Source organism: Dysgonomonas sp. 216 (assembly GCF_010501065.1).
In the GTDB taxonomy this organism is placed as follows: Bacteria; Bacteroidota; Bacteroidia; order Bacteroidales; family Dysgonomonadaceae; genus QVMM01.
Genome location: NZ_QVMM01000010.1, coordinates 62,882 through 120,552, shown reverse-complemented (window position 1 = coordinate 120,552; position 57,671 = coordinate 62,882). Strand labels below are relative to the sequence as shown.

The window sequence follows — 57,671 nt, the reverse complement described above, 5'->3', positions numbered from 1 at the left end:
TGTCATTTTTTTTGACTACACACGAATAATTACCCTCATGTAATATTCTAATTATATCTTCCATTGTTTTTTAAAACTCAGCCTTTTGTTTCAACTGTTCTGTGTAATTGTCTATCTTGCGCATTTCGGCAGGAATATTAATCCGTTGGGGACAATGTGGTTTACATATTCCACATCCTATGCAGTGATTGGCCTGACGTAGTTTTGGTACACTGCGGTCGTATCCCACAAGAAATGCCTGACGTGCTTTTTTGTAATTCTCATCTTTAGAGCTTTTTAATCTTTGTCCTGCACTGATAATACGGTTATAATGCCCAAAGACTGCGGGGATGTCGATTCCGTACGGACAAGGCATACAATATTGACATTCGGTACATTGTATATAATCTGCATTCAATAAAATATCGGTAACTTTATCCAAAGTTTTATACTCCTGTTCATTTAAAGGAACAAGAGGCGCATACGCGCGAATATTTTCTTGCAAATGTTCCATATATACCATTCCACTCAGAACAGTTAATACATTTTTCGGAGTACCGGCATAACGAAATGCCCATTTTGCAGCAGAATCTTCGGGATGTACTTCCTTCATTATATTCAATGCCTGAGAGGGTACCCTCGAAAGACGGCCTCCCAAAAGAGGTTCCATTATTATGGCTGGTATATTTTTTTTCTCCAATTCTGTTAATAGATATTCTGCATTTGTATTGTTTCCGGTAGCATGCTTCCAGTCTACATAGTTTAGTTGTATCATGGCAAAGTCCAGATGTATGTCTTCTCTGGCCAACAGATAATCGAAAACAGCAATGTCTCCATGAAAAGAGAATCCGAGATTGCGTATGCGTCCTTCTTCGCGTTCCTTTAACAAAAAGTCCAACACTCCATTATCTATAAAACGGTCTTTGAAAGTATTCATTCCTCCGTTTCCGATAGTATGCAGTAAATAATAATCGATATAATCGACTTGTAAATCCTGAAGCGATTTTCTGTACATAGCGATAGCTCCTTCGCGCGAACGTACATTCCGATTATTATTCATGTTCGACATTTTTGTTGCAATGAAGTATTTATCTCGAGGGTGGCGTTTCAGAGCAGTTCCTGTAGCTTTTTCAGACCATCCCCTAATATATACCGGAGAAGTATCGAAATAATTGACACCATGAGCAATAGCATAATCGACCAGTTCGTTCACGGCATCCTGATCTATTTCGTCCTTACCTTCTTGATTTTTACGCAGAGGCCAACGCATGCATCCGTAGCCCAATAGTCCAACTTTGTCTCCCGTGTTGTGGTTGGTACGGTAAGTCATTTTATCTGTTGGTACTTCGCCTAATGAACCACCTTCGGCGGATACGGTATTGTCGGGCTTACATCCGTATAAAGCAGCTGCGGTAGTAATAGTACCTGCTCCTGCTAATTTCAGAAAACTTCTGCGGCTAATTTCTTTTTTATTTTTGTTCTCCATGTTCCAAAATCCTTTTTAAATCGAATGATGCCTTATATTTCCTTCTACATAGATTGCACTGAATGGACGTGCCGGACAAAGATATTCGCATGCTCCGCATCCGATACATAGGGAATTATCAACAACGGGTATTTTCAGCGAATTGTTAGATCCGGGATCTTTGCTTATTAGTGTAATAGCTCCTGTAGGGCAATGATACTCACAGTTATTGCATTGAACTTCATCGGTATTTACTACACAATTATCTTTAATCCAGACAGCCGTACCGATAGATATCGCGGATTTGTCTGCGGTTGTAATCGATTTAATTGCACCTGTGGGGCATACTTGTGAACATTTAGTGCACTCGGGGCGGCAATATCCTCGTTCGAAAGACATTTCGGGCTGCATCAGTGTCTCTAGTTTTGACGAAGGACGAAGAATGTTGTTCGGGCAAGCCGATACACAGAGTTGACACGATGTACAATGAATTTTCATGTGTTTTATGCCCAGAGCACCCGGTGGTACTACTGGAGTTTTCCTTTTCGGAACCTTTTTGTCTTCAATGTCGGCTACGCCTCCGTCTACTCTTATTTCCTGAGCTTTTATTGCATTAGTAACAGCAAATGCCGCAATTAACGAAAGAGCTCCACGGCGCGAAACCCCGCCATTGCTAGGTGTGGTGGGGGTAGTGGGTAAATTTATTTCAGGCTCTTTCTTTTTTTCTTTTTTACGGATGGTATATTTTATTGCTCCGGTTTTACATTTTTCGGTACAGTTAAAACAGGTTACACATCGGCTGTAATCGATATTTTTTGCTTTTGTGTCTATACACGATGCTTTACAATTACGTGCACATAATCCGCAACTGTTACATTTTTCGGTATTTATAGTTGGTCTGAATAAAGAGAATTTAGAAAGCAATCCTAATAATGTGCCAACAGGACATATTGTGTTACAATAGGTTCGTCCGTTGCGCCATGCAAGTATTGCTATTATAATGAGAGTTGCTGCTGTAATTCCGAATGTAATCCCGCTTTTTATCCATACATCAACAGAATAAAAAGTATAACTATCAACTCTTTCGGCAAAGTATGCTAAAATATTATTACACCAGTAATATAATGGAGCGAAAAAATTGGATGCTATGCGTCCGTAAGCTGCGTACGGATCGAGGAGGGAGGCAATTGCATTAGCCCCTGCTACCATTGATATTACAAATAGTATTAATACGCCGTATCGCAGCCACGATTTAGCGGGAGAATACCAGAATCGGCTTTTCTTCTTTTTTCTTCTAGCCGATATATTAGATATTCCATCCTGAAATATACCTAAAGGGCATATCACAGAACAGTAAATTCGTCCGAAAATTAAAGTCAGAAGAACAAGTGAAACTACAGCTATAGCATTGACCGCCAATATAGCCGGGATAAGCTGTATTCTGGCAAGCCATCCAAACCATTTGTGTAATGTTCCTGTAAAATCGAGAAACAATAATGTAATCAGCACGAAAAATAAAGCGGCAATTATTACTCTTATCTTCTTTGGCATGAAATAGTGTGTTTTTAGGTTTTATTCTTATTCTGTCATCCCGTTATGGCTGTACCCGGATAGTTTTATTAACCTGAGTACAGAGCTTTGCAAGGATCTCTTTTATAAGTATTTGGATTTGTTCATAAAAATAGCAGTTTTTATTAAAAATAAAAGGATACACTTCATATGCATCCTTACTTTTTCGTTTTTTTATAATTTAGAATAATATTGCAAGTCTAATTATGTAATATTTGAGTGTTATAATAGTTTTATATAATAGAGAAATGTTTCAGAGCATTCCATATTCCATTATCGTCTACCGAATTGGTAATATAAGAAGCGTATTGTTTTACTTCATCTTTTGCATTTCCCATAGCAACGCTGGTTGCTGCATGTTTCAGCATAGGTATATCATTGCCTCCATCGCCAAATGCCATTGTATCGGAAAGTGGAATGCCATAATAATCGAGCAATTTATCCATCCCTGTTTGTTTACTGTTGCCTTTTGCTATAATGTCGGTAAAAAGGGGATTCCATCTGGCTGCTTCGCAGTCGGGAAGAATATCTTTCATTACAAACTTTTCCTTCTCTTCGTCAACAAAAGCCATTAACTGAAATATTTCGTCTTCTATAATTTCTTCAAAACTTTTTATAGCAGGTAAAGGGAAGTTGAGCAACTTTACTATCTGTTTAACTTTATCGTCTATATAGTTTATATATACCCGGTCTTTTGTTGCGGCCATGCACGGAAATCTTTCACTTTCTATGTTTTGTTTAATGAGAGATTGAATATTGCTAACTGGAATTCTGCTTTTATAAATAATTTCTTTCTTGCCCGTCAAACAATATCCTCCATTCAATGTGATGAATGCATCAAATTCAATACCTCCCAAATTATCTATTGTTATAAATGGCCTGCCTGTTGCAATGAATACTTTTATACCTTTTTCTTTCAGTATGCTGATCGCTTCTATTGTAGATTGTGGAATGGTATGTGTGTTGAAGCTAACTAGTGTGCCATCGATGTCGAAAAATATTGCTCTTATCATTGTGCTATTTTAAATTATTTAGGTCAGCGTTGTCAATTACTTTTAATAAACAACCGGAATAATATGTTCATTTAAAGAAAGGATAAAAATCGATCATGTCTTTTTTTTCTTTATCGAATGAATATAATATAGGAGGATTATAAGAACTTGAACTTCCAGTTTCTTCCAATTGTATAATAGCTCCCGTAGCCAATACCTTTCGTTGAAAATTGCGTCTGTCTAATGTCTTATCCAGTATTATTTCGTATATTTTTCTCAAATCGCTCATTGTAAATTTTTCAGGAAGTAATTCATATCCCACAGGAAGGATTGAGAGCAACGATCTTATCATTTCGAGCGAAGTGTTTATTATATTTCTGTGGTCGGAATATAATTCAGGTAAGTTGTTTATATCGAACCATTTTGCTGTGTCTTCTTTTGTCGAGGATAGATTTACATCATCATATTTTACAAAAGCATAGTATCCTAAGCTCACAAATCTCTTTAAGAACCATTTATCGGTATCTTCTGTATGTCTCCCTTTGTCGGCGTTTTTTTCTATGTATTCGAGGTTTTGATCCATCTTTGTCCTGTGCGGATCGCTGAACAAATAAAATTGCTTCAGGTATATACCTGTCAACCCGGTACGTTCTGACAAAACTCTTGTAGCAGCTTGGTCCGAACTCTCAGTTTTAAACATAAAGCCTCCCGGTAATTGCCAGTATTTACTTATGTCAAATTTATTCAAAAGTATGCGAAGCTTTTTTTTATGAAAGCTTAGTATTACACAGTCGATGGAGAAGCCTGGATGAATGTTTTCGGCCGTGTAAGGATAGAATAAACCATTCTCGCTCATATTTTTATAAAACTTTCTGCTGTTAATGCTTGTTTCTTCTTAGAGTGTACAAAGATAGTAAAAACAAATATAACCATGACTCTATGTGCGTTAAAGTAACGCATTGTTTATGTTTAAAAACATGTATGCGTATTTTTAACGCAGTTTGTTGTGATTGATGAAGAATAAGTGATTAATTTGCGTCGTATTAACGCAGTAAAAAAGAATTGTCATGAAAAAATTATTGTTATCCATCGGATTTATATTATTAACAGTAAGTGGTTATTCACAAGGATCTAAAAATTATGAGATTATTGAGAATACTAACGGGCCTGCATTGGGCTATTCTCCTACCTCCGGCGTAAGAATACTTACAGTGGACGGACTAAAATTCAAAGATTTAAACAAAAACGGAAAATTAGACAAATACGAGGATTGGCGTTTGTCGGTAGATGAACGGGCGAAAGACCTCGCAACAAAGATGAGTACGGAACAAATTGCAGGATTGATGCTTTATAGTGGGCATCAGGCAGTTCCGTCTAACGAAGTTGGATTTGCGGCCGGAACTTACAATGGAAAACCATTTTCTCAAAGTGGAGCAAACCCTTGGGACTTGTCCGACGCACAGAAGAAATTTTTAAAGGACGATAACCTTCGGCATGTATTATTAGTGGGTGTTCAAAGCCCTGAAGTTGCAGCTAAATGGAATAATGTAATGCAAGCATGGGTAGAAAGTATTGGTTTAGGTATTCCCGCAAATAATAGTTCAGACCCTCGCCATTCGGGGCAAGTAACAGGGTCTACTGTTGCTGAATTTAATGCCGGAGCTGGAGGTGAAATATCTGTATGGCCTGATGGTTTGGGATTAGCTGCTACATTTGAACCCGAATTGGTAAGGAAATTCGGACATATTGCAGCGCAGGAGTATCGGGCGTTAGGTATAGGAACTGCATTGTCTCCTCAGATTGATCTTGCCACTGAACCCCGTTGGTATCGTGCCAGTATGACTTTTGGCGAAAGCCCAGAATTAGCAACCGATATGGCACGTGCATATATTGACGGTTTTCAAACGTCGACAGGAAAAGACGAGATAGCAAACGGATGGGGTTATAAGAGTGTGAATGCTATGGTTAAGCACTGGCCAAGTGGGGGGCCTGAAGAAGGTGGACGCGATGGACACTGGGCTTTCGGTAAATTTGCAGTATATCCCGGTAATAATTTCGAAACTCATCTGAAACCTTTTACAGAGGGTGCATTTAAGTTGGATGGAAATACAGGAATGGCTTCTGCCGTGATGCCTTATTATACTATCTCTTATAATCAGTCGAAGGATGGGACAAACCTTGCGAATGGATTCAGTAAATATATAGTGACCGATCTGTTGAGGGAAAAATACGGATATGACGGCGTTGTTTGTACCGACTGGATGATTACTGCCGATGAGCCTCAAAGTCCGGGCGATTTTGCCGGAAAACCTTGGGGTGTAGAAGCTAAAACGATAGCGGAAAGGCATTATATTGCACTTATGGCCGGTATGGATCAGTTTGGTGGTAATAACGAGATGGGACCTGTTATTGAAGCATATAAGATGGGGGTAAAAGAACATGGTAAAAAGTTTATGAGAAACAGATTTGAGCAATCGGCTGTTCGTCTCTTGAGAAATATATTCCGTTTGGGACTGTTCGAAAATCCATATCTGAATTCGGACGAAAGTGCAAAAATTGTAGGTAACCCTGAGTTTATGCAGGAAGGTTATAATGCACAGTTGAAATCGATTGTAATGTTGAAAAATAAAGAGAATGTACTGCCTATAAAAGAACGGAAGACGGTTTATATTCCCGAAGTGTATACTCCGTCTGTTAAGGACTGGTGGGGTAATTGGTCGAAACAATCGTTACAGGCTCCGGCTGATGTTGAACTTGTGAAAAAATACTATAATGTGACAGACGATCCAACGAAGGCAGATTTTGCGATAGTTTTCATATCGGGTCCGTATACTAATAACGATGGTGGCGGATATGATAAAAATGACAGAAAAGATGGCGGAAATGGTTATGTGCCCATCACATTACAATACGGAACTTATACTGCTGTAGATGCGCGGGAACAAAGTATTGCAGCCGGAGACCCTGTGGTAGACCCAACTATAACAAACCGTTCGTATAAAGGTAAAACGGTTACGGCATCTAACACGATGGATTTAAGAACAGTGTTGAATACCAGAGAAGTAATGGGGAATAAACCGGTAATAGTGGTTGTAAATATTTCCCGTGGGATGGTTTTTAATGAATTCGAAAATAAAGTAGATGGTATTTTAGCTCGTTTTTCGGTTGGAGAACAAGCAGTATTGGATATTATATCGGGTAAATATGAACCATCGGGATTACTTCCAATGCAAATGCCGGCAAACATGTCGACCGTAGAAAAGCAATACGAAGATGTACCGTTTGATATGGAATGTCATAAAGATACCGAAGGTAATATATACAATTTTGCATATGGACTGAACTGGAAGGGAGTGATAAAAGATGCCCGTACAGACAAATATGGAATTAGAAAATAAACTTAATTTTTTTACATCATGAAAAAGTATTTAATAAATATAGGATTATTAACTGCATTTACAGTTTTGGGTCTGAATGTGAATGCACAGGATAAGGCAAAAGCTGACACTACCCGCGTTGCAGGAAACGAACAGGGAGGCGACCGTAATGTGATGCTGAATGCGGCTTCGGCAAATGCAGGCCCACGTAATGTAAATATCGGGCTTCCTGCCAGTGTAGGAGGAACAACTGTATTGGAAAACGATCTGCCTGTGGTTTATTTCTTCTGGCCCGAAATGCCATATAAATCGTGGCGTATGGATGCAATGACAAATGGGGTCAAACTGTTGGACTTGGGTCAAACGGCTATAAATATAGGCGATGTAGGTTTTTCGGTAGGCACATACAATAATATGGGAACCGATAAGTTTAGCGGAAATGTGGGGATCAATTCAAATCATTTCGGGTTACTGAATGGTACAGCAAATATTAGCGGTCCTCTAACAAAAAGAGGATTAAAGTTTTCGCTGGGAGCATTTGTTAATTATGATCCGGGAACTTATAAAGTAAATAAAAATAATATTGATCGTTATTATAATGACCAAACCCAGTTGTATAAAGCCGCTCTTACTCAAGATTATAAGTTCTTAGGCGGATCGGGTTCTATTTCAGCATTCTATAAGTATGCAAATTCTAAGTCGATGACTATGCAACAATATGCACCTTACAAATACCATCTTGATGGGTCGGTATCCGAAATCGACGGATTTAAGATAGGGAGCGATAGTTATTTGGCAGGTCAGAAGTTTAATGTAAGAGATGCTAAAACAGGAGCGATTGTTGAACGTGACGCAATAGATGATTATGGTTCGGAAAGTCATACTTTCGATTTGATTGGGAAAAATACACTCGATAACGGATTGAAACTCAATTATATTGTGAGGTATCATACGGCTAAGTCGGGAATGTATTTGCCCATTATGACAGGTATTACAAAAACGGAACAAACATTTATAGATGCCAATGGTAACGAAAGGACAGCATATCTTCAAGGTGTAATGGCGTTGGCTTCAAAGAAAACTCCTATTACTTCTCTTACCAGCTTATTTGAAGTAGGTAAAAAATCTGGGAAGCATGAATGGAAAATCGGATTGAATCAATGGTTATACAATATTGACAAATTTACGACAGAAGGAGTTATATATAACCAAACAGTAGAAGCTAATCCTCAGGTTGTTCCTTATGATTTGGAAAATGGTACTTATCTGAATGAGTACCACAACGGAACTGAAAACAAGACGGCAATATTCCTTACAGATAAATGGGATATTGCAGATGTGTTGACTCTGAATCTGGGAGCCCGATTTGAATATCAAAGCTTGCGGGGAGATTATATCAATAAAAATGACATATTGGAAGGAATACCTTATTTGTCGAACAAGAAAACCAAAATTAATAAGGATTGGTTCAACAAAGCTTTTATGGTAAGCGGCGTATATAAAATGACCAAGAACTTCGGGTTGCTGGGTGAAGCTACTTACAATGAGCAGGCAGGACATTTGGAGAATTATTCGGCTGGTAATGAGCCTAACCTGAAAAAATCAAAAATACCCGGAGCAGGTATTGGTGTTTTCTATAACCATCCTCTTTTTAGTGTAGTATCTAAAGCAACCTACATCAAACGTGACGAGTATCGTTCTACTGTTAATTTTACCAGCTCGCAAGGCACTGTTTCCCGCCCTACAGTGTCGTACGATATAGAAACAATAGGATGGACTACTGATGTTGTTGCTACTCCTTTCAAAAACTTCAATCTGCATCTTTTACTAACATTACAGGCGCCTAAATACAAGAATTATTCGGGAACAGTAAACTTTGAAGGAGAAACTCCTGTCGATTATAATTTTAACGATAATACTGTAACCGGAGTATCGAAAGTTTTGATCGAAATAGATCCAAGTTATCAATGGAAAGATTTAAGAATATGGGCTAGTGCACGTTATTTTAGTAAAGAATATGCTAACCTTACAAATTCGCTCTATTTTAAGGGTAGATGGGAAACCTTCGCAGGAGCAAATTACTCATTGGGTAAGAATCTGGAATTTAGTGCTACAGTTGTAAATCTGTTGAATCAGCGGGGAGCGCAAGGAACTATTTCGGGAGCTGACTTATATACTAGCGAAGAAGCCGAAAAAATGGAAGGGGCTATATTGTCTGGTACATACATCCGTCCATTTACTGTGGAATTCGGAATGAAATATAGATTCTGATTTTAGAACAGTTTGATAAATAATTGTTAAAAACCTTCTGTAAAGTCATTATTTACAGGAGGTTTTTTTATACCTCAAAAGCTTTATCCTGATATTTCTCCCTGTAATTTTTAGGAGTAATACCCATTTCTTTATGAAAGGCTTTTGAAAAGTGAAATGGGTCGTAATAATTTAATCTGAAAGCTATTTCCTTTATTTTTAATTCCGAAAACTGTAAATAAGTACAGGCTCTTTGTATCTTTAACTGATTATAATATTCGATAGGAGAAAATGAGGTTCTTTGTACAAATAATGTATTAAAGTGCGAAGGTGAATACCCTATAGTATTAGCAATGTCTTCGACCAAGATTTTATTTTCCAGATTATCTTTCATAAATAAGATGCTTTTTTGAATAATGTCATCTTCTTTCAGTTTCTTTATCTCACGGTATTGGTATATATATTTTAAAGAAGCTAGAAAATGCATTAGGCAAAAGCTTGTGTATTCAAGATTCTCAGGGCTGTAGCCCATACTTAGGTTTTGGTATATTTCGTTGAATAATTGTATGCGATCTTGTATTCTACTTCTTTCCGAATGTTCTATATGGATAAGTTTACCCATGATCGACTTAAACATTTCGACATTATCTCCTTGAAAATGTAACCAATATATACTCCAAGGGTTTCTTTTATCTGCTCCGTAGGTATGAGGTTCATTTGCAGGAATAACGAAAAAGCTATTTTCTTTCAACTGGAACCGTTCGTTGTTATACTCTATCCAACCAGACCCTTTCTCACAATAAATAAAAATATTCTCCTTAGCTCCTTTATCTCGTTTTCGTAAGTGAAATTTAGCATCGGGATAATAGCCAATATGTGTAATATACATTTGTTTGGTAATATAATTCTCTTTCTGATATGTCCTTATATTGTAAGGAGTAACAATAGCTCTTTCACCCTTAAAGCCATCCGGTATAATATTTTCCATATTGAACTGATATGTCGATTTTGTGTGAAATTAGTTGTTTTTTACATGTTTTGCAAGGTATTTTACATTTTTATATCTTACCGAAATTCTACTTTTGTTTTATAAATCTAAACTTAATCAATAAATCATGAACGAACATAAAAAATCTTATCTGTTGCTCATCACATTTGTCTCGGCGATGGGCGGTCTTCTTTTCGGATACGACTGGGTAGTAATTGGAGGAGCCAAAATATTTTACGAACCATTTTTCGGGCTTGACGGATCGGCTGCAATGCGTGGCTGGGCTATGAGTAGTGCTTTGGTTGGATGCTTGGTTGGCGCCTTGTTGGCAGGCCTTTGGAGCGACAAGTATGGAAGAAAGAAAATGCTTATTCTTGCTGCCGTTTTGTTTTCGGTTTCGGCTTATGGTACCGGTGCTGTTGATAATTTTACATGGTTTATAGTTTATCGTATACTTGGTGGTTTTGGTATTGGAGTTGCCTCTAATATATCGCCTATATATATAGCAGAAGTTTCGCCTGCTTCGGTTCGTGGGCGTTTTGTCTCATTAAATCAGTTAACTATTGTTATAGGTATTTTAGCAGCTCAGATAGTTAACTGGCAAATAGGAGATTATTTTATGCCGGATAAAAGTTCTCTATCTGCCGATGGGGTGGAATGGGCATGGAGATGGATGTTTTGGGCTGAACTTGTTCCTGCTATACTGTTTTTTATATTGGCTTTTATTATACCGGAAAGTCCACGTTGGTTAGTCGCAAACCAGAAAAAAGATGCCGCCCGAAAAGTTTTTGCTAAGATAGGAGGGGATAAATATGCAGATAAAGAATTGAACGAAATTCTAATATCTTCTAATAATGAAGAAAAAACAGATTGGAAAGCCTTGTTTCGACCGAATGTTCGTCGGGTGTTGATTATAGGAATTGTATTGGCTGTTTTTCAGCAATGGTGCGGGATAAATGTAATATTCAATTATGCCCACGAAATATTTTCAGCAGCAGGCTATACCGTGTCTGATGTATTAATGAATATTGTTGTTACCGGAGTAACCAATCTCATATTTACTTTCGTTGCTATTTATACAGTAGACCGCTGGGGGCGTCGTGCTTTGATGTTTGTCGGATCGGCAGGACTGGCACTAATCTATATAACATTAGGTACTTTCTACTATTTCGAGATAACAGGGTTGCCTATGTTACTTCTGGTAGTGTTGGCTATAGCGTGTTATGCTATGTCATTGGCTCCAATAGTATGGGTAGTTTTATCTGAAATATTTCCGAACAGAATACGTGGCGCAGCTATGGCCGTATCAACATTCTTTTTATGGGTAGCGAGTTTCTTGCTTACCTATACTTTCCCTCTGTTGAACGAATCTTTGGGGGCTTCAGGTACTTTCTGGATATACGGAGGTATTTGTGTAGCAGGTTTTCTATTTATACGTTCGCAATTACCCGAAACTAAAGGTAAGTCGTTGGAAGAAATAGAAAAAGAACTTACAAAATGAACATATTCCTGAAAACAATCAGTCAATTATACACAAACTGAATATATGGTAATGTAAAAGACCATTTTATTGAAGAATTTCAGGAAGCTTGTTCTCTGTAAAAGGCAAAAGAATATCTAGATATAAACAAGAGTATAATACAATTAAAAAGATTATTTATTAAAAAGTTTCATGTAATGGAAAAGATAACCGCTTATCTAGTTCAATCTACCGTTAATGAAAAGGGTGTAGTTAAAGCATGGGAAGAAGACATTATGCTGCCTACATACGAAATCGGAGAGGAAGAGAAGAATCCGATATTTTTAGAAAAACGTGTTTATCAAGGCAGTTCGGGTGTTGTTTATCCCTATCCTGTTGTCGAAAAGGTGTCGGACGAAAAGATAGATAAGCAATATAGAGCTTTGTTTATCGAAAACGAGTACATTAAGGTTATGATATTGCCTGAGCTCGGAGGACGTATTCATATGGCTTACGATAAGGTAAAACAGCGTCATTTTGTTTATTATAATCAGGTTATAAAACCAGCCTTGGTTGGGCTTACCGGTCCTTGGATTTCGGGTGGTATCGAGTTTAATTGGCCTCAACATCATCGTCCAAGTACATTTCTTCCAACCGATTATGCAATTGAAAACAATACAGACGGAAGTGTTACTATATGGTGTAACGAGGTAGAGCGTATGTTTCGCACAAAAGGAATGCAGGGCTTTACTCTTTATCCGGGAAAAGCTTATATCGAAATCAATGTAAAGGTTTATAACCGTACAGCGTTTCCGCAAACATTTCTTTGGTGGGCAAATCCTGCTGTAGTTGTAAACGATGGATATCATTCGGTATTCCCGCCCGATGTACATGCCGTATTCGACCATGGTAAACGTGCTGTTTCTAATTTTCCGATAGCTACAGGCGAATATTACAAACAAGATTATTCTGCCGGAGTAGATATATCGAAATATAAGAATATTCCAGTTCCTACATCTTATATGGCTATCCAATCAAAGTTCGACTTTGTTGGTGGTTATGAAGAAGATGTAAAGGGAGGACTATTGCATGTTGCAAACCATAATGTATCGCCCGGTAAAAAGCAATGGACTTGGGGTAACGGCGATTTCGGACAGGCTTGGGATAGAAACTTGACAGACGAAGACGGACCATATATTGAGTTGATGACAGGTGTTTACACCGATAATCAACCGGATTTTACATGGTTGCAGCCTAACGAAGAAAAATCGTGGGTACAATACTTTATGCCTTACGCCGAAGTTGGTTATGTAAAGAATGCTAACAAAGATGCTATTGTTAATATTGATATAAAAGGCGATAAAGCAAAGATTATCCTTTATACTACATCCGAGTTTAAGGATCTTCGCATTATTTTGAAGAATACGGAAGGGAAGATTTATTTGGATGATTATACAAATACGTCACCATCGGAATACTATATTAAAGAAACAACAATTGGAGATATTCTGCCCGAAGATGTGATTTTTGAGTTATATACATCGGATGGAAAAGAATTATTGAAATATCAGGCAGATAAACCGGAAATTAAACCTACACCCGATCCGGCAAAAGCAGCGAAAGACCCCAAAGAAATTGCATCGATAGAGCAATTGTTTTTGACAGGGCTTCATCTAGAGCAATACCGGCATGCTACATATAACCCGATAGATTATTATATGGAAGCTTTAAGTCGTGAACCGGGAGATATTCGATGCAATAATGCAATGGGATTGCTTTTGATGCGCAGAGGACAATTTGCTAAAGCGGAACCGTTTTTACGCAAGGCAATAGAAACACAAATAGAACGAAGTCCTAATCCGTATGATGGCGAACCTCACTACAACTTGGGTTGGTGCTTGGATATGCAAGGTAAGAAAGATGAGGCTTACGAAGCGTTTTTTAAAGCGACATGGAATGCTGCATGGCAAGATTCGGCTTACTATGCTTTAGCCCGTATTGATGCGAGCAGAGAATTGTGGGAGGATGCATTAGATCGGGTCGATCGGAGTTTAATCAGAAACTGGCACAATCATAAAGCTCGTCAGTTGAAAACGTCGATTTTAAGAAAGTTAGGCAAAAAAGATGAAGCATTGGCTTTGATTGAGGATTCTTTGAAAATTGACAAGTTTAATATGGGGTGTCGCTTCGAAAAGTATTTGTTAACAAATGATTCTAATGATTTGGATAATCTAAAAACTTTGATGCGTGGAGCAACACATCCTTACATCGAATATGCTCTTGATTTTGCAGGTGCCGGATTATTTGAAGAAGCAAGTCAGTTATTATCGTACAGCATTGCCGATGAAAATGATGTTTATCCGATGGTATATTATGCGTTAGGTTATTTTGCTTCACAGGCAGGTAATGCGGCTAAGGCAAAAGAATACTATGAGCAAGCATCGAAGATGAATCCGGACAGATGTTTTCCTAATCGAATCGAAGAGGTTAATATTTTGCAGGATGCAATGATGGTTAACCCTTCCGATTCTTTAGCTCCGTACTATTTGGGTAACTTTTGGTATGCTTTCCGTCAATACGATGAGGCTAGAACTTGTTGGGAAAAATCGATGCGTCTAAACGACAAGTTTTCAACTGTGCTTCGGAATCTGGCATTGGCTTACTATAACAAATTTGATAAAAAACAAGAGGCTCGCCAATTATTGGAAAAAGCATTCAGCCTTGATATAACCGACTCTCGTCTATTCATGGAATTAGATCAGTTGTATAAAAAGATGGGTGTTTCGCAAGCTGAACGTTTGGCTTTAATGGAAAAGTACCCCAATCTGGTAGAAGAGCGCGATGACCTTTGTATAGAACGTATTACGCTATATAATCAGTTTGGTAAATTTGAAGAGGCTAAAAAGTTGATTGCATCACGCAAATTCCATCCATGGGAAGGCGGCGAAGGTAAAATAACTAAACAGTACACAGTTTGTCGTGTAGAGTTAGCTAAGCAAGCAATAGCTAATGAAAGGTATGATGAGGCTCTGATTCTTCTTCACGAAATAGACTTTTATCCTCATAATCTGGGAGAAGGTAAGCTGGCAAATGCAGAAGAGAATGATATCGATTATTATAAAGGTATAGCTTACAGAGGGGTAGGGGATAGTGAAAAAGCTACATTCTATCTGCAAAAAGCGACGGTAGGAGCTTCCGAACCTCAGCAGGCTTTCTTTTATAACGATCAACAACCGGATAAAATTTTCTATCAGGGTTTAGCTTGGGCTGCATTAGGTAATGCCGATAAAGCACATAGCCGCTTCAATAAATTAGTAGACCATGGAGAGAAGCATTTATTTGATAATTGTCGTATCGATTACTTTGCTGTATCGCTTCCTGATCTTGCAATCTGGGAAGATGATTTAAATATACGTAACCAAATACATTGCTATTATGTAATGGGATTAGGACATCTTGGGCTCGGAAATGTTAGTAAAGCAAAAGAATACTTACAGAAAGCATTGAGCTTGGATATTAATAATCTCGATATTAAGTATATTCTGAACGATGTTGATAATCAAAAGTAGATAGTAAAGCTTGCATATAGCTTAACTTAATGTGACAAAAGGGTGTGTCAAATGTAAACTTGACACACCCTTTAAAAATTCAACGCCTCCCCAAAACCTCAAATAAGTAAATCGGAGTAGTAGGGCTTATAAATACAAACACCCTGTTTGATTTGTTATACAAGTATAATTGTTAAGGTAATTTGCTATAAGTAACTTTGTTAGCCAATAAGGAAAATAACAGCATAAATGTGTAATGTCTTGTAATAAATGAAGATTAATGCACATTTATAGCTGACTAGTGAAGTTTTATACCTACATTTGACCCGTAAACAAACAAGTTTATTCTGTTCTTTATCTGCATTGCATTTTCTTAATATCTCTATTAAGTTTTTTCTCTTGTCGAAATCGATCTCTTTTAACTTTCTTGTTTATAATGATATTAACAAGTCGCGAAAGTGTGTTCCGCAATTATCGTGACATTATTTTGCAAATGAAATGAAATCATTTTTTATAGGTAATTTGGAAGTAAAACTTCCTGTTATTCAAGGTGGCATGGGCGTAGGAGTCTCCTTGTCGGGTTTAGCGTCGGCAGTAGCTAATGAAGGAGGTATAGGGGTTATATCGTGTGCCGGATTAGGGCTGATATATCATAAGTCTCCCGGCGACTATTTGAATAAGTGCATTTTAGGATTGAAAGAAGAAATAAAAAAAGCAAAAGAAAAAAGCAAAGGTATAATTGGTATAAACATTATGGTTGCATTAAGCAATTATACCGATATGGTAAAAACATCGATAGCCGAAAAAGTTGATGTTATTTTTGCCGGAGCTGGCTTGCCTTTCGATTTGCCTTCGTATTTAACAAAGGATAGTATAACAAAGTTAGTTCCCATAGTGTCTTCTTCACGGGCTGCAAAAATTATATGCGATAAATGGAAAAATAATTATGGCTATTTGCCCGATGCTATTGTTGTAGAAGGTCCCAAAGCCGGAGGACATTTGGGCTTTAAAGTAAACCAGCTCGAAGATGAACAATATTCATTAGAACAACTTATACCCGAAGTGGTAAGTATCGCGAATTTGTATAAGGACGAGAAAAATATTCCGGTTATTGCTGCAGGAGGAATTTCGACGGGAAAAGACGTACTTCGTTTTATCGAATTGGGTGCTTCTGGCGTGCAGATGGGTACTTCATTCATTACAACTACAGAATGTGATGCTTCCGATACATTTAAATATGTTTTTATAAATGCAAAGCAGGAAGATGTAAGAATTATACAAAGTCCAGTTGGAATGCCGGGTAGAGCTATTGATGGCGAATTTATTCAGAGTGTAGAAAAAGGTTTGGAAAAACCCAAAACATGTCCTTTCCATTGCATAAAAACCTGCGATTATACAAAAAGCCCTTATTGTATTGTTCAATGTCTCTATCAGGCGGCAAAAGGCAATATGAAGAAAGGCTATGCTTTTACAGGTATTAATGTACATTTATCTCAAAAAATATCGACAGTAAAAGAAGTTATATCTAATCTGAAGGCTGAATTTCTGAAAGCAAAACTTGAAAGTTAATTTGGTGTCAATGAATTGTAGATGAAAAAGTTAATAGCATATCCTCTTTCTGTTATTTATTATCTATTGTTTGGTAGTACTTTGGTCGTTTTTCATATCATTCAATGGATAAGTTTCAACCTGTTTGGTTATAAAGCTCATAAAAAAAGTGTAGATGCTTTATACTTTTTCCTGATAGCCAATACCCGTTTTTTAGGTACAAGTTATAGGGTTAAAGGATTGGATAAAATCCCGACAGATGCACCTCTCATTATAGCAAGCAATCATCAAAGCTTGTATGATATAACAACCATTGGGTGGTTTATGCGAAAAGTACATCCTAAATTTATCAGTAAAATTGAATTGGGTAAAGGAATCCCCAGTATATCATACAATCTGAATCATGGTGGATCGGTACTAATAAACAGAAAAGATCCTAAACAATCTTTATCTGCAATAAGGCAAATGGCAGAATACATAGAAAAATATAAGCGTGCAGTAGTAATATTCCCCGAAGGAACGAGAAGTAAAACTGGTAAGCCAAGGCCGTTTGCCGAAAACGGATTGAAAATTCTATGTAAATATGCAGCTTCAGCTTATATGGTTCCTGTTACAATTAACAACTCGTGGAAAATGACAAAATGGGGTTCTTTTCCTTTAGGTATAGGTAACAAACTTGAACTAATAATTCATGACCCTGTCTCTGTAAAGGATATGCCTTTTTCGGAGGTTTTTGAAAAAACCGAAAAAGCAGTAATTGAGGCTATCAATTGATAGCAAAATAAAAATACTGTTGCCGTAGTTTGCAGCAGTTTAATATTAAAACATGACATTTAAAGAATTAAATATTATTGAGCCTATATTAAGGGCTCTGGAAGAAAAAGAATATATAACTCCAACGCCCATACAGCAACAGGCTATTCTCCCTGCGCTTAATAATCGCGATATATTGGGATTAGCACAAACTGGAACGGGCAAAACAGCTGCTTTTTCGTTACCAATTATTCAGCAACTTTATCTGAATAAAGAAAGTGGCAAGAAAAGAGAAATAAGAGCTCTGATACTAACCCCCACTCGTGAATTGGCTATCCAGATAAATGATTGTCTGAATGAGTATACCCAGTATACAGGAATTCGGCACTGTGTGATTTTTGGAGGAGTAAAGCAAAATGCTCAAGTAAATGAACTTAAAGCAGGTATAGATATATTGGTTGCTACACCCGGACGATTATTAGATTTGATGAACCAGAGGATTATCAGTTTAAATTCTGTTCGTCACTTTGTTTTGGACGAGGCCGACCGTATGCTCGATATGGGTTTTATACACGATATAAAACGTTTGCTACCCAAATTACCTAAAGAAAAACAAACACTTTTCTTTTCCGCTACTATGCCATCGGCTATAGCGTCTTTGTCTCGTTCTATTTTACGAAATCCTCTTAAAGTTGAAGTAACGCCAACGTCTTCAGTGATAGATACAATTGAACAGTACATCTATTTTGTAGAGAAACAGGAGAAAAAAGATTTGCTAATCAATGTGTTGAAGAAAGATAAAAAACAGTCGGTTTTGGTCTTTTCTCGCACTAAGCACGGAGCAGATAAGATTGCACGTATTTTATGCAAAGCAGGCATCGGAAGTGAAGCTATACATGGAAATAAATCGCAAAATGCACGTCAACGGGCACTAAGTAATTTTAAATCGCGTAAAACCCGGGTTCTTATAGCTACAGATATTGCAGCAAGAGGGATAGATGTTGATCAGTTGGAGTTAGTGATCAATTATGACTTACCCGATGTGCCTGAAACTTACGTACACCGTATTGGTCGTACCGGACGTGCGGGCAATAATGGAACAGCCTTAACATTTTGTTCGAAAGAAGAGAATGCTATGCTTAAAGATATTCAAAAACTAACGGGAAAAAATCTTGTGGTATCAGATTTCAGTTTGTAGCTGGTTGTAGACTCTGTATTCGATAGTAAAAATGTAAATAAAATTAGATAGTTAACAGAAAAATATGGCGAAATCAAATTCTTTTAATAAAAGAGAAATAGAAAAAAATAAACAACAAAAGAGAAAAGAAAAGCAGCAGAAAAGAGAAGAAAGGAAAAATAATCCGACAGATTCTTTTGAAGATATGATTGCTTATATAGATGAGAATGGAGTTATTACCAGTACTCCTCCCGATTTGACAAACAAAGAAAAAATTGAGATTGAAGATATAATTATCTCTACACCCAAAAAAGAAGATGTAGAAGAGCCTATACTGAATGGGCGTGTAGAGTTTTTTAACCCAGATAAGGGGTATGGTTTTATAAAACATATAGGAAGTGTTGAAAAATACTTTTTCCATGTTAGTAGTGCACCAGCTTCTATTACAGAGGGAAATATGGTAACGTTCGAATTGGAACGTGGTCAGAAAGGAATGAATGCCGTAAGGATTGCTCTTGTTAAAAAGGAAGTCCAATAATAAATAATTAATTAATAAAAAAAATCAAATGAACATTTACGTATCAAATTTAAACTTTAGCACAACAAGTGAAAGTTTACAAGAATTATTCGCAGGTTTTGGAGAAGTAGACTCAGCGAAAATTATTACAGACAGAGAAACCGGAAGATCTCGCGGTTTTGGTTTTGTCGAAATGCCTAATGATGCTGAAGGACAGAAAGCTATTGATGAGCTAAATAATACTGATTTCGAAGGTAAAACAATCAGTGTAAATGTTGCTCGCCCTAGAACCGAAAGAAGCAATGGTGGATACAATAGAAACCGTTACTAATCGAACAATAATTTAGATTTAACTGTAAAAGTTTAGACTAGATCTGACAGTTGGGTATTTTTTCAAGGTTGTATATTTGGGTTTTCTAAGCCATAATTTCTTGGAATAGGCATATAATTAGAGGGGGATTTTAGTCCCCCTTGACCATTCCAGTCAGTCAGGTTATCGCTGACAGGTTGCTCCCCAGCAGAGCCCGTTTCCATTTCGCCTGACAGGGTTAAAGATACAACATTTTGATAATGATTGGATAATAGTTTGTCTTTTGTAAGATGTAAACTATCATTCCAAGTCTGCATCGGCGTTTTGCCATAACAATGCTTGCCAGTATGAGGTCTTTCATTGTTATAATATTCCAACCAAAGATCAAGGTCTGTTTGTAGCTCATCAATCGTGTTGTATATTTTCTTACGAAAGGCTGTTGCATAAAACTCGTCTTGCATCGTCCTATGGAATCTTTCACAGATGCCATTTGTTTGAGGGCTTTTAGCTTTAGTTTTTGTATGGTCAATATCCTCGATGGCAAGATATAACTGGAACTCGTGATGTTCTCTTGCTCCACAGTACTCGGTTCCCCTGTCTGTTAATATACGCATAAGAGGAATACCATATTTATCATACATAGGTATGACTCTATCATTGAGCATATCGGCGGCAACCAATGCTATTTTGCGGTCATACAATTTGGCAGAAGCAACTTTAGAGTAAGTATCAATGAATGTTTGCTGATAGATCTTGCCAACACCTTTGATATAACCTACATAGTAAGTGTCTTGTGCTCCGAGAAACCCGGGATGATGGGTTTCAATCTCTCCATGAGCAACTTTCTCTTCTTTTGCTCTCTCTAAGGCTACAACCTGTGATTCGGTAAGAATCAATCCTTCTTGTGCAACTTTAGCCTCAAGGGCTTTCAGACGCTTTTGGAACGTTTCTAAATCATGGCGTAACCAAACACAACGAACTCCACAGGGAGAAATAAATAAGCCTTCTTTCTTTAGCTCATTGGAGGCTCTGGTTTGACCAAAAGCAGGATTCTCAATGGCAAAACAAACAACACGTTCTTCGATATGTGCTTCAATACGATTCTTTACATTAGGAACTCGCCGGCTCATATCTTTAAGAGCTTACTCACCACCCTCTGCAAATAAATCTTTGTAGCGGTAGAAAGTCTCTCTACTATAACCTAAATACTTACAGGCTCTCGATACGTTACCTAATTCTTCAGCTAAGGATAATAATCCTAAACGACTTTTAATTACTTTTGTTTCTAAACTCATTTTTCTGATAAGTTAAAGGGTTAAACTTTTTGTTTATTAAGCAATACAAACTTAATTGTTTGCCCTTTAACTGTCAGATCAGATCGAAACTATTTCAATTTAACGGATAGGCTTTAGAGCTTATCCGTTTTTTTATTTATGAAGTATTCTGCTTACAGCATTTATTGTCATCCCTAATCTTATCATTCGCATACTTTTTACGCTATTTATATTATCTCTTTTTACATTCGTACAAAAGAAAAGGGTTTCTGTACATATTTACATTTTTCTTTGTTTAAAGAATTAGTTTATTTGCAGGTAGTATTTGTCTGTTTTATCAATTATACCAGAAAACATATAAATGAAAACAAAATTACTTGCAATATTATTTCTCTTTACGGGCTTTTTATGTGTAGCATTTACATTACCCGAAAACAGAAAAAATCAATCAATAAACAGTGGTGTCGCTTGGTTCGATCAGAATAATAAAGAAGTTAATGCACATGGTGTATGTGTTATAAAAGAAGGCGATTTATTCTATTTGTTTGGCGAACACAAATCGGACACAAGCAATGCCTTTACCGGATTTGCCTGTTATTCTTCTCCCGATCTTGTTAACTGGAAGTTCGAAAATGTTGTTCTCCCCACTCAAAACGAAGGATTACTGGGGCCTAACCGCGTAGGCGAACGTCCAAAAGTTATGAAATGTCCATCGACAGGCGAATTTGTAATGTATATGCATTGCGACGATATGGGGTACAGAGATCCTCATGTAGGGTATGCTACCAGTAAAACCATAAACGGAAATTATCAGTTTCAAGGAGATTTATTACACGAGGGTAAATATCTGAAAAAATGGGATCTGGGTAGTTTTCAGGATAGTGATGGGAAAGGATATATATTAACCCACGAAGGTTTTATATATGAACTATCTGCCGATTATAAATCTGTTAATAGAATTGTAACAAAAAATATAGCAAAAGGGGGAGAATCTCCTGCCATGTTTAAAAGCAATGGTTATTATTTCTGGCTATTCTCGAATAAAACAAGCTGGGAACGAAACGATAACTATTATTTCACATCAACATCTCTCGACGGACCATGGGAGTATAAAGGACTTTTTGCTCCCGAAGAATCTTTTACATGGAACTCTCAATGCTCTTTCGTTTTACCGATAATTAATGCGAAAGATACCCTGAATGTATACATGGGCGACCGATGGTCGTTCCCCAAACAAGGTTCTGCCGCGACACAGGTATGGCAACCGATAATAACAAATAAGGATAAAATGATACTACCGGTATATATTGATAGTTGGAATATCTGTTTTTTGGAAAGCAATTGGCTTCCATTCTTTTATAATGCAAAGTCTGTAAAAAATGTGACTACAAAAAAAGGAAAATGGAGCATTTGTGAAAATGCATTTAAGTCTAACCGAAAAGGAGATGTGTTAGAATTCAAGTTTACGGGAAATCAAGTATCTATCAAAGGATTGTCAAACAATACCAGTGGTTATGCTCAGGTAGTGGTGCAGGACGATAAAAACGAAACGGTAATAAGTACTATTGTTGACTTTTATAGTAAAAATGAATATTCTTCACTCAAATTTATAAGCCCAACGTTAAAAGAAGGAAGCTATACAATTTCGATAAAAGTGATGGGAGAATATCCTGTATGGTATAAAAAAGATGGAACACGTTTTGGTAGTACCAATGGTTTTGTGATAATTGAAGATGTTCTTTATAAATAATATTATATATAAGAAAGAAATATGAATAATCTAAAGTTTTTGAGTCTCTTACTATTAATTGTTACAGGTTTTAACGGGTTTGCCCAAGATAATAAATTGAATAATAAACAAATTGGAGTAATTGGCGACAGTTATGTCAGAAATCATAAAGAACCTATAGAGTACACATGGCATTATAAATTTGCACAGAAATATAATATGGAATATCATAATTTCGGACGGAACGGGAATTGCATTGCTATGGATCGTTCAAGGTTTGGCGAAGCTATGTATAAGCGTTATACTTCCATGCCCGATTCTCTCGATTATATTCTAGTTATAGCAGGACATAACGATACAGGTCTGCTCGACTCGATAGGAGGAATTGATATATTCAAGGAGAAAATGGCTATTCTGTGCGAAGGATTGGTTAGTAAATATCCTTCTGCAAAAATATATTTCTTTACCCGATGGGTAACCGAAAATTTCAATGGCAGCGACGCTCAAAAAATTGTTGATGCAATGATTGAAGTTTGTGGTAACTACAGTATTCCTATTTTTGATGCTGCTCGGAAAGGAGGAATTTATACCTACAATAAAGATTTTCGGAAAATGTACTTCCAATCCAGTAAAAATGATACCGACAGAGCGCACTTAAACGCTAAAGGACACGACCATTTTCTGAACGTTGCCGAAAGTTTTATATTACAACATTAATTTTTAATCAAAAATCATATGATGAAAAAAACAACATTTAGAAATATTGCTTTAATACTCTCGTTTATATTAACTATATCTGTTGCTTTTGCCAACGATTATAAAACAGTTGTTGTAGAAGCTCCGTTCCCTATGGAACCTATAAAAATATTTATGTATCCTACTCAGGATTTTATTATAACTGATTATGGTGCAATTGAAGGAAGAGAGATGGATAACACTAAAGCCATAGCTGCAGCAATAGATGCTTGCAACAAAGCCGGGGGCGGACGTGTGGTTATTCCTTCCGGAATATGGTTTACAGGACCTATTCATTTTAAGAGTAACGTCAATTTATATTTGGAAGAAAATGCAGAAGTAAGCTTTTCCGATAATCCGAAGGATTATCTTCCAGCCGTAATGACATCATGGGAAGGTATGGAATGTTACAACTATTCTCCTTTAGTGTACGCTTTTGAATGCGAAAACATAGCGATAACAGGCAAAGGAATTTTAAAACCCAAAATGAATATTTGGTCTAAATGGTTTAAACGCCCGAAAGCTCACATGGATGCGCTAAAAGAATTATATACAATGGCATCTACCGATGTGCCTGTTGAACAGCGCCAAATGGCGGTAGGTGAAAACAATCTGCGTCCTCACCTTATTCATTTCAACAGATGTAAAAATGTTTTGCTCGACGGGTTCAAAATTAGGCAAAGTCCTTTCTGGACCATTCATCTGTATATGTGCGATGGTGGTATTGTTCGTAATATGGATGTTGTTGCCCATGGGCATAATAACGATGGAGTTGATCTTGAGATGAGCCGCAATTTTTTAATCGAAGATTGTATATTCGATCAGGGGGACGATGCGGTGGTAATTAAAGCCGGTCGTAACCGCGATGCTTGGCGTTTGAATACTCCATGCGAAAATATTGTAATTCGTAACTGTTCTATTTTAAAAGGACATACACTATTGGGTATAGGCAGCGAAATGTCGGGAGGTATTCGCAATATTTATATGCACGATTGTACATCGCCAAATTCAGTATTTCGTTTATTCTTTCTTAAAACAAATCATCGTAGAGGAGGCTTCATCGAAAACATTTATATGAAAAACATAACTGCAGGCTCAATGCAGAGAGCTTTTGAAATAGATACAGATGTGTTATACCAATGGAAAAACCTTGTTCCAACATACGAAGAACGCATAACACGCATAAACGGCATATATATGGAAAACGTCAGATGCAAATCGGCCGACGCTATTTATGAATTAAAAGGAGATGCTAAATTACCTGTCGGGACAGTAGAAATAAAGAATGTCCATGTGGATAAAGTGAATAAATTCATAAAAAAGGTAAGTAACGTTGACAATGTTGTAGAGAGAAATGTTTCTTATTCGGAATATGCGGGAGAGAATGAATCAAACTAATATTAATACTTCCGGAGATATGATTGTAAGATTCTTCTAACTAATATCTTACTTAAGATAAAGCTGTATAAGGAGTTCGTTTTTTTATTTAAAACGAACTCTTTTATTATATAGTTCTTCTTAACCTTGAATAAACATTTATATTCGCACTTTTTATGTATATTTGCACTCCATTTTAAAATGGGGGCATAGTGCCCTTTCTTATTAAACAGCTGAAAAAGCCAGTATAAACAGAATGAATAAAATACGAAATTTTTGCATTATTGCTCATATTGATCATGGTAAAAGTACCTTGGCCGACAGGCTTCTTGAATTCACTAAAACTGTAGAAGGTAAAGATTTACAAGCTCAGGTACTTGATAATATGGATTTGGAGAGAGAGCGAGGCATTACTATTAAAAGCCACGCTATCCAGATGAAATATGTATATAATGGAGAAGAATATATTCTGAATCTTATTGATACTCCGGGACACGTCGATTTTTCGTACGAGGTTTCGCGTTCAATTGCTGCCTGCGAGGGTGCTTTGCTTATTGTTGATGCGGCACAAGGAATACAGGCACAGACCATATCGAACCTATATATGGCCATCGAAAATGATTTGGAAATAATACCGATTCTTAATAAAATAGACTTGCCAAGCGCTATGCCTGAGGAGGTTGAAGACCAAATTATAGAACTTTTAGGATGTAAAAGGGAAGAGATTATACGTGCTAGTGGTAAAACCGGAGAAGGTATAACCGATATTTTGTCTGCTATCATCGAATGCATCCCTGCTCCAAAAGGAGATCCTGAAGCTCCGTTGCAAGCTCTGATTTTCGATTCGGTATTTAACTCATTCCGAGGTATTATAGCTTACTTTAAAATAGTAAATGGCTCGATAAAGAAGGGGGATCTTGTTAAATTTTTTGCTACCGGAAAAGAGTATAATGCAGACGAAATTGGTGTTCTAAAGCTTACTATGTCTCCCCGAAACGAGATTAACTGTGGAGATGTTGGATATATTATTTCAGGAATCAAAACATCGAAGGAAGTAAAAGTTGGCGATACCATTACTCATGTTAAAAGTCCATGCAAAGAAGCAATTGCCGGATTTGAAGAAGTAAAACCAATGGTGTTTGCCGGAGTTTATCCTATTGATAGTGAAGATTTCGAGGACTTGCGTTCTTCTCTCGAAAAACTTCAGTTAAATGATGCTTCGCTCACCTTTCAGCCGGAATCTTCTGTGGCTTTAGGGTTCGGATTTCGTTGTGGATTTTTAGGGCTCTTGCATATGGAAATAATACAAGAACGTTTAGACAGAGAATTTAACATGGATGTTATAACTACTGTACCAAACGTATCTTACATTGTTCATGATAAAAAAGGAAACACCAAGGAGGTTCATAATCCATCGGGATTGCCTGACCCTACCCTTATCGACTATATAGAAGAACCTTTTATCAGAGCTTCGGTTATTACCGATATGGCATATATAGGACCTATAATGACCCTCTGTTTAGGAAAAAGGGGTATACTTATAAAACAAGATTATATTTCGGGGAACCGTGTAGAAATTATCTACGACCTTCCTTTAGGAGAAATAGTTATAGACTTTTACGATAAGCTGAAAAGTATATCGAAGGGTTATGCTTCGTTCGATTACCACATGCACGATTACAGAGAATCGAAATTGGTAAAACTGGATATTTTACTTAATGGTGAGCCTGTAGATGCTTTGTCGACACTCACACACGCTGATAATGCTGTTCCTTTCGGCCGACGCATGTGTGAAAAGCTAAGAGAGTTGATTCCCCGTCAGCAATTCGATATAGCCATACAAGCTGCTATCGGAGCAAAAATTATTGCTCGCGAAACGATAAAAGCTGTGCGGAAAGATGTTACGGCAAAATGTTATGGGGGTGATATTTCGCGTAAACGTAAACTTCTTGAAAAACAAAAAGAAGGAAAAAAACGAATGAAACAAGTTGGAAACGTTGAAGTTCCTCAAAAAGCATTTCTTGCTGTATTGAAATTAGATTAAAAAATATCAATAAAAAACTATAGTAAAATCATTTTAACACAACATATTGAAATGGATTACAAAGAAACAAATCTTGATAGCTTTCTTATTGTGGGAATAGCTATCCGAACAACAAACAAAGACGGACAGTCGCAAAAAGATATTAATAATTTGTGGAACGAATTTATGTATGGGCAAATTCCCGCATATATTCCTCACAAAGTTTCGGACGATGTATACTGTGTGTACACTGATTACGACAGTGATTTCACTGGAGAATATACAACAATATTGGGTTTTAAAGTTTCATCGGCAAATAACCTGCCCGAAGAACTTGTTGTTAAAGAAATACCTGCTTCAAATTATCAGGTATACGATACTTCGGGTAAAATTCCGGATTGTGTATTAGATATATGGACTAATATTTGGCAAAAACCTGATGTTGACAGAGTTTATAGGGCCGATTTTGAAGTGTACGATGCTAAAGCACAAGATCCGGAAAACTCAAAAGTATCAGTGTTTTTATCTGTAAAATAGATAACTATTTGAGGCAGTACATATTCTATCTGTAGAACAAGGCGAAAAAGAAGATGTATGAAAAATTTTAGAGAAGAAGATGTGAAAGATTTACAGTTAAATGCATTCGATCTAAAAAACAAATGGATGCTGATTACTGCTGGAAAAGACGGAGCCGTGAATACAATGACCGCAAGCTGGGGTGGCTTTGGTGTTATGTGGGGCAAAGATGTTGTGTTTGTTGTTATCCGTCCACAACGCTATACAAAAGAGTTTATAGATGGAACGGATTCTTTTTCACTAACATTTTTCGACGAAAGCTTCAAAAAACAGCTTAGCTATCTGGGAAGAGTCTCGGGGAGAGACGAGGCTAAAATAGAAAAAGCAGGTTTGACAGTAAGTCTTAATGACGAAAAAACACCCTATTTTAAAGATGCTGAAACTGTTATTTTCGCAAAAAAACTATTTGCACAACCATTGAACGAATCATCGTTCCTTGATACGGATATTATAGACAGGTGGTATCCCGAAAAAGATTTCCATACTTTATATATAGCCGAAGTAACAAAAATATTAACTAAAGACTAACCCTTTAACTGATTGTAATGCTATAATGAGAAAATGGCGCATCGAAGATTCGGAAGAATTATATAATATCCCGGGATGGGGAATTAATTATTTTTCGGTTAACGAAAAAGGAAATGTTATTGTCACTCCTCGTAAAGATGGAGTTAGCGTTGATATAAAAGAAATTATTGACGAACTTCAATTGAGAGATATTGAGACGCCTGTATTATTAAGGTTCCCCGATATCTTGGATAATCGTATCGAAAAGATATCGACATGTTTCCAAATTGCAGCTAAGGAGTATAATTACAAAGCTCAAAACCACATAATATATCCAATAAAAGTAAATCAGATGCGTCCTGTGGTTGAAGAGCTTGTTAGTCACGGTAAAAAATTCAATATCGGGCTCGAAGCAGGTTCTAAACCTGAGCTTCATGCTGTTATTGCGATAAACACCGATCCCAATTCCCTTATTATCTGTAATGGATACAAAGACGAGAGTTATATTGAGCTGGCTTTGTTAGCTCAAAAAATGGGAAAACGAGTTTTCCTCGTTGTCGAAAAAATAAACGAGCTTGTATTAATTACAAAAATAGCAAAGAGGCTCAAAATAGTTCCAAACATTGGAATACGTATAAAACTGGCAAGTTCGGGAAGCGGAAAATGGGAAGAGTCGGGAGGAGATGGAAGTAAGTTCGGGTTAAATTCGAGCGAATTACTAGAGTCTCTGGAGTATATCGAAAAAAACAATATGAAAGAATCGCTACGGTTGATACATTTTCATATTGGTAGTCAGGTAACAAAAATACGCCGTATAAAAACAGCTCTTCGCGAAGCATCTCAGTTTTATGTGCAATTACATTCGCTAGGTTTTAACGTAGAGTTTGTAGATATTGGCGGAGGTTTGGGTATCGATTACGACGGGACACGTTCGTCGTACAGTGAAAGCAGTGTAAATTACAGCATACAAGAGTACGTAAACGACTCTATTGCTACAATGGTTGATGCTGCTGATAAAAACAATATTCCACATCCTAACATAATAACCGAATCGGGACGTTCGCTTACTGCGCACCACTCCATTCTGATATTTGACGTATTGGAGACTGCATCGCTACCCGAATGGAATGATGCAGAAGAAATTACGGAAGATGCACATGAGTTGTTAAAGGAAATGTATCAGATTTGGGATAAACTAAGCCAAAACAGGATGCTTGAACCTTGGCACGATGCTCAACAGATAAGAGAAGAGGCACTTGATTTGTTTAGTCTGGGATTGCTCGATCTGAAAACTCGTGCGCAGATTGAAAAATTATATTTTTCGATAGCCCGCGACATATTCCAAATCGCAGGACGAGCTAAACATGCTCCTGATGAATTAAAGCAACTGGGCAAATTACTACCCGATAAATACTTCTGTAATTTTTCTATATTTCAATCATTAACCGACTCTTGGGCTATCGATCAGGTATTTCCTATCATCCCTATTCATCGGTTAGACGAAAAGCCAGAAAAGACTGCAACTTTACAGGATATCACTTGCGATTCGGACGGAAAAATTGATAATTTTATAGCATCCGGCAACCAGACATCTTATCTTCCGGTACATAACGTAAAGAAAAATGAGCCTTACTATCTTGGCGTATTCCTTGTTGGTGCATATCAGGAAATATTAGGCGATTTACATAATTTGTTCGGAGATACAAATGCAGTGCACATTGCCGTCGATTCGAACGGATATAAAATAGAGCAGATGATAGACGGTGAAACCGTTGCCGAAGTTTTAGAATACGCTCAATACAATACAAAAAAATTGGTGCGCACAGTTGAAACATGGGTTACCCGAAGTGTGAAAGAAGGTACTATATCCTTAGAGGAAGGGAAAGAATTCTTATCCAACTACAGGTCTGGTCTTTACGGATACACGTATTTGGAGTAAGCAATAGTTACAACTTTTCAAGATACATAAGACAATCACATTATTGTGGTTGTCTTTTTGTTTTCATAATAATTACTATATGACATTAATTAAGATAAAAACGAGGCTTTCATTTGATGGAAGCCTCGTTCTCTTTTTCAATATATCTTTTATTATATATTAGTTCTTTTTGGTTCTTTCGGTTCGGTGTTAACCTCAACTACATTCACAACATAGTCGGCTAATTTTTCGCAATCACCTATTATGTCCATATATATGACACCCAATTCGTAGCTATATTCCTTATTGTCGATAGATAGCAGATTGCTGTTTTTTAGCTGATTACGCAGATTGTTTATTTCGGATTCGAGATTGAATGCTTTGTTTACATCCTGAGAATTAGCATAACTTATTTGTCTTTCAATAATATGCTGCATGTTGTCGAGTGAAGAATCTATCAGGTCGAACATTTCGGTTATATTCGCATATTGCGATTCGGTAAAGTCCAGATTCGATTGCTTTTTCCGTGTTATTGTACGTGCTATGTTGTAACAGCTGTCGCCAATGCTTTCTATCTCAGTGACTTCTTTCAGCATTAGCCGAATAGTCGTTTTACTTTCCGAGCTTAACCGACCTTCCGATACCTGATTCAGATAGTTGGCTATTTCCAACTCCATGTTGTCGCTAATATTTTCATATTTTTCTATCCGGCTGAATAGCCTATTGTAAGCCGAATCATTTTTTTCGTGCAACAATTCTCTTACCATTGCAAACATACGTTTCATACGCGAAGAGAATAAATTTATCTCCTGACGGGCTTGCAACATCGAAAGTTCAGAGGTTGAAAGCATACCGCTTTGTATAAATTTTAAGCGGAACTCTTCTTCTTCCTCTTTTTGTGGTATAAGTTTCGTTACAACCTTTTCCAAGAAACTAACTAACCAGATAAAGATAAACGTATTACAAATATTATAACAAGTGTGGAACGCTGATAGCTTAAACGATATTATGGTTTGCACATCTCCAGTCACTAAAGAATCTACAATATTAGATACCAGCGAGGTAAACGGATAAAATAATGCCAAGACCCAAACAACCCCAAACATGTTGAACATAAAGTGAGATAGAGCGGCTCGTCTTGCCGATGTGTTAGCTGTTAATGCTGCAAGATTAGCAGTCATAGTTGTGCCAAGGTTTTCGCCCAGTACTATAGCGGCTCCTATTTCGTACGAAATCCATCCCTGCGCACACATGATGAGCGTTATGGCCATAGTTGCACTCGATGACTGTACAACAACCGTAAGTAAAGCTCCTATGAAAAAGAACAAGATTATTGAGCCAAAGCCCATATCTGTATATCGGGTTACAAACTCAAGCATTCCCGGATTCGACGCCAGATCGGGCACATTTTCCTTTAAGCCTGCAAGCCCCATAAATAAAAACGCAAACCCGAAGATAAATTCTCCTAAAGATTTGCGTGAACTTTTACCCGAAAAGATAAGAGGTATTGCTATTGCCAATATTGGTAGCGTCATTGTCGAGATATCGACTTTAAACCCGAACACCGAAATAATCCATGCTGTGAGGGTAGTACCGATATTCGCACCCAAAATAACACTGATTGATTGGGTTAGCGTCAGAAGCCCGGCGTTTACAAAACTCACAACCATCACGGTTGTTGCACTTGACGACTGAATAACGGCTGTAACTAATAATCCCGTTAATACGGCTGTAACCCTGTTTTTTGTCATTGCCGTAAGGATGTTACGAAGTCTGTCCCCGGCAAGTTTTTGTAATCCTTCGCTCATTATCTTCATTCCATACAGGAATAAAGCCATTGAGCCTAAGAATAACATGAAATCAAAAAAAGTATATTCCATTCTTAATTTTTATTATTAATTGGTGGTTAAGAAGTGGTGCAAATATAACTAAACAAAAATAAATATTTGTTACAAAATTGTTACATATTGGCTTTTTAACTCTAATCGATTCTTCTTATTTTCATCTTAATGTCAACCAAAGGCCTGTCATTCGGGCTTGTTTCGGCTTCCTGTATTTTGTCAACAACATCCATGCCCTCAACAACTTCTCCGAAAATAGTATACTCTCCGTCTAAATGAGGGCTTCCCCCTATAGTCATATAGTCATTTTTTTCTACTTCATTTAATAAGCTTTCAGCTTTTCGCGTTTCCGATAGTTTTTCTGTTTCTGTAATTATACTATCGCGTAGAGCATTCATTTTTTCTTTTTCGCCATTGCGATACATTTCTTTAATAGAATCGCGGTGCGCCAATTGTAATTCGCCAAATATTGTCTGTTTTAATTTTTCGAAGCGTTGTTTTTCTATCATCTTTAATTCTTGTTCCGAGAATACGGTACCCGTAACGATATAAAATTGCGATGATGACGATTCTTTCCGTGGATTTACATTGTCGCCTGTGCGAGCCGCTGCTAAAACCCCTTTTTTATGGTAGTACTTAGGATATACAAATTCGGCGGGGATAGTGTAATTCATTGTGTCGTTTTCATTCTTTTTCTCTAATCTTTCCGATGTGTACCGAGAATCGGGATCGCCACCCTGAATCATAAAACTATTTATTACACGATGAAAAGTCAGTCCGTCGTAAAAACCTTCTTCTACTAATTTTAAGAAATTATCCCTGTGTAAAGGGGTGTCGTCAAACAAACGGATCTTAACATCGCCAAACTGCGTACTTATAACAACCTGTGCATTTTTTTCTGAAGAACTCATATAATATGGAATTAATAATAAAATCGAAAAAATAAAAAACCTCATCTTCTACTCTTTAATATTTCACATTCAAAATTACAATAAATTAGTAACATTCAATTGTGTATTATTTCATTTTTATTCTTATATTTGCACCTCAGATATTCACTTATGATATTTTGTTTGAGTATTTGAAAGCATTTTAATAATGATTGCAAGAGAAAATCTAAATATAGATAAAAAAAGGAACAAGAAATCTGTTGAAGATCTTGTTCCTTTTTTTATGTACCAACAGGAAGTATAATATCTTTTACTCTAAAATAATTCAAATCGCAAATGCAAACAGACAACCCTGTTCAATTAATTCTTGACGATGGAACGGTCTTTAACGGATGGTCGTTTGGAGCCGAAAAAGCCGCTGCTGGCGAAGTAGTATTCAGCACTGCAATGGTGGGCTATCCCGAAAGTTTAACCGATCCTTCCTACTTAGGTCAAATACTAGTGATTACATATCCACTGGTAGGAAACTATGGTGTGCCTGATAATACAATGACAAATGGAATCTCCGATTTTTACGAATCGGAAAAAATTCAGGTAAACGGACTTATTGTATCCGATTACTCGCAAGAATTTTCTCATTGGAACGCAAAGAAAAGTTTAGGCGAATGGTTGAAAGAAGACGGTGTTCCCGGTATATACGGAATAGACACTCGTGAACTAACAAAAATACTTCGCGAAAAAGGCTCGATGAAAGGTAAAATCGTATTCGGGAATCCCGACGAAATAGATTTTATTGATCCTAATCTTGAAAATCAGGTAGCTAAAGCCAGTTGCAACGAAGTTCTAACTTACGGAAAAGGAGATAAGAAAGTTGTGCTTGTAGACTGTGGAGTTAAACACAATATTATCCGTAGCCTACTCAAACGCGACATAACGCTTATTCGTGTGCCATGGAATTACGATTTCAACGAACTGGATTACGACGGATTGTTTATATCGAATGGTCCCGGAAATCCCGATTATTGCGAAGAAACTGTGAAGAACATACGAAAAGCCATGGATGCAGGAAAGCCTATCTGTGGTATTTGTATGGGAAACCAATTGTTGTCGAAAGCAGGAGGTGCTACAACCTATAAGCTTAAATACGGACATCGCAGCCACAATCAGCCTGTAAGAATGGCCGGTAGCGAGAGATGTTTTATTACGTCTCAAAACCACGGATTTGCTGTGTCTAACTCTTCGCTTAGCGACGAATGGGAGCCTTTCTTCATTAACCTGAACGATGGGACAAACGAAGGTATCAAACATAAAACTAAACCTTTCTTCTCGGCACAATTCCACCCCGAAGCGGCAAGTGGACCGACCGATACGGATTTCATTTTTGACTTATTTTTTGAAAAGCTGTAAGAGATGACAAATATAAATATTGATGTAAAAAAAGTACTTGTACTAGGATCGGGAGCCTTGAAGATAGGCGAAGCCGGAGAATTTGACTATTCTGGATCGCAAGCCCTGAAAGCTTTGAAAGAAGAAGGTATAGAAACAGTTCTTATCAATCCTAACATTGCTACAGTGCAAACTTCGGAAGGTTCGGCCGATAAGATATACTTTCTTCCGGTAACGCCTTACTTTGTTGAAAAAGTAATTAAAAAGGAAAAGCCCGATGGAATACTTCTTGCATTTGGAGGACAAACTGCTCTTAACTGTGGTGTGCAATTGTTCGAAGCGGGTATACTTGATAAATACAATGTGCGTGTACTAGGTACACCTGTACAAGCTATTATCGATACCGAAGATAGGGAGTTGTTTGTTAAGAAACTTGATGAGATAGATGTAAAAACCATAAAAAGCACAGCTGTAGGTTCGATTGAAGATGCAGTTAAAGCTGCAGCCGAACTTGGTTATCCTATTATTGTAAGGGCTGCTTATGCCTTGGGTGGACTTGGTTCGGGTTTTTGCGATAACGAACAAGAGTTGCGAGCACTTGCCGAAAAAGCCCTAGCCTATTCTTCTCAGTTATTGATTGAGAAGTCGCTGAAAGGTTGGAAAGAAATTGAATACGAAGTAGTAAGAGACAAATACGGAAACTGTATAACAGTTTGTAATATGGAGAACTTCGACCCGCTAGGTATACACACCGGCGAAAGTATAGTTGTTGCTCCATCGCAAACCCTTACAAACTCGGAAGTCAACAAGCTTCGCGAACTGGCTATCCGCATTGTAAAACACATTGGTATTGTAGGCGAATGTAATGTACAATATGCATTCGACCCTCAATCGGAAGACTATCGGGTTATTGAAGTTAATGCTCGTTTGAGCCGTTCTTCAGCTCTAGCTTCAAAAGCAACAGGTTATCCGTTGGCTTTTGTTGCTGCTAAGCTTGGTCTTGGCTATGGATTGTATGAGTTGAAAAACTCTGTAACCAAATCGACATGCGCATTCTTCGAGCCTGCTCTTGATTATATTGTAGTAAAAATACCACGTTGGGACTTAGGTAAGTTTCATGGAGTATCTAAAGAGATTGGCTCAAGCATGAAATCGGTGGGCGAAATTATGGCCATCGGACGTACATTTGAAGAAGCTATGCAAAAAGGGCTACGAATGATAAACGTTGGAGTCCACGGTTTCACAGCAAATAAACCTTTAGAGATAGACAATCTTGATGAAGCTCTGAAAAACCCTACCGACAAGCGTGTATTTTGCATCGAACAAGCTTTCGAAAAAGGATATACAGTAGACCAGATACACGATTTAACAATGATCGATCGCTGGTTTCTGTACAAACTGCAATACATATTCAATTGTTCGAAAGAACTTGCCAAATACGACGACGTTAACTCGTTGCCTTTGACTCTTCTTCGTTCGGCTAAACAAATGGGATTCTCAGACTTCCAGATATCGAAGATAATATGTAAAGAGCCAAGTCTTATCGACGCATGCGCTCAGGAAATCCGTCGCATTCGTAAAAATAACGGTATAGTTCCTGTTGTAAAACAAATAGATACACTAGCTGCTGAATATCCGGCACAAACAAACTACCTGTATTTAACTTATAACGGTACTACCAACGATGTTAAATATTTGGGCGATCACCGTTCGGTAATCGTGCTCGGATCGGGAGCCTACCGTATCGGTTCGTCTGTCGAATTCGACTGGTGTTCGGTAAATGCTTTGCAAACCATACGTAAAGAGGGCTACCGCTCGGTTATGATAAACTATAACCCCGAAACGGTATCGACCGACTACGATATGTGCGACCGCTTATACTTCGACGAGCTTACATACGAACGGGTAATGGATATTATCGAACTTGAGAACCCTCACGGAGTAATTCTTTCGGTTGGCGGACAGATTCCTAACAATTTAGCTGTGCGTCTTGACGAAGCCAAAGTAAACATACTGGGAACTACTGCTCAGAAAATCGATAATGCCGAAGACCGTCATAAGTTCTCCAGCATGCTTGACCGTATTGGTGTAGACCAACCACGATGGAAAGAACTAAGCTCGCTAAACGATATTAAAGGTTTTGTTGACGAAGTTGGGTATCCAGTTCTGGTACGTCCATCGTATGTGCTTTCGGGTGCAGCGATGAATGTTTGCTCGAACGAGCAAGAACTTGAAAACTTCCTTCAACTGGCTGCCGATGTATCGAAAAAGCATCCGGTAGTAGTGTCTGAGTTTATCGAGAACGCAAAAGAAATAGAACTTGATGCGGTTGCTGATAAAGGCGAGATGATAATGTATGCAATATCGGAACACGTTGAGTTTGCCGGAGTTCACTCCGGAGATGCAACTATCCAATTCCCTGCACAGCGGTTGTATATCGAAACAGTTCGCCGGGTGAAGAAGATAGCGCGTAAAATTGCCAAAGAGCTCGAAATATCAGGACCATTCAATATTCAGTTCCTTGCCAAGAATAACGACATCAAAGTTATAGAATGTAACCTGCGTGCATCGCGTTCGTTTCCATTTGTTTCGAAGGTGTTGAAAATCAACTTTATCGACCTGGCAACTAAAGTTATGCTTGGGCTTCCTGTTGAGAAACCAAATAAGAGTGCTTTCGATCTTGACTATGTTGGAATCAAAGCATCTCAGTTTTCGTTCTCCCGTCTTCAAAAAGCCGATCCTGTACTAGGGGTAGACATGGCTTCGACTGGTGAAGTAGGATGTATAGGTAACGACTTTTACGATGCTATGCTTAAGTCGATGCTTTCTGTCGGATACAAAGTTCCTAAAAAACGTGTATTATTCTCGACAGGGCCAGCCAGATCAAAAGTTGAATTATTGGAAGCTGCACGCCTGCTACATAGTAAAGGATACGAACTATATGCAACAGCAGGTTCGCAAAAATTCCTTGAAGAAAATGGAGTGCCTGCAACCCAAGTATTCTGGCCAAGCGACAACAAACAACCAAATGCCGTTGAAATGATTCAGGAAAAACAAATTGATCTTGTTATCAATATTCCGAAAAACTTTACAACGAGCGAATTGGATAACGGATATAAAGTTCGCCGTGCTTCAATAGACTTTAATATTCCGTTACTAACAAATTCGCGCTTAGCTTCAGCATTTATTCAAGCATTCTGCAAACAAGATGTGGAAGATATTGAAATTAAACACTGGGCTGAATACGAATAATTGAGGTAACAGTTTTTGAGAAACAAATATTTTGAAAGAAGGCGATATAATATCGTCTTCTTTTTTTATCTGCCCGAATATCGACGTTCATTATCTACTGTATAAAGATAAAATTAGTATGAAATGGGTAAGTGGCTAATAAAGATGTGATTGCTGTAAAAAAGAAAAGGTTGTCTCACGACAACCAATCTTCATTGTTAACCTTAAATCTAATACCATGAAAAACACATTACAAATGTAATGAATTTTATGTTACAAAACATAGTTTTCCTATTTTATTTTCGATCCATTAACTTTTGTTATCGTTTTCGGAGTTTGGGAGTTCTTTTTGAGGCTTAATTCCTAATTCTTTTAACATCTCGGCCTGCCTTAAAAGATTACCATTGCCTTCTTTAAGTTGCAACATGGCCTTGTCGTAACTTTTCTGGGTTCTCTCTACGTTTCGACCTATATCGCCCAACACTTCAACAAAACCTGCAAATTTATCGTAAAGCATAGCCCCACGACGAGCAATTTCCTGTGCATTACGGCTTTGATATTCGCGTTTCCACAAATCGGCAACCACTTTTAACGAGGCAATAAGATTTGTTGGGCTGATAAGCAACACTCGTTTCCGATATGCATAGTCCCAAATCGAAGAATCTAATTTCATTGCCAGTATATAAGCCGGTTCGTTAGGGATAAACATCATAACAAAGTCGAGCGATTCAACATAATCCTGATACGATTTCTGACTTAACTCGTCGATATGCTTTTTTATCGAAATAATATGTTCTTTTTCGGCAACAATTCTCACATCTTCATTATCCTCCTCCACATACTTCACATATGCATTAAGCGAAACTTTCGAATCTATAATAATTTTTCGTCCACCCGGATAAACAACAACAACATCGGGCTGCATATATTTATTCTGATCGTTTTGAAGACGTTCGCCATTCTCTCCCCGCAAAAAATCCTGTACATAGTATTCCTCGCCTTTTTTTAGACCCGACTTCTCCAGAATCGATTCGAGCAACATCTCGCCCCAATTACCTTGTATCTTATTATTACCTTTCAAGGCTTTTGTCAGGTTATTGGCATCTTCGCTTATCTGACTATTTAGCGCAACCAATTCTTTTATGCGTTCTTCAAGCGAGAATCTTTGCTTCGATTCTTTTTCGTACGTTTCCTCTACCTTCGTCTTGAATTCAGCCAGTTTCTCATTCAACGGTTTAAGAATGGTTTCCATGTTCGTTTTATTAGTGTCAGTAAACCGACTGGTTTTTTCTTCGAGTATTTGAGTAGCCAAAATCTGAAAATCCTTATTTAATTGCTCTCTTATATTGGTTAGCTCTTCACTTTTAGTTTTTAGTAAATCTTCTTTTGCCTGTATCGAAGCTTGTAGATTAGCAACCTCCTTTACCGATTCTATTTGTTGAGATAACAATACATCTCTTTCGGTTTTAAGCTCCTCTATCTCTAATTTAAGTTCGGTTGTCCGTTGTTTCCCATTCTTTTGTACCAGATATACAGCCAACATCGCAACAACTACTATTACTATTATATATACAATTTCCATATATTATTAAGTTTTAATACAAGGCAAAGATATAAACAAAAGCCGGAGGATGTTGGCTATAAGTCATAAGTTTTTATGTTGTATGATATTCTACTTCGGTAGAATATGATGTGGTGTATAAAGCTCACAATATACATTTTATACAAAACCTGACATATCTGACAGCTTTTATTGTTTTTTGCCTCTTTGTATATCTCCACAGGGTAGGGGGGAGGCTTTTATTGCATAAAAACGTTTTTTTTATATTATGATAATTCTATATATGTAGAATTATTCATGGTAGAGAACTCTTCGAAAAGACTAAAATTGAAAAACCTGACACATCTGACAGTTTTTTTCTGTTTTTGTTTTACCGTTACTTAATATCTGAAAACGGATAAAACCTGACAGTCTTTTATTATTCAAACTACTATTTACCAATAGCTGTATATTACCTGTTGTATAGATAAATTTGAACCTTATTTTCGCAATTAATCCGAATGACGTTCGTAATTTTTTCTTCATAATATAAATTAAAATTTTGTAATAATATTCGAAAGAAAAGTTCCGGACATAAGACATAAGTAGGATAATAATAAAGTGAAATATTTTTTTTATCGAAAATGTATGTCTATACACTTATTTTTTGTTAAAAAATATCTTTGTTTTTTCGTTCGAGTAACAAAAAGAGATATATTCAGTCTTTATATAGTAAGAAGTGATATTTTAAAACCAATTTCACGCTAAAATAATTTGTCTCGTGCTGAAAATATTACTAAAACTAACCTTAATTTCATTAATAATACCGCTTGTTTTTTCGTGTGTTTTTAGCGAAGACAAGAGTGTGCCGGTGTTGACTGTTGTGTACACCGATTTTGAAGATGCTATTACCATTGAAGGACTTATTGAGCCTGTTCATTCAACAACAATGGCATGCCCCCGAAACATAGAAGGTACTGTTACTTACATAGTAGAAGACGGAAGTTTTGTAGAAGAAGGCGAAATAGTATGTCAAATTGAAGTGCCTGAATTACAAACCGAATATGATAAATTGCTTATCGATTTAGAAAATGCAGAGGCTAATTTGACCAAAACCATTGCAGATTTAGAGATGCAATATGCATTGGTTGAAGCTCAGGTAAAAAGCAACGACGCCGAAACTTTAATAGCACAACTCGATTCTCTTCAACTTAAATACGCTCCGCCGAATCAGAGAAAAATTAAAGAGTTGGAGCTTGAGAAAGTTTTGATTGATAAACAAAAACACGAGAAAAAGCTCAAAGCCTTAAATGTTATACAACAATCGGAAGTGAAAAAGCTGGAATTAAGTATTCAAAGGCTCAAAAACAGGATAAAAACAACTAAGGAGCAAATAGATGCTTTAACACTCAAAGCTCCAAAGAAAGGCTTAGCAGTAAAAGGATATCATTTTATTACATGGACCAAAATTCAGGTCGGCGATATAGTTTGGAGTAATATGCCGTTGATAACTTTGCCTCAATTAACCGAGATGAGAGCCAAAATACAGGCAACCGAGAAAGATTTTAAATTTATAAATGTAGGAGATAGTGTATTCTACACATTCGATGCAATGCCTGAGAACAAAGGTTGGGGAAAAATAACAAAAAAAGCCCCTGTAGGAAAGCCTATAAAACAGAACTCGAAGATTAAGTATTTCGAAATAGATGCATCTATTGATAGTGTACTGGTCACTCCCGAAATCGGGATATCGGCAGAATGTCGTATAGTAATGAAACAGCTTGAAGATACTATTGTTATACCTCAAATTTCAATTTTCGATGTAGACTCGATGAAGGTAGTATATGTAAAAAAAGACAATGGTTTTCAATTGAGGCAAGTATTAACAGGTGTATCATCGTCGAAAGAAACAGTTATAACATCGGGACTAAAATCTGACGAGGCAATTGCATTGATAAAGCCCGACGCATCGTTAATAAAGGATAGGGTTGTATTACCCGATTCTACAACACAGCAAATAAATAAAGTTGAAGAAAAATAGAAACACACATATTTTTTATCATGAAAAAAATTAATAAAAGAAAGATACATAAGTACAGCTTATTGCCATTACTATTCATATTTTTTTATGCGTGTGGAGAGAAAGAAACAGAACAAATACCGATAGGAAAAGTTACAAAAGGTACATTATATATAGACATGCACGAGGAAGGTGAGATTGAAGCCGTAAGCTCAATAAACTTGTCTTCTCCATCTATTTCGTGGCGATACGGAAGCCTGAAAATTACCGAAATTGTAAAAGACGGGCATGAAGTAAAAGCCGGGGATACACTGATTGTCTTCGATCCATCGGAAGTACAAAAAGCGATTGTAGAGGCTGAACAAAGGCTCGAAATAAACAAGGCTGACTTAGAGAAGCTAATAGCACAACAACAATCCGATCTTGAAGAATTAAGAGCAGACTACGAAGTGACCCGTATATCTCAGGAAATATCGAAAATACGTTTCGAGTCGGCCGTATACGAGTCGGATGTAAAAAAGAGAGAGATACAGTTAAACCTCGAAAAAGCCGATATTGCTTTGGAAAGAGCTAAGGAGCAGATAGACAATCGTGTAAAAATACAAAAAGAAGAAATTAAACAAAAAAATCTGTCGATAGTACAGGATCAGAACAGGTTGCAAGACGCATTCGAAACTTTAAAAAAATTGTCGGTTGTAACCCCCTCTCCCGGAATTGCCATTATCAGCAGAAACTGGAGTACAAACAACAAATTTCAAATTGGCGACCAATGTTGGTCTGGATTCCCATTAATACAGTTGCCCGACTTATCGAAGCTGAAAGCAACCGTTAAAATAAACGAGGTTGATATAGCAAAAATAAGTAAGGGATTAAAGGTTGAAATAAAACCCGATGCATTCTCCGATAGTGTTTTTACCGGTACGGTTACCTCTGTAGCAAATTTAGCAGTAAATAAAAACGGATCATCAAAAATAAAGATATTTCCCGTCGAAATATTGTTGAATGAAACCCATAAAAATCTATTGCCTGGATTAACAGTGAGTTGCAGGCTCCTTGTCGATAAAATAGACGATGTGCTATACATTCCATTAGATGCACTTCAGACAGAAGGCGATGTAAATTATGTTTACAAAAAAACATCGGGTGGATATGATAAAGTGGAAGTAAAAACAGGAAACAGCAACTCGGATTATATAATAATTACCGAAGGACTGAAAGAAAACGACAATATAGCATTAGTAAACCCGTTTGCTGCCGAAAAAGCACAAGAAAACGATAACGCCACAACGGAAACATCAAAGGAGGAATAAGTATGAAAAAGAATAGGTTATATAAATTGCTTTATGTTCTTCCACTTATTCTGTTAACTCCTTCTTGTGGCAACATTATAAGTTCAGACGATGAAGACAAAAAAAGCCGGAGCGGAAAAACCATAATCGAAACAGGAGAATTGGCCGCAGTAAATTCCCGTGCATTTGTTTTACCCCGGTTTGGCAGGTATTGGTACGAAATGAGAATTATAGGACTTTTGGAACATGGATCTATTGTAAACGCAGGCGATTCAATTATACAACTCGACGCCAACGAGATAAAAAGGTTTATTATTGAGAGGGAAACAAATCACGAAACCGAACTTGCAACCTTAGAGAAACTATACGTCGATCAGGAAAATAAAATACAGGAAGCCGAATCGAAGATTAAAAACGAGATAGCAACTTTCAATCTTAAAAAGATAGAACTGGAATCGTCCCGGTTCGAATCCGAACGGTTACGAAAAATAAAAGAACTGGAATTAAAACAGGCTGAAATAACTTTGGCAAAAGAAAAACGCAAAATGGAATTAAGCAAAATAATAAATTCCAACGACCTGAAAATACAGGAAATAAGAGTTCAACAAATCGAAACTGAAATAAAAGATGCTTATAATATATTGCCTAACTTAACAATCAGGACTCCTATATCCGGAGTATTTCAGGTTGAATGGAACAGGCGAAGCGGTTCCTTAGTTAAAATTGGAGACAACATATATCAAGGGAACAACATGGGTAACGTACCCGAGTTGAAATTCATGAAGGTCAATACATCGATAAATGAAACCGATTTTCTTAAGATAAGAACAGGTCAGAAAGTTGCAATACGTTTAGATGCCATGCCAAAACTTGTATTCGACGGCGAAGTTGCATATATTGGTAAATTATGTCATTTAAAAGATTACAAATCGAAGCAAAAAGTTTTCGATGTTGAAGTAAAAATAATCAAACCTGACGAAAGGCTAAAGCCGGGTATGACTGTAAGTTGTGAATTTTTAGAAGATAATTAATATGCAATACGGAGAAAATATACGTTTAGCACTTCGAGGCTTAGCCGATCATAAGTTCCGCTCGTTCCTTACGATGTTGGGTATTATATTCGGGGTAGCATCTGTTATAACTATGCTCTCTATCGGCGAAGGAGCGAAGCGCGAAGCCATAGCAAAATATCAGGATTTGGGAGTGAACAACATTATCGTTAGGGAAAAAAGCTTGTCGGATGAGGAGCTGGAAGAAGTCAGAGCCAAATTCTCGCAAGGCTTATCCATGAACGATGCCACAGTTATTAAAGACATTGTTCCCGGAATAGAACGTATTGCATCGCAAGCCGAAATTAATACAGATGTAAAATACGAAGACAAATCGGTAAAGTCGACAATTATAGGCATTACGCCCGATTTTTTGCACATGATGAATTATAAGCCTCAGAAGGGAGATTTTATCAACTCAACCCATTATAACGGTCGGCTAAAAGTATGTGTGTTAGGGGCGGGCATAGCTGCCAATTTCTTCAAAAATGAAGACCCGATAGGTAAAATGATAAAAATAGAAGATCAATGGCTGGAAGTAATCGGGGTACTTGAATCTAAAACCCTGTTTACCGAAACTGTTGGAGAGCTTGCTGCCAGAGACTTGAATACCGATGTATATGTTCCTCTGTCAACCTTTCTGAACCGCTTTACTCGGGAGAATATGTTGACCAGCGAAATACAACAGATAACAATTCAGATCGACAATTCGGACCGGTTGATAGAAGCGTCGAAGATAATAGATGAAATATTAAAAAGGCATCACTTCAATAATAGCGATTATAGTATTGTTATTCCGTACGAATTACTTAAACAAGAAGAAAAAGAACGACAAATATATAATTTTCTGCTTGGAGCAATCGCAGCTATATCTTTACTTGTGGGAGGTATTGGGATTATGAATATTATGTTGGCTACAGTAATGGAACGTACACGCGAAATAGGTATCCGTAGGGCTATCGGGGCACGAAAATCGGACATTATGAGCCAATTTGTAACCGAAGCCGTTGCTATAAGTATAACGGGTGGTATTATAGGAATATTGCTTGGTGTTACCCTGTCGCTTACAGTGTCGTTATTTACAGATGTAAGTACCTTCATCAGGGCATATTCTATACTAATTGCTTTTGCCTTCTCGGTAATTGTGGGTATAAGTTTCGGATATCTGCCTGCAAAAAATGCAGCAAATCTGAAACCTGTCGATTCAATACGTTACGAATAAAACAGGCTTATTATGTTGATAGAAATAAAAGACTTAACAAAAAGCTATTCGATTGGCGATTCAGAAATCCCTGTTTTACATGGGATAAATCTGCAAATAGAAAAAAACGAGTACGTTGCAATTATGGGGCCTTCGGGATCGGGAAAATCCACATTTATGAATATTCTCGGTTGTTTAGATACCCCCAGCAGCGGATACTATTACTTCAATAAAGTGGATGTTAGCAATCTGGACGATGATGCATTGTCGGCTATGCGTAATAAAGAAATAGGATTTATTTTCCAGAATTTCAATTTATTACCACGCCTGAATGCGCTTCAGAACGTAGAACTCCCGCTTGTGTATGCAGGCGTTCATCCTCAGGAACGCAAAGAAAAGGCACTGAAAGCTTTGGAAAGAGTGGGGCTGACCGATCGTATTCATCATAAACCAAGCGAACTGAGCGGAGGACAAAAACAACGTGTTGCCATTGCACGCGCGTTGGTAACTAATCCGGGAATTTTGTTAGCCGACGAACCGACAGGTGCGTTAGACTCGAAAACAGGAGTAGATATAATGAAATTGTTCCATGAATTGCACGAGGATGGAAATACAATTATACTAATTACCCACGAGCAGGAGATAGCCGACTATGCAAACCGCAACATATATATAAAGGACGGTATTATCCATTCCGATAAAATAAACCCCAACAGAACGATTGTTTCAAAATAATAACGAAACATTATGAAAAAACTATTATCAACATCAATACTTACTATATTTTGTGTAATAAGTCTAAATTCGCAGGATATATACAACCTTACATTAGAGCAAAGTATAGAGATAGCCAAAGCAAAAAGCCTTAGTATATTAAGGCTTGGACAAGACACCAAGATAGCAAAATACAACTTAAATTCGGCAACAAGTAAGCTAAAAACTCACATAAACCTTGACATTAATACTCCTAAATATTCTGAAGAAATACGATCATTCGAAGATTCTACAGGTGTTTCATACTTCCCTGTTAAACAGTTAAAATACGAAGCTAACCTTGTTATAACTCAACCATTACCTACCGATGGCAATATTTATATTCAGAATTATGCCTCAACTTTAAATGATATGAGGAAAAAAGCAAGGTATACCAACCTTCGTACAAGAGTTGGACTGTCTCAACCTCTCGACGCTTTATATGGTTATAATGGTTTAAAATCTACACTTAAAAGAGCGAAACTTGGATATGAACAATCGAATAAAGCTTTAAAACGGGAAGAGCTAAACCTTATATATCTGGTTAGTAGCGGCTACTATAATTTATTATCACTTCAGAAAAAATCGGAAATAGCTTTACTTGACTTAGAAAGGCAAACGGAAGCCTATGAAATATCGAAAAATAAATTTGCTGCAGGATTGATACGCGAAGTTGATGCTTTACAGATGGAAGTAGATTTGGCTGAAGCCCAGAACAATTACGATATAGCTATTCTAAATGAAGAATCGGTACGAAATTCGTTTAAAGAGTTACTTGGAATAAACTTAAATGATAGTATAAATATAAGTAATGAACTTAAATATAATGTGGTAATTATCAATCCTGATATAGCTATAAATTTAGCTTTAAAAAACCGATTGGAAATAAAAGAACAAGAGATACAAATTCAGCTTCAGAAAATAAATATAAAGCAACAAAAAACGCAAGGAATGATTAGGGGAAGTATAGAAGCTCATTTTGAAAAAGAAGGAATTAATCCTCAATTAGAGGGTGGAAACTATACAAGCTTTAACAAATCGTTAGACAATTCGTGGCAAGATTATAAAGATCGTCCTGTTAATTATAGTGTTGGTTTAAAAATTTCTGTGCCAATTCTCGATTGGGGCGAAAACAGAGCTATGGTTAAAGCAGCAGAAGCAAGATTAACACAGATAAATTATCGTAAAGAAGAAATTGAACGCGAAATCGAAACTGAGGTTAGAAATCTTGTAGCAAACACAAATAGTAATTTAAAGCGGTTACAGCTGCTCGAGAAAAACGTTGTGGTCGCCGAAAAAAGTTTTGAAATAACCCGTCAACGTTACTCTGATGGAGATATCGACAGCCAGGCATTAGCACTCGAACGTAGTCGTTTAAATAATGCGTATACGTCTCATTTGCAGGCATATATTAACTATCAGCTATCTTTGGCCGATTTGATGAGGAAAACATTTTATGATTTCAGAACTCAACAAGAAATTGAATAAATGAAATAACACAAATCGATACAAAGTCGTTTATTGTTATTCTTTTTTCGACTCTTTAAAAAAATTCTTTATGGAGTTAAAAACGTTCATCGCTTTAGCTCCAAAATTTTGTTTTCCCTTTGATATTCCAACCGATTCTACGAGAGCAGGTTGCAGTGCTTGCCAGAAATAATTAAAAGTAGAGTGATAAGGATCGCGAATAATATGTGCTTGCACAATTTCGGGATTGCTTCCTTTTTTACGGGGATTATCGCTTTTTATAATAAGGTTGGCCAGAAATGATATAAATTTATCGTGTTCGGCATTTTTAGTGTTTCCCTTTAGCTTACTAATTTTAAGGTTATTGTATAAGAAAGACATGTCAATATTGGCATCTTTGCTTGTTGCGTTTATTTCGAATTTAACATCTTTCATAGCCCCGTTATCTATACTTGCCCCTGCCATTGGCGTAATCAGTCGGTTTAATTCGTTTAGTTCCATATCTCTGACATGTGCAGTGAGTATAAACTTATCGAGTAAAGGATCAACGGGCATCTTCCACTGAGCTGTGAAATAAGCTGTGTCCATAAAATATCCACTAGCTGTAAGATCAATAAACTGATTCGGCTTCGATACTATATTAGTTAACCCTTTAATATGTCCGTCCAATCTGTTTAAGGTTATTACACCCGGAATTTCGGTTCCTCGTGTAAGTTCTTCATATATAACCGAAAAATTATTTACATACGTATTTTCAACATCAAGTTCTATCGGGGCTTTTTGTACCAACTCATAAATCATAGGCATAATACTATGCTCAATCTTTATATTCTGATTTTTAAAGTTTTGCAATAGTGTATTATTAATAGAAATCTCGGATATATTTAACCTGAGTTTCGAAAATAATGATTGATAATCAATGTCTTTGACGTCAACATTCCCAACTGTCAAGTCAAACCAATCTTTATTTTGAGGATGCTTGTAAGCAAATTCCATTTTAGGATAACGCGATTTCAAACGCAAATTATCTAAGTATAAACGAGGCTCTTTCATTGTAAGACCAATACTATCTACATATAAAGTATAAAAGCCATTCGATACAGGTAATTCTACATTTTTAGTAGCAAAACGCACATCATTGAAATTTAACAAATGGGTATGAGTATTTATATTCAGTGCCTCCATATACAAATCTGTATTATTTACCTTATTTATAACAAGATTTTTCTTGTTGGATGAAGTAGAATAATCCGCATTCGCATCTTTTATACTTAATGTTCCCACAGAAAAGTTTGCTGCAACTTTTTTCAGCGTTTCAAAAACATCGCTATCATTTTCCGATGTTTTATTTTTCGAGCTACCATACGATTTGATCTGTATTACAGGTTGTTCTATTTTCAATACGTCTATATTTAAATTTGAATCAGTTGTAGGTGTATGCCATTGAAAACCTGAAAGTTTAAAATAAGGAAGTTCTAAGCTTATATCTGTATTCGGGCTATGCGAAATGTAAGATAAATCATATATATCTATATCGGTAACAGATAACTTGCTAAAAGGCATGTTCTCGCTCTTCGATTCATTATTGTTCTTTCTGCTATTAGCCGATGTGTAAAAATGAGGTTTACGTAAAAGTATTTTTCCAAGTTCGATATTATTCTCAAGCCGATTACGCCAAACAAAAGGAGATAGTTGGAATAGATCAAAATGCCCTTCAATTTTACTTCCTGTTATTTGATCAACATAATTAAGCAAGAAGTTTTCGACCTCGATTGAATCGATATACAGATAAGAGAATATTTTTTCAAAAGGTACTTTTGTGGTATTTTTACCTTGTTCGGAATTTCTTGCTTTCCGAATATCTATTTTAGGCGAATTTGCATACAATTTACCTGCAACCAAGCGGTCTCCTATATGGTATAATTTGCTCACCGATATTTTAGGCAGGGATAAATTAAGAATAGTACCTGCTAATTTAGAATGTCTATCGGTTTGTATCAATTCCAATCCATTTATTTCGAGATAACCATTCATGTAGCTATAGAAAGCTTTATTAACTTGTAGTATGTATTCATCGTAAATCACCCCTTTTAAACCCGAAAACCTAAAACCAAAATTAGAACAGTCAAATATTCCGTATCTTAACTCTTGTGCCCCCGAAATATTCAGTTTAAACCCTGACGCAAAAGCCGAGAGTCCGCCAACTTTCACATCTATTTTCTTCGTACTTGTATTATCAACATAGTGTATCTTAGCATTATTCAGAGATAATTCTTTTACTTCGATATTATCCGATAATAAATATTCCAATATCGGAATACTTTCTCTATCCTTTTCTTTTTTATTATCTCTTACCGAAACTGAGTTTTTTTCATTTCTTATAAAATAAAGATCGGGGCTGTCAGCTTCTATTCGCTTTATATCTAGAGGAGTATCCGACAAGCTTCCTGATATTTGCAACTTTTTTAAATTTCCTCTTAAATAGTTTTTCGAGGGGTTTCGAGTCAAAGGGTTTATATTAGTATCCTGAATACGGAATATTCCATCTTTTGTGTCCAGAAAGACATTTTTAACATTAAAACTAAAGTTCTGACTTACGATATTTCCTGATATATCATTCGCTTCGAGGGTATACGATTCTGAATACATAAATGTATTTGAAAGAGTAGATGCTGAATCGACCATAAATTTTTCGGCTCTAAAGTTTAACCGCTCAAGGGTATATTCGTCTATCCCCTTCGGTTTTAGGTTGATATATTTAAAGCCGGCATCGGTAATAGCTATTCTATCGATAGCAACACTCGAAAGGATAGGTGACAATACATCATATAGCGACCATGATAATGTATCGTTTTCCGGCCATTGAATCTTATTGTTATTCGATTCCGGTTTTGAAGCTACGTATTTTATATCCGAAGAGCTGATATCAATTGTTCTGGCTTTCAGGTGGGTTTTTGATTGATCTCGTCTAAATACAAATCCTTTTATGCTTAACTCTTTTATTTTTGCGTCCAACATTTCGTGATCGATACCCATAGGTGTCTTCAGTGCTATTGTGTCGTTCGGATATAAGTATATTTCGTTGACGGATATCACCGAATCTTGTGTATTAAGCTTAATGGGTCCCGTCTCCAGTTTTATTTGCTGGGTACTTAATATTGTCTGATGTTTATCGGAGCCTATATAAAATTGATCGCAGTATAGAAGCTTGCCACTTGCCGACGAATTTTTATCCAATCTGAAATTAATTGCGTTAAAATTTATATCGTCAAGTGCATAAACAGATGGATATTTACCATTCTTTACGTCGTACTGAATGTTTAGGTGCCTTATATTGATATTCTTTACTGTAAGTATATCGATATAAGGCGAAATTAATTCGTAAATATTTTGAGCATCTGTATTCTTTTTTTCTCGTGTTTGCTGTAAAGAATAGGGCTCGGTAATTTTTATGTCAGGTGATATCACTTCAAATAAATCAAAATTCAGTTTCTTATAATTGAAGCGCCAAATAAGATTTATTCCCTCAAATTTCAAGGATTGCAGGCTGATTTCGGCATAATTAACAGGAAGGCTGTCTACAGATTCCCATTTGTTAAATATCATTGAATCAGGTTTTAATTTTATATTCTCGATAAGGAGATTACCTGTGAAAAAATCAATTGTAAGGTGTTCGAACGATAAATCATAAAACCCGTTGGAAGCAAGGGCTACCCGATTTCGCAATTCTAATTTCAAGAAGCTTTCGAGTCTGTAACTAAAAAACCAATTGAGCCCTAAGAGTAAGACACCTCCTATTCCAACGATGAAAAGTGTGTATCGTAATCTTTTTCTTTTGCTCGCAGTCATACTTTAGCAAATTTGTATAAAATCCTGATTTATTGAATTCGTTTATTCCTTCTTTTTTAAGAACAAAATTGTCAATCTAAAGTTCTGTTAAACAATAAAATATTTGATCTGGTTTTATTATTATATAATTTATAATGTCAAACGAATATGCAAAAAGAACCAATTATATAAAATAAACGTAAATTTATAGTTATTTTAGCAGCTGTTTTAGCAAAATCAACTTAAATACACACTTTTAATAAAAACTGATGAAGAAAACGCTTTTAAAAACAGCTTCTTTTGCTGTTATTCTAACTATTCTATTTTCAAGCTGTGCTTCGATTGTTTCCAAATCGAGTTACCCTGTGCACATAAATACATCGCCTAGCGATGCCGATGTTGTAATAACCGATAAAAAAGGGAAGGATATATTTATTGGAAGAACTCCTGCAATTGTGAAACTAAAATCAGGTTCGGGATTTTTTAGTAAAGCATCTTATCAGGTAAGACTATCTTATCCCGGATACGACGACAAATTAATGACAATCGATAGTAGAATTTCGGGATGGTATTTCGGTAATTTATTATTTGGAGGTTTAATAGGGTTGTTTATTGTTGACCCTGCAACCGGTGCAATGTGGACTATTGAGACGGATTATATCAACACTGCATTATCTCCTAAAGATGAAGTGAAAAATGCATCAAACGAAGAAGAAGGAGTTATGTCTCTTCACATACTCGACATCAACAGCTTATCTGAAGAACAAAAAGAAAAATTGGTAAAATTAAATTGATAACAACCTTTATCTGTAAATCTTTAGCATTAGGTATTGTTTTTTTACAAAAAAACAATACCTTTGCACTCGCTTTATGCAAAATAAGGATGGTCCGGTAGCTCAGCTGGATAGAGCAACAGCCTTCTAAGCTGTGGGTCGTGGGTTCGAATCCCGCTCGGATCACTGGAAGATCGGAAACTAACAGACAATTTTCCGGCAAAACAAGACAAAACTCTCTAGAATAGCATTTTAGGGAGTTTTTTTATTTTCTACAATAGACACCATCCGCCACTTTTTTTCCAATGGAAGACAACGAATCGTTACGGTATCGTTACGGATTTTGTTTTTTGATAAAACCGTAACGAATTAGAATATAACAGTCTCATTTGTCATTAATTGGCAGTATTTTGTCCGCCTGACTTCTAACAATTAACTCTAGTTTTAAACGCTAAAAAAATGTGTTATGAAGTCAACTGTTAGCAAGTCCATGTTCAGGACTTTATTCTACCTTAGAAAGAACGAGGTAAACAAAGCCGGTAATTGCTCCATCATGGTTCGTATTACCATCAATAAAGAGCAAACCCAATTCAGTTCTAAATTACAAATCAAACCTGAACTTTGGGATACAACAAACGCAAAGGTATCGGGCAATTCTGCCCAGGCCGTTAATATTAATCGTCTATTGAACGCTATGCGGGTAAAGATAGATGAAATTTACCACAAACAGCTCAATGAGCATGGTTATGTCTTACCTGAGAAAATCAAAAACATTGTACTGGGCATTGAAACCGACAAAAAGAAGATGTTGTTAGAACATTTTGCCGGACATAATGAGTTTTACCTGCTTAAAATAGGAAGAGATACCTCACAAATAACCTATGGAAGATATGAATTGACTAAAACGCGTCTGAAAGAGTTTCTTAAAAAAGAGTGCAAGCTATCTGATATTCCGGTGATGGAACTCACTCCTATTTTTATTGAAAGATTTTTCCTGTTCCTGCAAAATGAACATGGTTGCAGTAATAACACCGCTTTGAAGTTTGTTCAACGTTTTAGGACTGTATTCAACTACATTAAAAGTACCGGAGCAGATATCAAGATAGATCCTTTTGTCAGTTTCAGGTTTAAAACTAAAAAGGTAGTCCGGGAGGTTCTTACTCAAGAGGAAATTGATACGATTTACCGGAAAGACTTCCTAACCGAAAGGCTCTGCCATGTGCGGGATGTTTTCATTTTTATGTGCTATACCGGACTTAGTTATATTGATGTGACCCGGTTGACAGAAGATAATATCAAAACAGCCTTTGATGGCCATCAATGGATTATGACCAATCGCCAGAAAACAAATGTACCGTCAAATATCCGTTTGTTGGAAATACCTTTGGAAATTATAGAACGCTATAAAGGCAAACAAAAAGACGGAAAATTATTTCCTGTTTGCTCCAATCAAAAGATGAATGAATACCTGAAAGAAATTGCAACAATATGTGGGATTGATAAACCCGTGACCTGCCACACAGCCCGCCATACGTTCGGAACGACTGTTACGTTGGCTAACGGAGTTCCTATTGAAACAGTGTCGAAGATGCTTGGACACACCGATATCCGCACAACTCAAATCTATGCCCGTATCGTTGACAAAAAACTTAGTTCGGACATGGATAATTTGGCTAAGGCATATAAAACAAGAAAATACACAAAAAGGAAAGCTTTATGAAAACGGGATATATAAAAATTACAGGAATAGAAGGTAATATGCCCATTATTGAAGTCAATCCCGTTAATAGTACGGTCTGGATGACTGCCTATGAGATTGCTGATCTGTTCGGAGTCTATACTTCGACAGTCAATAAATACCTCAAAGCTATATTTAAAGATAACTTGCTAAAAGAAAGTGAGGTGACTAAAGAGTATCGTTATACATGTACTGATAACGGGGAATGTATCCGTACATACTATAATCTAAAAATAATCATATGTTTAAGTTTCAGGCTCCAATCTCTTTATACAAAAGCTTTTCGGGAATGGATATTTCATATTTTCAGAAACAATAACAGAAAAGAAGAGTTTTTTGCACCCTTTATTATCTGTAATTTGGACGTCAATGATTATTCACCACTAAATTTGAACTAAAATGGAATTGCAAACAATAGAAGATAGAATTATTTTAGTTCAGGATAAACCGGTGATCCTGGACAGTGACGTGGCTGAACTTTACGGAGTTGAAACCAAACGCATCAACGAAGCTGTAAAGAACAATCCCGATAAATTTCCCGATGGATATATTATGTATCTGTCATACGAAGAGTTTGAGACTTTGCGGTCGAAATTTTCGTCCACAAAACTGAACATGAGCCGTACTATACCTAAAGCCTTTTCGGAAAAAGGGCTTTACATGATTGCCACAATACTCAAATCGCCAAAAGCAACAGAAACGACCATCGGTATTATTGAAACCTTTGCGAAAGTCCGGGAGTTATCCCGTAATATTACCGGGATATCGGAAATAACAGATCAGGAACAGCGAAAATCCCTGATGCAACGAAGCGGCGAGTTAATTTCGGATGTATTAAGCAGCGATTTCCAGACAGTCGGAACAGAAACAACTATTGAACTCAATTTCTCTGTGCTGAAAGTCAAGCATACTGTAAAGAAAAAACCAAAAGAATAATTTATCACAATTTATGATAAGCCTTTTACTTTCAAAGTGAGAGGCTTTTTTGATTCGATAAAAAAGATACCTAACAGCAAAAGATATGCTGTAAAAAGAAATACAGAAACCAGTTTATCCGAATAATCCGGTATCGTATATTATATTTTAACCTTTTTCGCTACATTTGGATTTTCATATTTAAGAACCATTCGCAGCAAATGATTGAGAATATAGAGATAAGTATTCCTGTGGAAGAAGTGGAAGACAGCCCGGTTGGCGAATATCTGCAATTAAGCGACCTTCCGGGAGAGTTCCTACTTATCAGAAGGATGGATGATAGCCTGTTCTACTTCCTATGCACAAGTGACTGTCCCATACAGGAAGTATGCCATTCTTTTGACTGGTATATCGTTTCAAACGATAAGTTCAATGAAAAAATGATTATCGGTGCAGGGCTGGCAGGCAATGATAATACAGAGGGGATAATATACAGGGTCAGGGACGAGGACACATTAAAACTATGGAAAGATATATTACTGTTCACCTTTGAAAGCGATTTTATAAAACAGTTCTTTCCCTACACGAACCACTTTAAGGGGAAAATGCGTATCGACGATGCCTTATGTTTTTATATTCACGATTATTATCCGGTTTCCCGCCATAAAGACATATCCACATATCAGAAGAAGGTATCCAACCTTGTATTCCGGTTTAAGGAAGGTAAGCAATCGGCCTTAGTCGCCAAACTGTTTTCACTGGCGATAATGCGGATGCCTTTCTTTAAGGAACTGCGCAATCCGGTGCTTATTTCCATACCGGCTGCAACCCGGGAACGTAATATCCGGCGTTTCGCACAATTTAACTACCTGTTGTCAAAACGTATAAAAGTTGAAGACGGCTTCAGAGCCATTTGGATAAAAGAAGACCGTGAGCAGCTAAAGGGGACCAAAGGTCATGACAAGCTCGTAAACCTGGTTTTTCATCCCGAATATTATACCGGCAAGGATGTATTATTGGTTGACGATATATTTACTACCGGAGATAGTTTTATCCAGGTAAAACGGGAATTGGTTAAGTCTGGTGCCCGGTCAGTCACCGGATTATTCTTTGGTAAGACTATAGGAAAGGAATAGTCTTTAAACTTATCCCTTTTTTTAGCTATAACAGTGTACCTGTCTTGACATTCAAAAAGTAGGTACAAAGGTTGTGAATTTATCTTAACAAATCAACACCTATATATTGCGATTTCTCCTCGGCTGACCAACCTCTTAATACTCTTTTTCATCTCACAACAAAGACAGTCCAGAATTGATTTTTCAGCTGTTAAAAATAATTCTACAAATTAGTTTAATTTATTAAAATACCTTGAAAGTAAAAGATAAAGCAACAGGAAAAGCGCAGACTCATTATCCTATCAAATACAACTATGAAGATTACGATTCGCATATTAGCTATGACAGTCATTTCGTTACTACCTTAATGCAGACAGGTAGAGGACAATGCCATTCCATGCCTTTGTATTACCTCGTACTAGCCGAAGAAATGGGAGCAGAAGCATACTGGTCTTTCTCCCCAAGACATTCATTTGTGAAAATACAGGATGAAAAAGGAGATTGGTATAATCTGGAACTAACCTGTAAAGCTATCCTTAGTGATACCCACTATATGAACAGTAGTTATATCAAAGCCGAAGCCATGCAAAGTAAAATATACCTTGAACCAATGGATAAAACCAACGTGGTTGCTGAAATGCTGTTGGATTTAGCAAGAGGATATTATCAAAAATACGGCTATGATGATTTTTACCTTAAATGTATAGATACGGCAGAAAAATATCTAAAAAATAATATGAATGCCAAATTACTGAAATCCGGCTACCAAACACGGCTTACTCTTACCTTAGCCCACCTGCTGAATGCCCCAAAGCCGGAGATAATGAAAGAACTATCTCCCGAAGCTTATAAACATTTTGAGTTGATGCAAGCCCAATATAAAGAAATTGACGATATGGGTTATGAAGAAATTCCTGTTGCCGTCTATGCCCTGTGGCTCGACCATATTGCCAGAGAAAAGGAAAAATCAGAAAATACAAAGCAGCCATCTATTTTTATTAAAAAAAGTATAGAAGGAAAATAAAGTATGATCCTCCTACCTTATGTACTTTTGTATGCAATAGATGTTTCTTAAAAAACATCATCTTCCCACCTTGCTACTAACGATTTTCCCGCCCTTTTCATAATCAGTCTCCCCATAAGGCATATATATCGCTTCGATGAGGAGGATGTTGTTCTAAAAGCAAAGGTATCTCATATTCCCGGTATAGACGTAAAATTCTTTCAGCCCCAAGGGGTTTTGAAAACAATCTTCCTCTGCTCCCCTTCTCTACTTTCGGGGCGAGCGTATTCTTTTCAAAAAATTTGTCATACCGCCAATCTGACCTTTTGCCGCCTTTAGAACAACATACTCCTCATCGAAGCGACACGGCATAAAAAAAAGGTCGACAATTATGAAAACAACAGAAAAAAACAATGAGAACAACATTTCCTATCTCGCTCGTAGCATAAAATTGGGTTTAGGAGTGGCTTTGTTAGTGGTTTGCAGTGCGTTTATCAGCAAATCGGGCGTATGCCTGCTGGGGGTGGTGGCTTTGTATATTCTTGTTCGTAGCGTTTTTAAAATCATCCGTTTGTCGGTTGGTATTATCTACTCTTTGCTGTCAGTGCTATTCCTTTTGGCAGTAGCAGCAATCATTATCTCATTTATCCTTTAATATTTCACAATATGAAAAATATAACTATTGATAAATCAAAGACAGTAGCCTTTACTGGGCATCGCAATATTAATATAGAGAATGTTGCCATCTTAAGAGAAGAATTAACACATATCCTTTCAGAGCAGTATAACAATGGCTATCGCACATTTATTACGGGCGGAGCAAGGGGATTCGATTTGCTGGCTTCGGAAGTAGTATTGAGTTTGCAGGAACAACTTACAGATATACAGTTATTCATTGCTGTACCCTATGCAGGACATCACAATTATTTTACGCAAGAAGACAAACAGCGGTATATCTGCATAGCTGATAATGCTACCTTAAATATCATCCTGTCCGCATATTATTACAAAGAATGCTTCTTGCGCCGTAACGATTATATGTTAGAACATTCTTCTTTACTGATAGCCTATTACGGTCAATCCTTTTTCAGTGGCACAGGCTATACAGTCCGCAGGGCAGAAGCAAACAAAATTCCGACTATTAACTTATTCAAATAAATACAACCATGACAAAATTATATTCGTTATTCGGTGGTACAACAACCGACACAGAAGTAAAAGCAGTAGAAGTAAACCAGGTAGTCCAGATGCAGGGGTACAGTTATGACTGCTATGTAGTCTACAAAATAACACACGATGACAAATTCGGCTATCGTTACCACTTAATCAACCTTCGGACATTAGATATACACCAATCCGAAATAATAAAGCCGTTAAGTCAGAAATTCGGTATAGGTATGTATTACGATGAGAACAACATCGAATTTATGCCCGAAAAAGAAACAGCCGAATTACTCGCCAAAGCACAAGCCAATCGGGTGGATAAGATGGAGAAAGAACGAGCCGAGGAAAAACGCAGGGAAGAAGTTCGGGTTATTGGTCGTGATTGGCTTGAAAAGAA

The 57,671-nt window shown here is 36.9% G+C and carries 43 protein-coding genes, 1 tRNA gene and 1 pseudogene (2 of these 45 running past the window's edge); 34 read left to right on the top strand and 11 right to left on the bottom strand.

Annotated elements, in window-relative coordinates; translation table 11 throughout:
- From D0T53_RS07815 to D0T53_RS07795, 5 genes are all read right to left on the bottom strand, one after another.
- On the bottom strand, window positions 1–64 hold the 5' end (the start) of the coding sequence (locus D0T53_RS07815) for a DUF1893 domain-containing protein (RefSeq protein ID WP_163266558.1). The gene continues 359 nt to the left of window position 1, outside the view; only the first 64 of its 423 coding nucleotides appear in the window; its start codon is at window positions 62–64; its stop codon lies beyond the left edge, outside the window.
- Between the two features lie 6 nt (window positions 65–70).
- Window positions 71–1,465, bottom strand: coding sequence for an aldo/keto reductase (locus D0T53_RS07810; protein WP_163266556.1), 1,395 nt, complete (start codon window positions 1,463–1,465; stop codon window positions 71–73).
- A 15-nt stretch (window positions 1,466–1,480) separates the two neighbouring features.
- Window positions 1,481–2,995 carry a 4Fe-4S binding protein gene (locus D0T53_RS07805; protein WP_163266554.1) on the bottom strand — a complete coding sequence of 505 codons (1,515 nt, stop codon included), beginning with the start codon at window positions 2,993–2,995 and terminating at the stop codon, window positions 1,481–1,483.
- Between the two features lie 251 nt (window positions 2,996–3,246).
- Entirely contained in the window at window positions 3,247–4,026 is a 780-nt protein-coding gene (locus tag D0T53_RS07800) for a Cof-type HAD-IIB family hydrolase (RefSeq protein ID WP_163266552.1), read from the bottom strand.
- Window positions 4,027–4,093: 67 nt separating this feature from the next.
- Window positions 4,094–4,861, bottom strand: a complete 768-nt coding sequence (locus D0T53_RS07795) for an NUDIX domain-containing protein (RefSeq protein WP_163266550.1) — start codon at window positions 4,859–4,861, stop codon at window positions 4,094–4,096.
- Window positions 4,862–5,072: 211 nt separating this feature from the next.
- On the opposite strand from D0T53_RS07795, the gene D0T53_RS07790 reads away from it, so the two are divergent.
- Complete coding sequence (locus D0T53_RS07790; RefSeq protein WP_185152981.1) at window positions 5,073–7,403, top strand: glycoside hydrolase family 3 protein; 2,331 nt, start codon at window positions 5,073–5,075, stop codon at window positions 7,401–7,403.
- An 18-nt stretch (window positions 7,404–7,421) separates the two neighbouring features.
- A complete protein-coding gene (locus tag D0T53_RS07785) occupies window positions 7,422–9,653 on the top strand; it encodes a TonB-dependent receptor (protein WP_163266548.1) in 2,232 nt (743 codons plus the stop codon).
- A gap of 67 nt (window positions 9,654–9,720) precedes the next feature.
- Here the strand turns inward: D0T53_RS07785 and D0T53_RS07780 are convergent, their stop codons facing one another.
- Window positions 9,721–10,620: an AraC family transcriptional regulator gene (locus tag D0T53_RS07780; RefSeq protein WP_163266546.1), complete on the bottom strand. Its 900-nt coding sequence runs from the start codon at window positions 10,618–10,620 to the stop codon at window positions 9,721–9,723.
- 127 nt (window positions 10,621–10,747) lie between these two features.
- On the opposite strand from D0T53_RS07780, the gene D0T53_RS07775 reads away from it, so the two are divergent.
- From D0T53_RS07775 to D0T53_RS07745, 7 genes are all read left to right on the top strand, one after another.
- Window positions 10,748–12,121: a sugar porter family MFS transporter gene (locus D0T53_RS07775; RefSeq protein WP_163266544.1), complete on the top strand. Its 1,374-nt coding sequence runs from the start codon at window positions 10,748–10,750 to the stop codon at window positions 12,119–12,121.
- Window positions 12,122–12,297: 176 nt separating this feature from the next.
- Window positions 12,298–15,648, top strand: coding sequence for a DUF5107 domain-containing protein (locus D0T53_RS07770; protein ID WP_163266542.1), 3,351 nt, complete (start codon window positions 12,298–12,300; stop codon window positions 15,646–15,648).
- 477 nt (window positions 15,649–16,125) lie between these two features.
- Window positions 16,126–17,196: a nitronate monooxygenase family protein gene (locus D0T53_RS07765; protein WP_163266540.1), complete on the top strand. Its 1,071-nt coding sequence runs from the start codon at window positions 16,126–16,128 to the stop codon at window positions 17,194–17,196.
- A gap of 21 nt (window positions 17,197–17,217) precedes the next feature.
- Window positions 17,218–17,949, top strand: coding sequence for a 1-acyl-sn-glycerol-3-phosphate acyltransferase (locus D0T53_RS07760; protein WP_163266538.1), 732 nt, complete (start codon window positions 17,218–17,220; stop codon window positions 17,947–17,949).
- 52 nt (window positions 17,950–18,001) lie between these two features.
- Window positions 18,002–19,126 (top strand): DEAD/DEAH box helicase, encoded by a 1,125-nt coding sequence (locus D0T53_RS07755; RefSeq protein ID WP_163266536.1) that lies wholly within the window; start codon window positions 18,002–18,004, stop codon window positions 19,124–19,126.
- Between the two features lie 64 nt (window positions 19,127–19,190).
- Window positions 19,191–19,643, top strand: a complete 453-nt coding sequence (locus D0T53_RS07750) for a cold-shock protein (protein WP_163266534.1) — start codon at window positions 19,191–19,193, stop codon at window positions 19,641–19,643.
- Between the two features lie 28 nt (window positions 19,644–19,671).
- Window positions 19,672–19,953 (top strand): RNA-binding protein, encoded by a 282-nt coding sequence (locus D0T53_RS07745; protein WP_163266532.1) that lies wholly within the window; start codon window positions 19,672–19,674, stop codon window positions 19,951–19,953.
- Between the two features lie 245 nt (window positions 19,954–20,198).
- Here the strand turns inward: D0T53_RS07745 and D0T53_RS07740 are convergent.
- A pseudogene (locus D0T53_RS07740) lies at window positions 20,199–21,227 on the bottom strand (IS481 family transposase); the annotation flags it as partial.
- 340 nt (window positions 21,228–21,567) lie between these two features.
- On the opposite strand from D0T53_RS07740, the gene D0T53_RS07730 reads away from it, so the two are divergent.
- The 7 genes from D0T53_RS07730 (at window position 21,568) to speA (ending at window position 30,092) form a co-directional block, all read left to right on the top strand.
- A complete protein-coding gene (locus D0T53_RS07730) occupies window positions 21,568–22,956 on the top strand; it encodes a family 43 glycosylhydrolase (protein ID WP_163266528.1) in 1,389 nt (462 codons plus the stop codon).
- A gap of 21 nt (window positions 22,957–22,977) precedes the next feature.
- Window positions 22,978–23,652 carry an SGNH/GDSL hydrolase family protein gene (locus D0T53_RS07725; RefSeq protein ID WP_163266526.1) on the top strand — a complete coding sequence of 225 codons (675 nt, stop codon included), beginning with the start codon at window positions 22,978–22,980 and terminating at the stop codon, window positions 23,650–23,652.
- A gap of 21 nt (window positions 23,653–23,673) precedes the next feature.
- On the top strand, window positions 23,674–25,068 hold the full coding sequence (locus tag D0T53_RS07720) for a glycoside hydrolase family 28 protein (RefSeq protein ID WP_163266598.1): 1,395 nt from the start codon (window positions 23,674–23,676) through the stop codon (window positions 25,066–25,068).
- A 235-nt stretch (window positions 25,069–25,303) separates the two neighbouring features.
- Complete coding sequence (gene lepA, locus D0T53_RS07715) at window positions 25,304–27,091, top strand: translation elongation factor 4 (RefSeq protein WP_163266524.1); 1,788 nt, start codon at window positions 25,304–25,306, stop codon at window positions 27,089–27,091.
- A 51-nt stretch (window positions 27,092–27,142) separates the two neighbouring features.
- Window positions 27,143–27,607 (top strand): GyrI-like domain-containing protein, encoded by a 465-nt coding sequence (locus D0T53_RS07710; protein WP_163266522.1) that lies wholly within the window; start codon window positions 27,143–27,145, stop codon window positions 27,605–27,607.
- A gap of 57 nt (window positions 27,608–27,664) precedes the next feature.
- Entirely contained in the window at window positions 27,665–28,174 is a 510-nt protein-coding gene (locus D0T53_RS07705; RefSeq protein WP_163266520.1) for a flavin reductase, read from the top strand.
- Between the two features lie 25 nt (window positions 28,175–28,199).
- Window positions 28,200–30,092, top strand: coding sequence for a biosynthetic arginine decarboxylase (gene speA, locus D0T53_RS07700; protein WP_163266518.1), 1,893 nt, complete (start codon window positions 28,200–28,202; stop codon window positions 30,090–30,092).
- A 152-nt stretch (window positions 30,093–30,244) separates the two neighbouring features.
- Here the strand turns inward: speA and D0T53_RS07695 are convergent, their stop codons facing one another.
- Together D0T53_RS07695 and D0T53_RS07690 are read right to left on the bottom strand one after the other, a co-directional pair.
- Complete coding sequence (locus D0T53_RS07695) at window positions 30,245–31,951, bottom strand: Na/Pi cotransporter family protein (protein ID WP_163266516.1); 1,707 nt, start codon at window positions 31,949–31,951, stop codon at window positions 30,245–30,247.
- 101 nt (window positions 31,952–32,052) lie between these two features.
- Window positions 32,053–32,823, bottom strand: a complete 771-nt coding sequence (locus tag D0T53_RS07690) for a peptidylprolyl isomerase (RefSeq protein ID WP_163266514.1) — start codon at window positions 32,821–32,823, stop codon at window positions 32,053–32,055.
- A gap of 315 nt (window positions 32,824–33,138) precedes the next feature.
- Here D0T53_RS07690 and carA point away from each other — a divergent pair, with 315 nt between their 5' ends.
- Both carA and carB read left to right on the top strand, forming a co-directional pair.
- Window positions 33,139–34,209: a glutamine-hydrolyzing carbamoyl-phosphate synthase small subunit gene (gene carA / locus D0T53_RS13585; RefSeq protein WP_255489413.1), complete on the top strand. Its 1,071-nt coding sequence runs from the start codon at window positions 33,139–33,141 to the stop codon at window positions 34,207–34,209.
- A 3-nt stretch (window positions 34,210–34,212) separates the two neighbouring features.
- Window positions 34,213–37,440, top strand: coding sequence for a carbamoyl-phosphate synthase (glutamine-hydrolyzing) large subunit (gene carB, locus D0T53_RS07685; RefSeq protein WP_255489412.1), 3,228 nt, complete (start codon window positions 34,213–34,215; stop codon window positions 37,438–37,440).
- A 289-nt stretch (window positions 37,441–37,729) separates the two neighbouring features.
- Here the strand turns inward: carB and D0T53_RS07680 are convergent, their stop codons facing one another.
- On the bottom strand, window positions 37,730–39,001 hold the full coding sequence (locus D0T53_RS07680; RefSeq protein WP_163266512.1) for a DNA recombination protein RmuC: 1,272 nt from the start codon (window positions 38,999–39,001) through the stop codon (window positions 37,730–37,732).
- A 739-nt stretch (window positions 39,002–39,740) separates the two neighbouring features.
- Here D0T53_RS07680 and D0T53_RS07675 point away from each other — a divergent pair.
- Genes D0T53_RS07675 through D0T53_RS07650 form a run of 6 tightly spaced genes read left to right on the top strand, consistent with a single transcriptional unit; the run spans window position 39,741 to window position 46,759 of the window.
- Complete coding sequence (locus tag D0T53_RS07675; RefSeq protein ID WP_163266510.1) at window positions 39,741–41,000, top strand: efflux RND transporter periplasmic adaptor subunit; 1,260 nt, start codon at window positions 39,741–39,743, stop codon at window positions 40,998–41,000.
- 20 nt (window positions 41,001–41,020) lie between these two features.
- The gene (locus D0T53_RS07670) at window positions 41,021–42,289 is read left to right on the top strand and encodes an efflux RND transporter periplasmic adaptor subunit (protein ID WP_163266508.1); all 1,269 of its coding nucleotides are present in this window, start codon (window positions 41,021–41,023) and stop codon (window positions 42,287–42,289) included.
- 2 nt (window positions 42,290–42,291) lie between these two features.
- Window positions 42,292–43,299 (top strand): HlyD family secretion protein, encoded by a 1,008-nt coding sequence (locus D0T53_RS07665; RefSeq protein ID WP_163266506.1) that lies wholly within the window; start codon window positions 42,292–42,294, stop codon window positions 43,297–43,299.
- A 1-nt stretch (window position 43,300) separates the two neighbouring features.
- Window positions 43,301–44,539: an ABC transporter permease gene (locus D0T53_RS07660; protein ID WP_163266504.1), complete on the top strand. Its 1,239-nt coding sequence runs from the start codon at window positions 43,301–43,303 to the stop codon at window positions 44,537–44,539.
- Window positions 44,540–44,551: 12 nt separating this feature from the next.
- Complete coding sequence (locus tag D0T53_RS07655; RefSeq protein ID WP_304487043.1) at window positions 44,552–45,253, top strand: ABC transporter ATP-binding protein; 702 nt, start codon at window positions 44,552–44,554, stop codon at window positions 45,251–45,253.
- A 12-nt stretch (window positions 45,254–45,265) separates the two neighbouring features.
- Window positions 45,266–46,759 (top strand): TolC family protein, encoded by a 1,494-nt coding sequence (locus tag D0T53_RS07650; RefSeq protein WP_163266502.1) that lies wholly within the window; start codon window positions 45,266–45,268, stop codon window positions 46,757–46,759.
- A gap of 36 nt (window positions 46,760–46,795) precedes the next feature.
- On the opposite strand, the gene D0T53_RS07645 is transcribed toward D0T53_RS07650, so the two are convergent.
- Window positions 46,796–50,587 (bottom strand): hypothetical protein, encoded by a 3,792-nt coding sequence (locus D0T53_RS07645; protein ID WP_163266500.1) that lies wholly within the window; start codon window positions 50,585–50,587, stop codon window positions 46,796–46,798.
- Between the two features lie 248 nt (window positions 50,588–50,835).
- Between D0T53_RS07645 and D0T53_RS07640 the strand changes: the two genes are divergently transcribed.
- The 10 genes from D0T53_RS07640 to D0T53_RS07595 all read left to right on the top strand — a co-directional run.
- Window positions 50,836–51,360, top strand: a complete 525-nt coding sequence (locus tag D0T53_RS07640; protein ID WP_163266498.1) for a hypothetical protein — start codon at window positions 50,836–50,838, stop codon at window positions 51,358–51,360.
- 91 nt (window positions 51,361–51,451) lie between these two features.
- Window positions 51,452–51,525: transfer RNA gene (locus D0T53_RS07635), tRNA-Arg, on the top strand.
- 280 nt (window positions 51,526–51,805) lie between these two features.
- Complete coding sequence (locus tag D0T53_RS07630) at window positions 51,806–53,059, top strand: site-specific integrase (protein WP_163266496.1); 1,254 nt, start codon at window positions 51,806–51,808, stop codon at window positions 53,057–53,059.
- On the top strand, window positions 53,056–53,475 hold the full coding sequence (locus tag D0T53_RS07625) for a hypothetical protein (protein ID WP_163266494.1): 420 nt from the start codon (window positions 53,056–53,058) through the stop codon (window positions 53,473–53,475). The genes D0T53_RS07630 and D0T53_RS07625 overlap by 4 nt, the downstream gene beginning before the upstream one ends.
- 1 nt (window position 53,476) lies before the next feature.
- Window positions 53,477–54,013: an ORF6N domain-containing protein gene (locus tag D0T53_RS07620; RefSeq protein WP_163266492.1), complete on the top strand. Its 537-nt coding sequence runs from the start codon at window positions 53,477–53,479 to the stop codon at window positions 54,011–54,013.
- 200 nt (window positions 54,014–54,213) lie between these two features.
- Window positions 54,214–55,128, top strand: a complete 915-nt coding sequence (locus D0T53_RS07615; RefSeq protein WP_163266490.1) for a ribonucleotide-diphosphate reductase subunit beta — start codon at window positions 54,214–54,216, stop codon at window positions 55,126–55,128.
- A 232-nt stretch (window positions 55,129–55,360) separates the two neighbouring features.
- Entirely contained in the window at window positions 55,361–56,131 is a 771-nt protein-coding gene (locus D0T53_RS07610; protein WP_163266488.1) for a hypothetical protein, read from the top strand.
- 370 nt (window positions 56,132–56,501) lie between these two features.
- A complete protein-coding gene (locus D0T53_RS07605; protein ID WP_163266486.1) occupies window positions 56,502–56,765 on the top strand; it encodes a hypothetical protein in 264 nt (87 codons plus the stop codon).
- 11 nt (window positions 56,766–56,776) lie between these two features.
- Complete coding sequence (locus tag D0T53_RS07600) at window positions 56,777–57,268, top strand: SLOG family protein (protein ID WP_163266484.1); 492 nt, start codon at window positions 56,777–56,779, stop codon at window positions 57,266–57,268.
- Between the two features lie 8 nt (window positions 57,269–57,276).
- Window positions 57,277–57,671, top strand: partial view of a fusion protein gene (locus tag D0T53_RS07595; protein ID WP_163266482.1) — the start only. Its footprint extends 634 nt past the window's final position; the window shows 395 of its 1,029 coding nt (coding positions 1–395); the start codon lies at window positions 57,277–57,279; its stop codon lies off the right edge, out of view.

Excerpts from the sequence above, each read along its gene's own strand:
- D0T53_RS07660 (WP_163266504.1), top strand. The coding sequence starts at position 43,301 with ATGCAATACGGAGAAAATATACGTTTAGCACTTCGAGGCTTAGCCGAT.
- D0T53_RS07620 (WP_163266492.1), top strand. The coding sequence starts at position 53,477 with ATGGAATTGCAAACAATAGAAGATAGAATTATTTTAGTTCAGGATAAA.
- speA (WP_163266518.1), top strand. The coding sequence starts at position 28,200 with ATGAGAAAATGGCGCATCGAAGATTCGGAAGAATTATATAATATCCCG.
- D0T53_RS07730 (WP_163266528.1), top strand. The coding sequence starts at position 21,568 with ATGAAAACAAAATTACTTGCAATATTATTTCTCTTTACGGGCTTTTTA.
- D0T53_RS07640 (WP_163266498.1), top strand. The coding sequence starts at position 50,836 with ATGAAGAAAACGCTTTTAAAAACAGCTTCTTTTGCTGTTATTCTAACT.
- D0T53_RS07795 (WP_163266550.1), bottom strand. The coding sequence starts at position 4,861 with ATGAGCGAGAATGGTTTATTCTATCCTTACACGGCCGAAAACATTCAT.
- D0T53_RS07800 (WP_163266552.1), bottom strand. The coding sequence starts at position 4,026 with ATGATAAGAGCAATATTTTTCGACATCGATGGCACACTAGTTAGCTTC.
- D0T53_RS07705 (WP_163266520.1), top strand. The coding sequence starts at position 27,665 with ATGAAAAATTTTAGAGAAGAAGATGTGAAAGATTTACAGTTAAATGCA.
- D0T53_RS07765 (WP_163266540.1), top strand. The coding sequence starts at position 16,126 with ATGAAATCATTTTTTATAGGTAATTTGGAAGTAAAACTTCCTGTTATT.
- D0T53_RS07805 (WP_163266554.1), bottom strand. The coding sequence starts at position 2,995 with ATGCCAAAGAAGATAAGAGTAATAATTGCCGCTTTATTTTTCGTGCTG.
- D0T53_RS07760 (WP_163266538.1), top strand. The coding sequence starts at position 17,218 with ATGAAAAAGTTAATAGCATATCCTCTTTCTGTTATTTATTATCTATTG.
- D0T53_RS07625 (WP_163266494.1), top strand. The coding sequence starts at position 53,056 with ATGAAAACGGGATATATAAAAATTACAGGAATAGAAGGTAATATGCCC.
- D0T53_RS07680 (WP_163266512.1), bottom strand. The coding sequence starts at position 39,001 with ATGGAAATTGTATATATAATAGTAATAGTAGTTGTTGCGATGTTGGCT.
- D0T53_RS07655 (WP_304487043.1), top strand. The coding sequence starts at position 44,552 with ATGTTGATAGAAATAAAAGACTTAACAAAAAGCTATTCGATTGGCGAT.
- D0T53_RS07810 (WP_163266556.1), bottom strand. The coding sequence starts at position 1,465 with ATGGAGAACAAAAATAAAAAAGAAATTAGCCGCAGAAGTTTTCTGAAA.
- D0T53_RS07720 (WP_163266598.1), top strand. The coding sequence starts at position 23,674 with ATGAAAAAAACAACATTTAGAAATATTGCTTTAATACTCTCGTTTATA.
- D0T53_RS07755 (WP_163266536.1), top strand. The coding sequence starts at position 18,002 with ATGACATTTAAAGAATTAAATATTATTGAGCCTATATTAAGGGCTCTG.
- D0T53_RS07725 (WP_163266526.1), top strand. The coding sequence starts at position 22,978 with ATGAATAATCTAAAGTTTTTGAGTCTCTTACTATTAATTGTTACAGGT.
- D0T53_RS07615 (WP_163266490.1), top strand. The coding sequence starts at position 54,214 with ATGATTGAGAATATAGAGATAAGTATTCCTGTGGAAGAAGTGGAAGAC.
- D0T53_RS07710 (WP_163266522.1), top strand. The coding sequence starts at position 27,143 with ATGGATTACAAAGAAACAAATCTTGATAGCTTTCTTATTGTGGGAATA.
- D0T53_RS07775 (WP_163266544.1), top strand. The coding sequence starts at position 10,748 with ATGAACGAACATAAAAAATCTTATCTGTTGCTCATCACATTTGTCTCG.
- D0T53_RS07670 (WP_163266508.1), top strand. The coding sequence starts at position 41,021 with ATGAAAAAAATTAATAAAAGAAAGATACATAAGTACAGCTTATTGCCA.
- D0T53_RS07780 (WP_163266546.1), bottom strand. The coding sequence starts at position 10,620 with ATGGAAAATATTATACCGGATGGCTTTAAGGGTGAAAGAGCTATTGTT.
- D0T53_RS07605 (WP_163266486.1), top strand. The coding sequence starts at position 56,502 with ATGAAAACAACAGAAAAAAACAATGAGAACAACATTTCCTATCTCGCT.
- D0T53_RS07600 (WP_163266484.1), top strand. The coding sequence starts at position 56,777 with ATGAAAAATATAACTATTGATAAATCAAAGACAGTAGCCTTTACTGGG.
- lepA (WP_163266524.1), top strand. The coding sequence starts at position 25,304 with ATGAATAAAATACGAAATTTTTGCATTATTGCTCATATTGATCATGGT.
- D0T53_RS07665 (WP_163266506.1), top strand. The coding sequence starts at position 42,292 with ATGAAAAAGAATAGGTTATATAAATTGCTTTATGTTCTTCCACTTATT.
- D0T53_RS07745 (WP_163266532.1), top strand. The coding sequence starts at position 19,672 with ATGAACATTTACGTATCAAATTTAAACTTTAGCACAACAAGTGAAAGT.
- carA (WP_255489413.1), top strand. The coding sequence starts at position 33,139 with ATGCAAACAGACAACCCTGTTCAATTAATTCTTGACGATGGAACGGTC.
- D0T53_RS07630 (WP_163266496.1), top strand. The coding sequence starts at position 51,806 with ATGAAGTCAACTGTTAGCAAGTCCATGTTCAGGACTTTATTCTACCTT.
- D0T53_RS07695 (WP_163266516.1), bottom strand. The coding sequence starts at position 31,951 with ATGGAATATACTTTTTTTGATTTCATGTTATTCTTAGGCTCAATGGCT.
- D0T53_RS07770 (WP_163266542.1), top strand. The coding sequence starts at position 12,298 with ATGGAAAAGATAACCGCTTATCTAGTTCAATCTACCGTTAATGAAAAG.
- D0T53_RS07750 (WP_163266534.1), top strand. The coding sequence starts at position 19,191 with ATGGCGAAATCAAATTCTTTTAATAAAAGAGAAATAGAAAAAAATAAA.
- carB (WP_255489412.1), top strand. The coding sequence starts at position 34,213 with ATGACAAATATAAATATTGATGTAAAAAAAGTACTTGTACTAGGATCG.
- D0T53_RS07650 (WP_163266502.1), top strand. The coding sequence starts at position 45,266 with ATGAAAAAACTATTATCAACATCAATACTTACTATATTTTGTGTAATA.
- D0T53_RS07690 (WP_163266514.1), bottom strand. The coding sequence starts at position 32,823 with ATGAGTTCTTCAGAAAAAAATGCACAGGTTGTTATAAGTACGCAGTTT.
- D0T53_RS07645 (WP_163266500.1), bottom strand. The coding sequence starts at position 50,587 with ATGACTGCGAGCAAAAGAAAAAGATTACGATACACACTTTTCATCGTT.
- D0T53_RS07790 (WP_185152981.1), top strand. The coding sequence starts at position 5,073 with ATGAAAAAATTATTGTTATCCATCGGATTTATATTATTAACAGTAAGT.
- D0T53_RS07785 (WP_163266548.1), top strand. The coding sequence starts at position 7,422 with ATGAAAAAGTATTTAATAAATATAGGATTATTAACTGCATTTACAGTT.